Annotated in this window: 28 protein-coding genes, 4 pseudogenes and 1 CRISPR repeat array (1 of these 33 cut by a window edge); of the genes and pseudogenes, 20 read left to right on the top strand and 12 right to left on the bottom strand. The window is 37.8% G+C overall.

Features of this window, described 5'->3' with window-relative positions; genetic code table 11:
- Positions 1 to 86 precede the first annotated feature (86 nt).
- Both PALI_RS00860 and PALI_RS00855 read left to right on the top strand, forming a co-directional pair.
- Positions 87 to 761 (top strand): DUF4145 domain-containing protein, encoded by a 675-nt coding sequence (locus tag PALI_RS00860; protein WP_193154472.1) that lies wholly within the window; start codon positions 87 to 89, stop codon positions 759 to 761.
- A 101-nt stretch (positions 762 to 862) separates the two neighbouring features.
- Positions 863 to 1,234 carry a hypothetical protein gene (locus PALI_RS00855; protein ID WP_058558386.1) on the top strand — a complete coding sequence of 124 codons (372 nt, stop codon included), beginning with the start codon at positions 863 to 865 and terminating at the stop codon, positions 1,232 to 1,234.
- Positions 1,235 to 1,302: 68 nt separating this feature from the next.
- Here PALI_RS00855 and PALI_RS00850 read toward each other — a convergent pair whose 3' ends face one another.
- Both PALI_RS00850 and ltrA read right to left on the bottom strand, forming a co-directional pair.
- Positions 1,303 to 1,563, bottom strand: a complete 261-nt coding sequence (locus tag PALI_RS00850; RefSeq protein ID WP_264299757.1) for a group II intron maturase-specific domain-containing protein — start codon at positions 1,561 to 1,563, stop codon at positions 1,303 to 1,305.
- Positions 1,535 to 2,659 carry a group II intron reverse transcriptase/maturase gene (gene ltrA / locus PALI_RS00845; RefSeq protein WP_193154470.1) on the bottom strand — a complete coding sequence of 375 codons (1,125 nt, stop codon included), beginning with the start codon at positions 2,657 to 2,659 and terminating at the stop codon, positions 1,535 to 1,537. The genes PALI_RS00850 and ltrA overlap by 29 nt, the downstream gene beginning before the upstream one ends.
- A gap of 651 nt (positions 2,660 to 3,310) precedes the next feature.
- On the opposite strand from ltrA, the gene PALI_RS00840 reads away from it, so the two are divergent.
- The 3 genes and pseudogenes from PALI_RS00840 to PALI_RS00830 form a co-directional block, all read left to right on the top strand.
- A complete protein-coding gene (locus PALI_RS00840; protein ID WP_077537448.1) occupies positions 3,311 to 3,835 on the top strand; it encodes a hypothetical protein in 525 nt (174 codons plus the stop codon).
- A gap of 83 nt (positions 3,836 to 3,918) precedes the next feature.
- Complete coding sequence (locus PALI_RS00835) at positions 3,919 to 4,347, top strand: hypothetical protein (protein WP_077535792.1); 429 nt, start codon at positions 3,919 to 3,921, stop codon at positions 4,345 to 4,347.
- Positions 4,348 to 4,560: 213 nt separating this feature from the next.
- Positions 4,561 to 5,523, top strand: a pseudogene (locus PALI_RS00830) (transposase); the annotation flags it as partial.
- 36 nt (positions 5,524 to 5,559) lie between these two features.
- On the opposite strand, the gene PALI_RS00825 reads toward PALI_RS00830, so the two are convergent.
- From PALI_RS00825 to PALI_RS00815, 3 genes are all read right to left on the bottom strand, one after another.
- Positions 5,560 to 6,753: an IS4 family transposase gene (locus PALI_RS00825; RefSeq protein ID WP_193154469.1), complete on the bottom strand. Its 1,194-nt coding sequence runs from the start codon at positions 6,751 to 6,753 to the stop codon at positions 5,560 to 5,562.
- Positions 6,754 to 7,094: 341 nt separating this feature from the next.
- Positions 7,095 to 7,814, bottom strand: coding sequence for a prephenate dehydratase domain-containing protein (locus tag PALI_RS00820; protein WP_193154467.1), 720 nt, complete (start codon positions 7,812 to 7,814; stop codon positions 7,095 to 7,097).
- Between the two features lie 165 nt (positions 7,815 to 7,979).
- A complete protein-coding gene (locus tag PALI_RS00815) occupies positions 7,980 to 8,960 on the bottom strand; it encodes a transposase (RefSeq protein WP_193154466.1) in 981 nt (326 codons plus the stop codon).
- Positions 8,961 to 9,116: 156 nt separating this feature from the next.
- On the opposite strand from PALI_RS00815, the gene PALI_RS00810 reads away from it, so the two are divergent.
- From PALI_RS00810 to PALI_RS00805, 3 genes and pseudogenes are all read left to right on the top strand, one after another.
- Positions 9,117 to 9,791: a class I SAM-dependent methyltransferase gene (locus tag PALI_RS00810; protein WP_193154465.1), complete on the top strand. Its 675-nt coding sequence runs from the start codon at positions 9,117 to 9,119 to the stop codon at positions 9,789 to 9,791.
- A gap of 110 nt (positions 9,792 to 9,901) precedes the next feature.
- Positions 9,902 to 10,212 (top strand): annotated as a pseudogene (locus tag PALI_RS20385) (hypothetical protein); the annotation flags it as partial.
- 172 nt (positions 10,213 to 10,384) lie between these two features.
- Positions 10,385 to 10,645, top strand: coding sequence for a hypothetical protein (locus tag PALI_RS00805; RefSeq protein WP_182701699.1), 261 nt, complete (start codon positions 10,385 to 10,387; stop codon positions 10,643 to 10,645).
- 709 nt (positions 10,646 to 11,354) lie between these two features.
- Here PALI_RS00805 and PALI_RS00800 read toward each other — a convergent pair.
- Together PALI_RS00800 and PALI_RS00795 are read right to left on the bottom strand one after the other, a co-directional pair.
- On the bottom strand, positions 11,355 to 14,015 hold the full coding sequence (locus tag PALI_RS00800; RefSeq protein ID WP_193154464.1) for a M9 family metallopeptidase: 2,661 nt from the start codon (positions 14,013 to 14,015) through the stop codon (positions 11,355 to 11,357).
- A 121-nt stretch (positions 14,016 to 14,136) separates the two neighbouring features.
- Positions 14,137 to 18,486 carry a PKD domain-containing protein gene (locus PALI_RS00795; protein WP_193154463.1) on the bottom strand — a complete coding sequence of 1,450 codons (4,350 nt, stop codon included), beginning with the start codon at positions 18,484 to 18,486 and terminating at the stop codon, positions 14,137 to 14,139.
- A gap of 995 nt (positions 18,487 to 19,481) precedes the next feature.
- On the opposite strand from PALI_RS00795, the gene PALI_RS00790 reads away from it, so the two are divergent.
- From PALI_RS00790 to PALI_RS19980, 3 genes and pseudogenes are all read left to right on the top strand, one after another.
- Positions 19,482 to 20,030, top strand: coding sequence for a hypothetical protein (locus PALI_RS00790; RefSeq protein WP_193154462.1), 549 nt, complete (start codon positions 19,482 to 19,484; stop codon positions 20,028 to 20,030).
- Positions 20,031 to 20,957: 927 nt separating this feature from the next.
- Positions 20,958 to 23,231, top strand: coding sequence for a collagenase (locus PALI_RS00785; RefSeq protein WP_193154461.1), 2,274 nt, complete (start codon positions 20,958 to 20,960; stop codon positions 23,229 to 23,231).
- Positions 23,232 to 23,954: 723 nt separating this feature from the next.
- Positions 23,955 to 24,200, top strand: a pseudogene (locus tag PALI_RS19980) (2OG-Fe(II) oxygenase); the annotation flags it as partial.
- Here PALI_RS19980 and PALI_RS00780 read toward each other — a convergent pair.
- On the bottom strand, positions 24,190 to 25,428 hold the full coding sequence (locus PALI_RS00780) for a helix-turn-helix domain-containing protein (protein ID WP_193154460.1): 1,239 nt from the start codon (positions 25,426 to 25,428) through the stop codon (positions 24,190 to 24,192). The pseudogene PALI_RS19980 and the gene PALI_RS00780 sit on opposite strands and share 11 nt — an antisense overlap.
- Before the next feature lie 205 nt (positions 25,429 to 25,633).
- On the opposite strand from PALI_RS00780, the gene PALI_RS00775 reads away from it, so the two are divergent.
- The 7 genes from PALI_RS00775 (at position 25,634) to cas6f (ending at position 34,094) form a co-directional block, all read left to right on the top strand.
- Entirely contained in the window at positions 25,634 to 26,194 is a 561-nt protein-coding gene (locus tag PALI_RS00775) for an outer membrane beta-barrel protein (RefSeq protein WP_226894471.1), read from the top strand.
- A 288-nt stretch (positions 26,195 to 26,482) separates the two neighbouring features.
- Positions 26,483 to 27,325: a WYL domain-containing protein gene (locus PALI_RS00770; protein ID WP_193154459.1), complete on the top strand. Its 843-nt coding sequence runs from the start codon at positions 26,483 to 26,485 to the stop codon at positions 27,323 to 27,325.
- A gap of 132 nt (positions 27,326 to 27,457) precedes the next feature.
- Positions 27,458 to 28,441, top strand: a complete 984-nt coding sequence (cas1f, locus tag PALI_RS00765; RefSeq protein WP_193154458.1) for a type I-F CRISPR-associated endonuclease Cas1f — start codon at positions 27,458 to 27,460, stop codon at positions 28,439 to 28,441.
- Positions 28,442 to 28,495: 54 nt separating this feature from the next.
- Positions 28,496 to 31,444, top strand: coding sequence for a CRISPR-associated endonuclease Cas3'' (locus PALI_RS00760; RefSeq protein WP_193154457.1), 2,949 nt, complete (start codon positions 28,496 to 28,498; stop codon positions 31,442 to 31,444).
- 2 nt (positions 31,445 to 31,446) lie between these two features.
- Positions 31,447 to 32,406 carry a type I-Fv CRISPR-associated protein Cas7fv gene (cas7fv, locus tag PALI_RS00755; RefSeq protein ID WP_193154456.1) on the top strand — a complete coding sequence of 320 codons (960 nt, stop codon included), beginning with the start codon at positions 31,447 to 31,449 and terminating at the stop codon, positions 32,404 to 32,406.
- Positions 32,407 to 32,420: 14 nt separating this feature from the next.
- A complete protein-coding gene (gene cas5fv, locus PALI_RS00750) occupies positions 32,421 to 33,431 on the top strand; it encodes a type I-Fv CRISPR-associated protein Cas5fv (RefSeq protein WP_193154455.1) in 1,011 nt (336 codons plus the stop codon).
- Positions 33,432 to 33,440: 9 nt separating this feature from the next.
- Positions 33,441 to 34,094: a type I-F CRISPR-associated endoribonuclease Cas6/Csy4 gene (gene cas6f, locus PALI_RS00745; RefSeq protein WP_193154454.1), complete on the top strand. Its 654-nt coding sequence runs from the start codon at positions 33,441 to 33,443 to the stop codon at positions 34,092 to 34,094.
- Between the two features lie 128 nt (positions 34,095 to 34,222).
- Positions 34,223 to 36,950: direct repeats of the CRISPR family, unit length 28 nt; unit sequence GTTCACTGCCGCACAGGCAGCTTAGAAA.
- Positions 36,951 to 37,014: 64 nt separating this feature from the next.
- On the opposite strand, the gene PALI_RS00740 is transcribed toward cas6f, so the two are convergent.
- Both PALI_RS00740 and PALI_RS00735 read right to left on the bottom strand, forming a co-directional pair.
- Complete coding sequence (locus PALI_RS00740; protein ID WP_193154453.1) at positions 37,015 to 38,925, bottom strand: aminotransferase class V-fold PLP-dependent enzyme; 1,911 nt, start codon at positions 38,923 to 38,925, stop codon at positions 37,015 to 37,017.
- A gap of 678 nt (positions 38,926 to 39,603) precedes the next feature.
- On the bottom strand, positions 39,604 to 41,619 hold the full coding sequence (locus PALI_RS00735) for a winged helix-turn-helix domain-containing protein (RefSeq protein WP_193154452.1): 2,016 nt from the start codon (positions 41,617 to 41,619) through the stop codon (positions 39,604 to 39,606).
- A 139-nt stretch (positions 41,620 to 41,758) separates the two neighbouring features.
- Here PALI_RS00735 and PALI_RS00730 point away from each other — a divergent pair, with 139 nt between their 5' ends.
- Positions 41,759 to 43,531 carry a CocE/NonD family hydrolase gene (locus PALI_RS00730; RefSeq protein WP_193154451.1) on the top strand — a complete coding sequence of 591 codons (1,773 nt, stop codon included), beginning with the start codon at positions 41,759 to 41,761 and terminating at the stop codon, positions 43,529 to 43,531.
- Between the two features lie 140 nt (positions 43,532 to 43,671).
- Here PALI_RS00730 and PALI_RS00725 read toward each other — a convergent pair.
- Positions 43,672 to 43,907: pseudogene (locus PALI_RS00725) on the bottom strand (endonuclease III); the annotation flags it as partial.
- A 142-nt stretch (positions 43,908 to 44,049) separates the two neighbouring features.
- Here PALI_RS00725 and PALI_RS00720 point away from each other — a divergent pair.
- Entirely contained in the window at positions 44,050 to 44,679 is a 630-nt protein-coding gene (locus PALI_RS00720; protein ID WP_193154450.1) for a M23 family metallopeptidase, read from the top strand.
- Positions 44,680 to 44,800: 121 nt separating this feature from the next.
- Here the strand turns inward: PALI_RS00720 and nth are convergent, their stop codons facing one another.
- Positions 44,801 to 44,913, bottom strand: partial view of an endonuclease III gene (nth, locus tag PALI_RS00715; protein WP_193154449.1) — the 3' portion only. It continues 520 nt past the right edge of the window; only the last 113 of its 633 coding nucleotides appear in the window; its start codon lies beyond the right edge, outside the window; its stop codon occupies positions 44,801 to 44,803.

Genomic DNA, 44,913 nt, shown 5'->3' with positions numbered 1-44,913 from the left:
GTAGCGCCTCAGTCCAACAAGCGATTATGCAACACAAACTGCGTGTTGCATAAATACTAAAATGTTAGCTTTCTTAAAGGATTTCTATGAGTCATCAAGGGTACTTTCCTCCAATTTACGGACAAGGCGAATTTCATTGTCCTCATTGTAATGTGTACGCAAAACAATTTTATTCTCACTTGGCTACAAATAACCAATTTCCTTGGCAGAGTGTTGTTGATCAAAACTCAAGATTTGACGAAGCTCTATCAAGTACATGGGTTATTTCTAAATGTCAAAGGTGTGATCAACACATCATTTGGTTTGAAGAAAACATTGTTCATCCCAAAAAGGTTACAGTATCGGCTCCTAATGTGGATCTGGACGCCGACATTCAAGCTGATTATTTGGAGGCTGCGAGAATATTGTCCGACTCACCAAGATCCTCTGCTGCATTATTAAGGTTAGCTCTTCAAAAATTATGTAAACAGCTCGGAGAGAAAGGGGATAATATAAATCAGGACATTAAAAATCTAGTTTCAAAAGGTTTAAACTCTCTCGTGCAAAAGTCATTAGATGCTTTGCGTATTACAGGAAATAATGCAGTTCATCCGGGAGAAATTAATCTCCAGGAGGAGCCTGAAAGAGTTGTAAAATTATTCGAACTAATAAATTTTATTGCTAATAAAATGATTACCGAGCCAAAAGAAATTGAGAGTTTTTATTCTGATTTACCTGATAAAGCTAAAGCCGCTGTAGAAAATCGCGATAGCGAAAGCTAACAAGGGTTTTCAAGTCGGACAAATTACAGTTGGCTTTTTGTTCGTGCCTCACTTATTTTAGCCAACTGCAATTTGCCGCTTAAAACGGCGTTAGTTTTCTTATGATGATTCGTTTTATATTTTTAAGTTTGTTTATGATTGCAGGGACAACTATGGCTTCTAATGAAATAGGAGCACCTGAAGGAGTTTCGGCTGAAGATTGGGAAGCCTATCTAAAGCACAAAAAGGATTGGGAAGCCATGCTTCAGCAAAGGTTTGAAAGTGAACTCAAAGCGAATCCTCCTTTACCTCCTTGGGAAAAATTCCCTGAATATGAACCTAGCAATATATTTTGGCGAATGGGAACAGGTGAAGAGTATCTAATCGATTATTTTGGCGTTTATTTAAAGTACGCAAGTAAAGACGATATTCAAGCATATAAATTGAAATACCCCGCTCCTAAAATTTGGGAAAATTGGTATAACGAAAACTAATCGGGTAGCCGGAGGTCTCTAACCTCCAGCCCCCACACCACCCATCATGCGGGTCCGCAATGGGCGGTTCATCTCCCGTAATGAATATTGATCCAAATATCTCTCAATGACACTAACCCTTGTGACGCTAAGTAGTTAGTGCCTAGCGCAATGTTAATTCCTTTTGTTTTTGAGCTTCTACAAGGGCCTTTACTGGTGATACCACAGGCTATGGCGAGTCGCTCGCTAACACCCAATTTCATTAAACTGCGTACTTTGGTACGAGGTTTTCGCCACTGCCGCCAGTAGCACATCCTTATCCTACGGCGGATCCAATGATCTAAATCCACTGTTAGTTGATAAGCGTTGGCTATTAGGTAGTAGTGTCCCCAGCCACAGTAAATACTGTGTGAGTTTATGAATTTGTAGGGTCATTGAGATCCCCCAGTTGCGGTTAGTGAGTTCTCTTACATTTGCTTTAAATTTCTTTAGCGCCTGTTCGTGAATTTGCACTTGACCGTAACGAAAGGTAAACCCGAGAAATTTCGAGCCTGTTACTGGACCGACTCGACTTTTCGATTCGTTCACTTTGAGCTTTAATCGCTTAGTGATGAACGCAGTAATTTCCCGTTGGATTATTAGCCCTTCGCTTTTCGTTTTTACTAAAATGATTATGTCATCAGCGTAACGTGCAAACTTAAGGCGTTTGTAGGTTAGCTTCTTATCTAATTCATCGAGTAAAATATTGGAAAGTAAAGGGGATAATGGCCCACCTTGAGGGACGCCTTTGGTTGACTCAAACCACAGACCTGTTTCGCGCTCTGCTACTCCCGCTCGGAGGTATTTACCAAGTAGGCGCATGAGTGCTTTGTCTTTGATTTTACGACCAACACGATTCATCAGCATGTCGTGGTCTACTTCATCAAAGAACTTAGACAAGTCGATATCAACCGCTGTTTTATAACCTTGTTTAACACAAGATTGAACATGGTTCACTGCTTGACTGGCTCTTTTATGAGGGCGATAACCATAACTATGTGGTGAAAATTGAGGCTCAAAATAAGGGCTAATCACTTGAGCAATGGCTTGTTGGATCACTCTGTCGATAACAGCAGGGATCCCAAGCATTCGCTCACCGCCATCAGGTTTGGGTATCATCACGCGTTTGACTGGCAAGGGTTGATAAGTGCCGTTAAGTAATTGTTGTTTAATACCTAACCAATGTAACTTAGCGAAGTGATTAAACTCTTCAATACTCATATTATCAATACCCGCAGCCCCTTTATTGCGCTTAACATGTTGCCATGCTACGCCAATATTGTGGTTGCTTAGTACTCTTGCCATCAGGTCATGATCTGTTTGGTTATATTCATTCGAGGTATTATTCACAGCAGAACGCTGTTCATCACTATCACAACACGGTGATCTATGTGAATTCAAGTTCATTTGTAGTGTCTCCTCTGGTTAAGATGTTCAGGCCTTCACCGTGTCCCCTCCATTACGATGGGCGTTTGGCTACTATGCCATCTGCTGACTTCTGATAGATCACTCTAGCGATTACTCGATAAAGCGCGTCTAAACTAACGCTTGTTTACTGCTATTTCGCTCGCTGTAGGTCGCAGCAACCAAAGCGCCAAGGGTTGAACAACCAGTCCCTAACTGGTAATCTCCAAGCGTTAGCGCGGACGCGTGTTTATCAGATCTCCCCGAATAAGGTGCATTGACTTTCTCTGCACAACTGCATCATTTACGGTGGCCGTTAGATCACATGACTTCGCTATCTTGTGCTAGCTCGTCTCCAGCCTACGCCTCATATGATGTTTTTGTTCATCAGCTCGCAGATTTGCTAGCGGCTTCCTCCTGACTATCTCTCACGATTTAGCCCTTGCCATTCGCTAGTAGTTATCGTTTAATAACAGTGTGTTATTTAAACGGTGATCTTCCTACAGAGGACTTTCACCTCATAAGTCAATGCCCATGTCGGGCGTACACAAGTTGCTTAAACGGACAAAAAACAGTTGGCTTTTGCTCGTTCCTCGCTATTTTAGCCAACAATTTTATTGCCGCTTAGCAAAGCGTTAAATGCTAGGAGCATAAATGAGCATTTTCGATAAATTCAAAAAGAAGAAGGAACCGAAAAAGGTGTTCCCTCCAGTTCCTGACTGGAAGCCAGAAATAGCGCAGTCGATTGAAGATATAATAGATAGGGTGAAATATTACACGGGTAGCAAGAGAGATATAGCTGTTCTAAAAAACGGGACTTGTGTGATTCTTAGTGACGATTTGTCTGATGATGATGCTCAAAAATATACAAAAGAGGTGCTTCATCAGATTTACCATTATCATCCAGACATGAACCCAATGAATATGGATGATGGAAATATATTGGTTCAATACAATCATCCAGCCGTGAATGTGGTCTTAGAGCAGCATGTAAAAAAATATTGGGAATTAATTGATCAAAATCACCAGCGGGCACTAGCAACAGATGAGGTTCTTATAACTCCACTAGGCTCTAATGTATTTGATGAATTCGGTAAAAAGGCACTATTTGGTAGATGTTTTATGTTTATGGATGCGCAAGACCCAATGGTAATTAAAATTGTCCGTAAGAGCATTTAACAAAGCCATCAATTTGACCGCCTTACGCTGCGCTTCAGGCGGCAAATTATGGCGGCGTTAGATTTCTATTCGAGCCTTGGTGTATGGTTAACTTATTTATATTCGGTATTATCTTTTTCGTTTGCTGGAAAATAAACGTAAAAAGAAAATATTGCACGTCAGATAAAGAATGGAATGTTTATAAAGGAAACTTATTACAAGGTATCTCTGTTCGTAGTCACGACACAGGTTACTTTGAAATTGGGTTTCACCGTAAAATAACTGTCCCACCAATGGGTGTTTACAGTTATGTTTACAGTAAAGATGAATTTCATCACTTAATTCATTGCTTAAAAAACAACATTCCAAGTAAGCACAAAAGTAAAGGCTTAAGAACATTAAAAATTGTAAGCGCACCTAAAAATTTTGATGCACTTATTACAGAAACCACTTATCTCAGTTGGCAACAGAGACTTCTTCAGCGTAAACCGATAGATGAGTTGATTTCAGATTATGAAGCAAACAAAATCTAACAAGAATTTAAAGCGGGACTGCTAACAGTTTGCTCGGTTTCGCTTCGCTACACAATTTTAGCAAACTATTATCAGCCCCTTAAATGGGCGTTGAGGCTGTAGAATTACTCTTTTTAGGAACGTATTCTACTATTTCAAATTGATTACTTTTTAACCTTGAACCCATCCGTTCGCTGTGATCTAATAGATATTATTCACCCACGGTAAACTGTTATGGCTAACTACAAGCCTGACTTATCCTGTCAAAATAAATTCATTCCTATCAATTTCGCTGAGCAAATTCTGCCTGGCACTTTTGAGTATGCCCTTTGTTATATTGTCGAAAATAAACTCGATTTATCGGGATTTGACGCGTGGTACAACAATGACAAAACGGGCGCGGCGGCGTATCCACCTTCGGTAATGCTAAAGATTATTTTACTGGGCTATGCACATGGTTTGATCAGTAGCCGTCGGATTGCAAAGGCTTGCGAGCATAATATTTTATTTATGAGTGTGTCGGGTGATATCCAGCCGCATTACACATCTATAGCGGGTTTTGTGGCTAAAATGCATGAACAGATTGAGCCGCTTTTTACGCAAGTGCTGATGATATGTGATGAAGAAGGCTTGATAGGCCGTAACATGTTTGCCATTGATGGGTGTAAATTAAAGTCCAATGCGAGTAAAGAGTGGAGTGGCACATTCGATGAGTTAGGTCGCAAAAAAGCAAAACTAGAACGCGCAAGCAAACGTATTATTGAACGCCACCAATCACAAGATGGGCTGGGCGAAGAATTGATAACTCAGGATTTAAAACAAAAAGAAAAGCTAGATAAAAGTGTAGGTAAAATTACCGAGTTCTTAGCCACTCACAAAGAAAAAATAGGCAGTAAAGGCAAGCCTGTTAAAAGTAATATCACTGATCCAGATAGTGCGAAAATGACCACGTCAAAAGGGACAATTCAAGGCTACAACGGCATCGCGATTAATGACGATAAACACCAAATCATCCTGCAAGCACAAGCGTGGGGCTCAGTGGGTGAGCAACAAACTCTACAGCCAGCTGTTAAGCAATTAAAACAACAGCTCGATAAATTAAACACTGACAAACCCAAAGACGAGCACACGATTAAATTCACCGCAGACAGTGGGTTTAACAGCGAAGTAAACCTTGAATATATAGAAAAAAAAGGGGTCAGATCCTGAGGGATCCCCACAATTGCTAATGAGCTACAAGCACTCACGGCAATCCTTATTTAATTGCTTGAGTGCTTCTAAAAAAGTTTTCAGTTTTATTTTATAACCAAATTTTTCGAAGTATTGCGTCCCCAAACTAAAGCTAGACAGCACGTTTCTATCCTTTATCGTATTCGCCTGAAAGCTTCTATGCACATTCAATATTTTTGCCGTTAAACCTGCTAGCCAAAGGATAAAATTAGCAATTAATGCAATCAATAATGCGATATTCAAGCGGCCTTTTTCATAGCTACGACAATGACGTAAGTTCAAACCATTACTCGTGTTTTTTAAGTCTCGAAAGGACTCTTCTATCTGCATTCGCTGGCTGTAAATTTTAACCATATCTTGCGCTGAATAATTAATATTGCACAGTGAGGTAAATAATAACCATGGCTCCGTGGCGCCTTTAGCATGTTTCAAGCTTACGCTGCAGCGAATCGTTTTTCCTCGAAGATTTTTCTTTTTTCTTTGTTTAGGCTTTGATTTAAACAAGTAAAAGTGACCACTCAATGAATTGGCTTTAGCGAGTTGTGTTTCAAATAGATAAGCGGGTTTTGCTGTCGCTTTAGAATAAAGTGTTTTTACTGGTGACCAACACGTATCATCTTCTGGCTTTTGATATTGTGTTTGATGCCTCACTCTGCCTAAAAAATCCCAACCAAATTTAAGCACTAATTTAAACCAAGGGTTACGAAATCCTGCATCGGTAACGATGATCGGCTTGCAATCAGAAGGTAATATTGATTTAAGTGTTTTGAGGAAATCCTTATGCACGCTTTGCTTCATGTATTCACATTCACGAAAGCTTTGCTCATAGATTGTCATTGCTCGACCTTTAACTGGCACTGCTGCTCGTAATAAATGAAACTCGCCACAAGGTGTTAACCCTGACCAATCAATCGTCACGCATGGGCGTCTAATTTGACCTATAACGCGGCGAGTAATTTCTTGGTAATAATGGTAGCGAGAATGCAGGACGCGAGGGTTGCCAAATAACCTATCTATTCGTTTAATATTGTGTTTAACCTTCGCGTTGCTCTTTAATTTTCGCCCTAAAGCAGCAATGGATAAGAACTTATGTTGGCAGAGTGTTTCTACAGCTTTCATTAATGTGCAGTGGTTACGCTTATCAATAATACCCGCTGTGTTAGAAAAAGTTTTATGTAATAATTTACCCAAGTGCATAGTCGATTTACTCTGTAATTTCTTTGGTCGGAAAAAACATATAAGATCAAAATTGGCTGTGCACTTCAACTGTTTTTTAAGCTACTTTATTGATTTATAGTATCAAATTGTGGGGATTCGTCAGGGTCAGATCACTTGCTTCATAATACTTTGTCATGATTGTTCAGGTATTGGCATATGAGTAGTGTTGTGAAGCAACGAACCTGACCCCTTTATCTTGACCCCTTTATCTTTCTTTATCTTTTCTCTTTATCTTTTCTTCTTACCTAACATGGCTTAATAGGTGTATATTGGGACCATTACAATACAATGTAGCCGCCCCAAATATAATAACTAGCCTTCTATTTTGAGGTAATCGCTAGCTTAAGCTCCTCTTTAGCTTTAGCGGTACTAATTTTTGCTGTTCGCTTTTCAATTTGCATCAACAGAAACGTCGTTTTGTTATCCTTGTTATCTTGAATACCCTTTTCAACGACACTGAGATTAGTAAAAGTAGACGCTAAAGAACAAGATCCTATCGCGGCTGTGCCGGTCAACAATTGCTTTTTCGACACCATTTTTGCAGCAGCAGCTGTACCTTTAGGTACTTCTAACTCTATAATAGCCTTATTCTTTTTCCATTTATTAATTTGCTTTAGCGCTGCGGGGTGAGATGCCAACTGAGTGATTGTCTGATTACTTTCAAGCTCGTCTTTATTCATCAGAACACACATCTCAATCGGTATTGTGATAACAGCAATGACCTTGCGAATTTTATACTGCTCAAGCGCCTCAACCGTTGCTTTAACTAAGCGCCCTTCAATGGTTGAGTTTTCCACAGCGCTAAATGCCAACGCGTTTTGCTGAGCAGCCAGCTGGAATGCGTTCGTCGGAGAACCTGCAAATACCAGCTCATCCTTCAATGATGGCTCATTTAAAAACAACTGAGTAATAGCTGTATCGTTAAAGCTACCAGCAGAAGCCTGTACATACACTTTCGCCCAACTAGGTGTTGATGCCAAAGTTAAACTCGCTAATAGTAACATTCTCAATTTGTTTCTTAAATAAGTACCTTTTTTCATAAAATTACACCCGCGCCTTTTGTGTTTAGCCTATATAAGTTTGATATTTTATGCCTAACAGGCAATAAAAGCGAAAGATATTGAATGATTATCAAATGCGATGTTATTAGCTAAATTCATTCCTGTGGTAATAGAAATACAAAAAATATACAATAAAACAAAGCGTTAAATCAGCTCCTTCATGATACTGTCAAAAATAGCATCTAATTGTTTTGAAAATTGCTTATCTTCTCTGCGCTTTTTCCTTATTTGATGAGTAATAAAACTCACAGAGCCACTATGACCAAGGTTAAAATACTCTGCAATATTACTTAACTTTTCAGCCAAAACCTCTTGGCAAAAATACATGGCAACTTTACGTCCTTCAAATCCTTTGCTTGGCCCTTTAAGCACACTGGTAATTTTAGATAGCGGGCAAGCATAATAATCAGCAACCGCCATGACCACCTCATTCATTGAGATATCCGGTTTTAGTTGCTGTAAAACCTTAGGCTCGGGGCTATTCATTAACTGAGTGTTTTTCAGCCAACGTTTAAAACCATCACTACCCAAAACCGATGCAATATTACCTTTGTCGTAAAAGTCAGTGAGTCCATCACTGCTACCTCGTAATACATAAGCTTTGTACTGCTTAAACTTGTGACGATGACCCTGTATTTGATAAGTAAAGTCGCGCGTAAGCCATTCTGGTGGCTTTACTTTCCCGATATAAGCAGGGTAGCTCGACCAAGGATAGTGCGCTAAGTCATCCACCAGCGGCATAGTCATATCAATAGGATTACGATGGATATAGCGGCTTAATTGCAGCAGATACTCATTTTTTTCGACCAATATCGCTTTATACCTCCCACGAAATAATGGCCCATCGGTATGCTTCAACTTATTATATCGCTGAGTATAAACCCCATTAATATGGCGCATAACACGGCCTAAATTCGCTTTGGGTGTTTCAATCAACAAATGATAGTGGTTCGTCATAAGGCAATACGCATGAATAACGCAATCAAAGCGCGCTTGTGCTTCACCCAATGTTGTTAAAAAGGCTTGAAAGTATAATTCGTCATGAAAGGTATTTTGCCGTCCGCGCCCACGGTTCATAACATGATAAAAAGCATGTTCGTACTCAATTCGTTGTGGCCTTGGCATTGTGAACTACTTTTTTTAATAATACCCCTTTGAAGGTAGTCTACTTATGTCATGAAGCAAGTGATTTGACCCCTTTTTTCTTTCTGGTAAGATTTGCTATCTCTATTTTTTAGTATAAATTGAAGGCTGATAATTTATAACTATATGAAATTAAAAATGAATAAAGAACCCACAGTTGCTGGACAAGCTGTCTACTCGAAGAAAGTACTCTCAATATACGATTTCTGGGTTTTAGGAGTCTCAAATAACTATTTTTGGAAATGCCCAACTAGATTTATTAGCGAGCAATTTTCAATGTTAGTTTCATCTAATCATTTAGATGTTGGTGTTGGCTCAGGTTATTACCTCAAGAATTATCTACCTCAATCAACAAAACGTATCGCTTTGCTAGATTTGAATCAAAATAGTCTTGATACAACTTCAAAAGCAATAAATCATTTCCAACCAGAAGTTTACTGCGGGGATGTACTTGAGCCTCTTGAGTTAAATGTCGATAAATTTGACTCAATTAGTGTTAATTATTTGCTTCACTGTTTGCCTGGAAATTTAATTGATAAGGGTATTACGTTTCAGCATCTAAAAGAACATCTGAACGATGGTGGGGTATTGTTTGGTAGTACAATTTTTGGCAAGGGTACAAAACTAAACTTTTTCGCTAAAAAATTGATGGGTGTTTACAATAAGAAAGGAATATTTAGTAATAACAACGATGATCTAGACTCGTTGCTGTTATCGTTAAATAAACACTTTACTGACGTAAAAGTGGAAGTTATAGGATGTGTTGCGTTGTTTTCAGGTAAAAAATATAACAAATGCATCAAAAACAAATAAACATGACACCCACCCTTAAAAACAATTAGGATGACACCCATCCTAATTGTTACGAAAAAAGTCAACAAAAACAGAATGAAGAGTGCGTTGTTATAAATAATTAATTATGCAAAAAGCTGAGTAATGTAGACAAGATGAAAGTAAAAATAGACAGCCCAATAGGGCGACGACAGCTGTTTATTAAAGAATGGCAAACAACTCGGCTGTTTTGAGCTTGCTTTCCTTTAAATAAAAAGCGCAATATTACCGTCAACAAAGGCATGAGTAAATTAACCTTACGCGGACAAACGAAAGTGAATGCCTTTAGCTTACGCTGCGGCAACTGTATTGCCTTGTTCATAATATAGAAAAAGTGCAAAACACGATGCCATTAAGAGAAGAAGTCCTTTTAACCTCAAATAAGCCACTCAGACACCTGTAACCTCTTCCAAAACGTCAATTAAAACAATATCAAACACTTCTTTATATGCTGCGTAAAAGTACAGTAATAGATTGAACCAAAATAGGAACTCAGCTATGGTTTGTTTATCAATAAAAACAAATAAAAAACGAGTTAATCTACAGGCTCGTTAGGTGAAAAGGAGAGTCTCACGATGATATTTGAATACATTCCTCAGGTTTTGGGGATATTAGCTTTATCAATCTATTCAGTACGTATATTTAAAGATGAGCATCATGAAAAAAAATTCTTTAATGTCGCTACTATTTGGGCTGCAGTTGCTTTAATAACGTTTTGTTTTTCAATCATGTCTTTTGTTGTTATCAATATATATTTGGGCATTATTTATTGTGTTGTTTTTGGTGTTTCAACTGTTGTTGCTATGAAATTTCGTAACGCAGAAAAAACCACATAACAACACGCCCTGAGGTGGACAGCAAGCGCTAAAGCTTACTTTCCACCGTAAATTTTAACAGCGGTGAACCCTTACTTTTCAAAGCAGATGAGTAAACTAGACATCCATTCTAATATTTTCACTTTTTGAACTAAGTACTCGTTTTTATTTTGTGCAAAAAAAGCAGGCTGCCATATGGCTACTGCGAGAAAGCGTCAAGCAAGTTTGGTTAATACATAGTAATTACATAGCACTATCACTGAATATCACGTTGCGTACGCCGGTCATCTTCACAAGCAAATTACTGTGAAAATCTAAATTGAAAACGGCGAGCGAGTATCAGCAACTGCGAAAAGCTACTCGCATAAAACTTAAACTACTCAGTCAAAATTAAAACTGCGATTATGCCGTCATTTCATGAATGTAATTTAGGTTTAATAGTGATAATGGCTTATTTAATGAGTGCTTTGTGAATAACAATACCAGAAGAGATGAGCGCTTAGCCAAAAAAGTAAATTTAGTGTTGTAGTTTTGTTTGCTCAATTAGAGCGGCTGTCTAGTTTAATTTAATAACGTAAAACGTACGTTATTGCTTAAGTGAGTAGTTTTTTGGTCAAAATAAATTTTCTACCTAATCCAAATTAAAGTTAAACAAGTTTTAATAAAAAAGCCCTTAAATATTAAGGGCTTTTAATTGAGCATTTTCTCAAATAGTTTTATTACTTTATAGTTAAGGTGTGTAGCTTCCAATTAAGTTAACATCTGTGAAGTTGTTATGCCCTAATAGCATAATGAAGTAGGTGCCCGCTTGCGCATTGGTAATATTACACGCTTCAGTACTGCCTACTTTCCATGGTCGACAATCATAGTTCGATTTGGTCGGCTCACTGGCAAATTTAACGTGCATGTCTACGTCACCAGAACCTCCACTGGTTTTAAAGCTCAAGTTACTTGCCCCTGCAGGGACGGTCATTGTGTAAATTGTTTCACCGCGAGTAACGCCTGAAACAAGCTTCGCTACACCATTTTCAAGGACATTATCATCCACAGTCACGTCATTTTGTATATAACGGGCTAATAAAGTAGTGCCTGAAAACTCACTGTTGGCACCCACATTAATATAATTCCAACCCGGTTTTACATTTTCAACTAGTATGGTTTCGTTATTTGTAGGGCCATTTGAGACATTATCATACTCATTTGATCTAGGGCGTTTATCCCAACGGTGTACTAAATCGGCATTACCACTGCCATGGCGTAAAGTGATTTCTAGCGTCACATTGACCAGACCTTGCTTGGCATTAAATGCTAATTGCAAGTTTCTGTTGTTATTTGTATCGGCTAAACAAACTGCCTTGCCAGCTGGAATTTCATGTTCTTCTGGCGGACGTCCTAATGCACAAGCATTAATCCCTGGTTGTTCATTGCCTTGAATATCATCAATGTTAATGGGTTCAACAGGTGATGGCGGACGCGTGTTATCAACGGTGCAGCCAGTTGATTCTACAGTTGTTAACCAATTTGAAAAGTCGTTATCAAAGCTTTTATTGTTTACCCAAGAGTCAACTAATTGTGTACGATAGTCTTGAAAGTTTCCTTGTTTGAATAAGTTTAACATTGAGAAGAAGTTCGCATTTTCTCTTTCAAACATATAGCGGTTTGATAAATAGCCCCAATCATAAATACGTGTTTGACCTACCCCATACTCATTTTTAAAAATAGTGCTTAAATCATAATCGCCTTTTCTTGCCTCGGCTATTGCACCCTCATTACAATCTCGTAATGAAATATATTCAGCAATACCTTCACCAAACCATACTGTACGGCCAGCACTGTCGCTGTCTCTAAAGCTGCCTTTGGAAATAAAGCGTCCTTCTAAATAATGAATATATTCATGGCGTAAATTCCATACATCAAAAATAGGGCGTTCACTAACATGTTCATAAGCATAAAATGTGGCTTCAGGTACTCCATTACTCGGGTCGCCTTCTAGGTATGTACCACCATTGTTAGTATTGGCATTAAATAATGCTCCGCCGTAGGTAACCCACTCTTTTTTATCATTAAAAATAACCATTTGGAGTTTGTCGTTATCGTCAGGTGTGACGGGAATTTCGTTGGTTTGTAATGTGGTGTGAAAGTGGCTTTCATGTGCTTCCAAAGAATTACATGTCCATGCTAATTGTGCTTGGGTCATGTCTTGCGCCCAAATAGATAATGTTCCTGAAGGACAAACCATCCGGTCGTTTAATACGGACGTAATAAGGTCTGCTTTTTTATCACACATATTGTAGGTAGTACATACTCTGTTATAACCAATTGATTCAAATACGGCCATATACAGTGTACGTGCATTATCTGTTTTAAGCGGGCCAGAGGTATCAAGAATATTATTTATTCTTGCTTTTAATGTTGATTCCATAGCAGGAAAATGTGCATCATTTTCACCTCGGTGTAACTCAACAAGTTGGTACCCTAAATTAAATAAATGATAGTCGTTATCTGGTTTTTTTAACCAGTTAAGATTGTTATTTATAAAGCCTGTGATTAAGTTAATTAATGCGACATTATGCTCTTGAGCACGGCATGTTGCATCACTAGCACAAGCTTTCAGTGTATCCCAAAATAATGGTGATGCTGCCGCACCCCAATTACTGGTGTCTTCATAAGATTCATCGTAGCGGCTCAGTACACCTTTTAAAATATGCATAAAGCGACCCGCAATTTGGGCATTTTTGAAGATCCCCATAGCACTTCTTACCACCAATGCATGCTCTACTGTTTTATCAAAAAAATGGCTATTAATGTATAAAGCATTTACTGCTTCTTCCATTAACTGTTGGCTTGCAGGTGAAACAAAGCGGCGATTGTCATAATATGCATAGGCTCTTAGCCAATAAAACATAGCACTGAGGTAGCCATCAGGATCAGTACCATCATAAGTGCTTATTTGGAATTTAATTTCGTTGATAACTGTAGTGAGATTCGCATCTGAATATGCGCCTAATTCAAGGGTTTCAGGGCGATCATTAAATAACGTATCTATGCACTTTTTTCCGTTATCTCTCAAGGCTTGTAGAAATGCGGTACCAGTTAATGAGGTAAAGACCGAACTACTACACTCGTTGTTATCAACTGCTGCCATTAATGACTTACTGGCTGTAGTTTTTGATAATGAAGGTTGAACGAGCGACAGAGCTAACTCTCTATTATCGCTTTTTACACTTTTGGTTAATGCTTGAGGAACGTAGTTATTTGTTGTTCGAATATGTTGAACATCTTGTTGATTTAAATTCTTTGGTGAGTATGAAACATCTCGATCGGTATTTGCATATACAGAGCTAGTTGTTAACGCAAGTACAATTAAAGATACACTTTTTTTTATATTCATTGTAATTATCCTATTTACGTGAATTACTAAACTTTTTTTCATTATATAAATCTCGTATTGTGTAACTAACACTCATCCTAAAAGGCTCTATAAGTTAAATTGTTATAGAGCCACAAATGAGTTATTGAGCAAGTGGTCTACATGACGCGACATCATAATCAACAACAATGGTTGCCCCTTCTGGGTTACCTGATAATTCGATATAATCCCAGTCATTTGCATTTGTAGGGATCGTGTAGAACGCACACTGTTGTTGATCTTGTGCGCTTGAAACTACATTGTAATTACCAGTCGCGATTTTAGGCCAACCACCATCTTTAAAATAAATAGATGAATCTGTTGATGCATTAATTAACGTAATGGCGACTGTTGTGTGATTTCTTTTTAATTCACTAAAAGCGAATATTCTTTTAGTGCCTATACAGCCAGCCTTGCCAGGAGTTAATGTACGTGGAGTAGTCGTTGCGCCATCAATGGCACACGCGTCATGCAATGGATTCAAACTAGTGCCATCATCAACAATCGGACTAATAATTACGTCAGTTGCAATGCTAGATGCTAAGCCTTCATTATCAGTTACCGTTAATGTCACATTATAAGTGCCTACAGTACTGTATTGATGTACTGGGTTAGCAAGTGTGCTGTTTGTGTTATCACCAAAGTCCCATGTGTAGCTAACGATTTCTCCGTCTACGTCATTTGATCCCGCACTGCTAAATTGTATAAAGGTATTTACTTCGCCATTTTCAACATTAGCAACAGCGGTAGGTGCTTGGTTAGGCAGCTCTTGTGTAGTAGGTCGACACGAGGCAACATCATAATCAAATACAATCGTTGCGCCTGCTGGCGCGCCGGTTAGTGTGATATAACCCCAATAATTGGCATTTTCAGGAATTGTATAGAAGATACATTGTTGATCACCTTGCGCTGTTGAAACGGCAGTATATTCGCCTAAATTTATTTTTGGCCAATTACCATCGCCAAAATAAATCAACGAGTCTTCAGGGGCATTAATCATTGAAATAGCGACTGTTTTATGACCGTCTCTATTCATGTTATTAAATGTAAACCCTTTTTTAGTGCCTACACATTTAGCAACCGAAGGTGCTAAGTCACCGTTATTATTAGCAGCAGTAATACTACACTCATCAACTAACGGTTGATGATTAACGCTCATTGTCAAAGTGCTTGTTGCCGCCATATCATCATTATCAGTGACAGTTAATACAACATCATAAACACCAAGCTGTGTATATTGATGGCGAGGGTTGGCAAAATCACTGCTGTTTCCATCGCCAAAATCCCATGCATAACTTACAATTCGTCCATATTTATCTGTTGAGTTACTGCTATCGAACTGTATTTGGGTATTAACAAAAACAGTGGTTTTATTAGCTGAAGATACTGCAACAGGTGGTTGCGGCGGTGGTTTAATATTGGAACATTGCTCGTATGAACATAGCTCACGCAAAGCGACAGTGTCGTCAAAATTAATAACGCCGTCACCATTTATATCAAACGTTGAGTTTAATGGTTCATTATTATTAATTGCGGAGACTAAACTTTGAATATCGTCACTATCGACATCACCATCGCCATCAAAATCGCCGATTGGCAAAATGTTTACTTGAGTCGTACTTGAATGAGTGGCGCCTTGGTTATCTGTAACTGTTAAAATTACAGTGTAAGCCCCCGCGTGTTGATAGATATGGCTAGCAGTAACACCTGTTTTAGTTATACCGCTACCAAAATCCCAAAGGTATTGCACAATACTGCCGTCTTCATCGGTTGATTGCAGCCCATTTAGAGTAATTGCATTATTTACTCGTCCGGTGTAATTATCGCCAGGAATAGATACAGGGAGACGATTAGGTGCTGAATGGTCGGCGTCATCACGTATATCGTAATAGGCTCTAAATCTTAGTGAGTCATAATCAAGAAATGGGTCGATTATCACATTGTAAATGCCACCACTAGTAAACTGGCATAGCTCTGTTTGGTCGGGAGAAGCAAATGGACTACAGTCAGATTCCTCTAAAGAAACAGCTTTATTTTGACTGATGTATATATCAGGATCACCATTATAATGACTTACTAACTCAAAAGTGACTAATGACGCTGCATCAGGTACTTCAAATTGATATGTTTTTAGTTCATCACCTTTAATGGCTGATAAATTAATTTCATCGTTTAAGTAAAATCGTGTGCAATCGTCACATAAATCAACATCATTGGGGGAGTTAAGAGTAATAAATGCTTTGGCATTTGATGTGCCTTCAGCACCAAGGTTGTCGGTCACTGTTAAGGAAACATCATACTCGCCAACTGCATTATAAGTATAAATCGGGTTTTTACTTGTACTTGTATTACCGTCACCAAAGTTCCAAAAATAGCTAACAATGCTACCATCTGGATCATTTGAATTATTGCTACTAAACGCAATACCATGACCAACTGCTTCGTAATGCTTTACACCATTTGTATGGGCAAAAGGTAATTGATTACCTGTGTTGCTGGTTTCATAATAAACCTTAATTGTACCTTGGGTGTACGATGCAAAAGGGTTCACTAGTACATTAAAAATACCACCTTCGGAAAACTCACAATATTCTGCTATGGCTTTTGCACTAAAAGGACGACAATCATAGTCTTCCTCTTCTGCGCCTAAAGCGACGGGTTTATTTTGGTTGATATATATATCTAAATCACCACTATAAACTGGTTTGCCACTGGCTTGTTTGGGTCCTTCGTATTTTCCTGGAACAACAATGACTACTTTTTTAGCATCAGCAGGTACTTTAAATTGAAAGTCGTATACTTTTCCTGCACTAATAGCCCAAAGTGCATTTTGTTCAAAAAGTGTATACCTTTTCATTCCTTCAGATAAAAATGGATCTTCAACTTGAATCACTTTTAAGGTGGCATTGTCATAGCCAGAAAAAGCGTGCACTGAGGCAAAGTAAGGTAGGGCTGTATTCGGATTACCTATCGTTACCGATTCAGCTTCACCCCTGCCATTAAAAGAAAAATAATCTTTAACCCATGTACCATTGTTATCTACGTTACCATTTTCATCTAATGGTGCGGTAGGTGCTACACCGCTCGATACGTAAAGATCAGGGTCTTGGGTATAGCCATTTAAATAGAATAAAACGTTTGTAGCACCTTCGGGTAAATTGATTTCAAACGTGTCAACCTCGCCTTGATTCGCTGCAATATCAGTAAATGTTTCTAAAACTGTTCCTTCGGCTTCTCCATCAACACCTGTAACACCATCCCATGGGTGATCTGAATTACTGGTATATTCGCTTAACCCTGTAGCAATTAAATTATCGTTAGACCAAAGGGTTGAACGTGCGGGGTGATGCAATGCCGCAGTCATACGCTCTACCTGCTCTTGTGTGAACATGGCATAGTTATCACTGTAATGCATAAAGTTTTCAGTGTTAGTGGCTTCACCTAAACAATTTTTTGCATTGTTTTGCATTGGTTCAGGTAAAGACATTTGTGGAGTATCACAACTTCTATCACCAGTAATTTTACAGAAAGCTTGGTTAGTAACTGAACATGTTTTACCTTCAAATGTATGTATTAAATTCAACCAATGACCGAACTCATGGGTTAAAATAGAGCGTTGATTATGATTTGTATTAGCGCCTGTAAAATGCCCGTTATAGACCACTCGAGCAGTACCTGCATTTGACATTGATAGCTCAGGATACCACGCGATCCCTGAGCTATTAGTGCCACCATCTGCGTATAAATCATGCATGAGATATACGTTCATATATTTGAAATTATCCCAAGAATCGGCCGAAATCAGATCTTGGATTTCAGCGCTCTCATTGCTATTTTGACCAAAGCCAGCTTGCTCTCGTTGATGCCTAACTATGCCTGTAGATGGCGAACCATTTGGGGTTTTTTTAGCTAAGACAAATTCAACATTATGATTTTTACGTATCGCTTGGAATTGTGATGCAATAGGACCATCTTCGGTATTCAAACCTTGAAAATCTTCATTCACAAATTTTAAAGCTTGTGCAATTTTTGCATCGGTTAAACACTTAGCAGTTGCGTCACTACAGTTATATTCATCACCATATACGTGAAAGACAACGGGTATATAATAACGCCCATCTACGGCAATGCTGCCATCAGCAGCAGGGGTTAGTAACGAACTTTCATTTGCACTTAACCGAAAACCAGAGTTTTTATGTTTCTCAGCTTTTACATGCTCAGAGAACTCTCGTTGGAGTTGTTTCCAATTTTGACCATTATCATCTGTTCCACAATTATGGTCGGTATGATTAATTGCTGTATCATGCACATTATTATGAATAAGATGCTTGCTTACTTTTTTTGACGATATGCTTTTTGATGTGAAAGATTTTGACTGGTCAGCCGCCTCAGCGGATAAAACGCCTGAAAAAATGGTCAATAAACACATCGGTATAATTTTATGATTTTTCATTTTTATCCTTACCTTTTCCTTGTTATCGATTGTATTGATTGCCAGGGGCCTGTTTATCTTTCGAGGTTAAATTTACAGCAGACTGTTTGGTATTTAAGCAAGGCAGAGCCTATGGTGTGTGGTTATTCCCCATAAATAGGCGATAACCCAGCATAAATGCCAAACATGCGCTGCCCTTGGGTTCTGCCTAGGGACAATTAACTCTTCGTTGCTCGGTTTTTACTTAGCCCACTAGGTTACAAACCTCACGCCGCGATTAAATTGCCCCTAGATTGAATAAACTTTAATCCTGAAAGGTCAACAGGCCCTAGACTGTTTTAATTTTTTACATACCTCAGTACTTGTTAGATTGGGTGTTTTGTGAGTCTAGGTAACAAGCAATACAAATTCTTCCTGTTTATTGCTAAAAAGTTCTCAATTAACATCCTTTTATTACAATTAAATAACTTGCTTGTTACATCGTCGAAAATGGTTACCATTGGTTTTGTATCTTTCTGTTGTTTTTGTTAGCTTTTCCTTATAATTCCACTGATTTTTATTTTTACATTTTATTTACGTTGTGAGCTGGTGGGTGAATTGGTAAGTATCAGAAAATAGGAGTTAATCGTCTTATATTTGGTAAATACCTTATAGAGGAAGTCGTGTTTGATTTTTATTTAAAATACTTTTAGAGAATGACTTTAATGTTTGAAGAGCATTTTAATATCTGTATCAACAGATCAAATAGAGAGAAGGCTTATAGGTACGAAGAAAGAATTAGGTTAAGAGCTTAATAAGCGCTGCTATGTTGTTTAATAGGCCATTTTATTGAGTTACCTATGAGAATCACTGATTGAATAAATATATGCTATGTTTACCTATGTTAGTCTAAACTGTTTGGTTATTGAGCAAAGTGATGTGTTCTGGCTTTACTTCAAACGCAAATCCGCTACTAAAAACCGCGCGGAAACGACTATATATCGCTAATAATTTTACATTAAACATAGGTGGGTAATATGAAAAGGATTTTAATCGGTGCACTAATCGTTGCTATTCAGGGGTGTGCTAATAAGCCTGAGGTAGCAGTGCAAGTGCCGCCGCAAGCATGTTTAGGTAGTACAGAAATCACGGGTGAATTAGGTGATCAATTCGTACTAGTTCAAGATCCTGATCTTCTTTCTCAGGCAATCGGGGAGCCATTAAAGGGTCGGTTATGCCAAGGAGCAGTCTACCAAAGCACGGATGAAGTAACAGTGTATCGAGCATGGAATAGCACAAACCCTCGTAGTCAGCTTGGTCAGTGGTGGTCATTTCAGCTTCCAACAGGTAGTACGGCTAAATATAGAGAAAACTATGAAATTTGTTATCAATGGTCGCCGCTTGATAAGCTGGTGAAATGTACATTGAAACCAGGCACTAAGGTCGTAGTGGGTAATGGTCAAAGCGCCCAATGTTCTGAGTACCTTAGTTATCCAGTTTCTAAAACACAGCAAGTATTTATTTCAAACGCTTCTGATGTTGTACAAAATTGTGAGGGCTTCGAAAGTATAATAACTTGGAAGTAAGCAGGTTTGTTTCAACGCTGGTACAGCAAAGCGTTTAGAGTGGCCTAAACGCTTTTGGCTCTATATTACTTAAGAAATAATTATTTAATTTATAAGTTTTCCTACGTAAATATATTTGCTTACTTTACTGCCAACGTAAAAGAAGATTTACTTGAACAACCCCAGCCCCAACCCATTATCTTAATCAGCATAAGTCACTGAACAATATCACAAACTAAATCATCTAATATTTAAGCAGATTGATATTATTTATTTTCAAATAACACCTTAAAGTGTCAATAAAAGATAGAGCTTCAAATACTTGAGCGAGTTAGGTATTTAAAGTTCACTTTTATGAAAATAATAATATGTATAACTTCCGCCTTTTTAAATCGCAGCTATTAACTAACCTGAACTCTGGATAATAAATCTATCTCGAGCAGCTATTTTCAGCGCTAACTACATTGAATTTACTTGCAATAGGCCCGCTATTGACGCGTAAATTCGCCTTGTTTTTACTGAAAATCTCTGGCTAGAGAAAATAAATTTAAATACCACCATGATTCAATACGGTAGTAAATCTCTTAACCAGAGTTCAGGTTAACTATTTTTGTCAATACCCGCTAAATATATTGTATACAATTTACATTATACTAATATTTGTGTTACAAATATGAGCGTTGTATTCAAATCTAGTATCCATTTTGGCTAAGTATCATAAAAATGATGCATGTAATGCACGAAGTCGAACCAAATATGAATACAAAACATGCATTATTAAACGTGTTTTTATAAAGATGTTGTTCTTCGTTACTTAGCTCACTAGGTTTCAAACTCATGTTACGACAGATCTTTTCTTTATTAAAACTCAACTTTTAATATTTGCAGCTATGAGTAATCGAATAAATTTACTATCAAAATAAAATAATAATTAAGAAGGAAAACAAAATGTTTTTTAGAACATTGACCTTAACAAGCGCACTGCTGTGCGTACTTTCGGGTTGCGGCGGGAGCGATTCATCAAGCAAACTCCCAGAGCCGACTACTCCCACAGGTGTTACCCCAAGCACTCCCGAAGTTGATTTCACTAATGCTCAAGAGCCAGCACTAAAGCTCGGTGTTGTTAAAACAAACATTAGTACATCACAGGGACAGGGGCGGTCATTTTATGTTGATTTACCTGAAGATGCAGAAACTTTAGTTGTGAGCTTATTTGGTGGCATTGACAATAAAGATCTGGGCGATCCTGACCTGTATGTAAAATATAATCAAGAGGCTAGCCCAGGTGCTGATGGGGTATTTGATTGTGTTTCTTACAAAGGGAATAACAATAACGAAGCGTGTATTATCGATAAACCTAAAGCGGGTAAGTATCATATATTTATTGACGCATATGATGGTGGAGACACTGCTGATGCGTCAATGTTTGCTACCACAGAACTCTTTAGCGCTAACATAATGTGTGAAGAGCCTGTTCGGATCCGAGCACAAGCTATGTCAATGAGCGAATTAGAAAACACCTGCAATGTGATCAAACAAACAAAAAGGGTATTTGATGAAGTGTTACATTCAGGTATTACCCCTCAATTTCAGCAAGCAGTTGAAAATGATTTAAACGAAATTACTAATATTCATATTTTATCTAGTTTATCAAACCATGCCTCGTGGGCTAAACATTTAGAAAATACCAATAATACCAGTGGTATTTACTTTGAAACATCGCCAACTGACTGGTGGCATAGCTCTGATATTTGGACCTTTGATGCCATAGAATGGTCTAACGGACGATCGGTTATTCGTTCATTGGCACATGAATACGTTCATGCATTAGATGGTCGATATAATAAAGAGGGTGGGTATAACAGTAAGTTAAATTGGTGGACTGAAGGGCTAGCCGAGTATTTAAGCACTTTTTATAATCAGTATTACACACGTATTTCAACAGCAAACAGTGGCGACTCTTATACCTTAGCGGATATTTTTGCAGGTAATGCTGATGCGTATTCTTGGGGACAACTTGGTGTTGCATTTTTGATTGAAACGCACCCAGAGTTAGTTTATCAAATGCTCGTTTATATGCGTGATGGTCAGTGGGACGATTTTGAGATTTTGCTCAATAACATTGCCACAGATAATCAAATAGAATTTACAACATGGCTATCCACAACTTTGGTTGATCAATATAAAGACAGTGTAGAAGTATTAACGCTTGGCGATTACCAACACATAAATGGCCGTGGTGGATGGCTATTTTCTGTTGATGTACCTGCAAGCTTACCATCTATTACATTTGCGACTAATGGTGGCTCGGGAAATGTTGATCTTTGGGTGAAAAAAGGATCGGCGGTTCATCCTGCAATTGATACAGAGTTTACTTGCCTATCAGTGACAAAAAACACGAATGAAGAAAAATGTGTAATCACAACACCTGAATCGGGTAAATACTTCATCGCTATTTCATCAGATTTTATTGGTTCAGATATTATCGATCTTTACTTTAGTGCATGTGCGGGTGATGACTGTAACGTAACGACACCTGAACAAATGCCACTAGTAACAGCCGTTGAACCTTATTTACCGCACTGGCCTGAAAAAGGTACGATAGGAACATGTAGTTTAGCGCAGACTTATTACAACTCTCAAAAACCTGCAATTGATCTCTCTATTACTAATCCAACAGACAAACTTGTTAATATATATTGGCTAAATAGAAACACGGGCGAAAGATCCGGTGAATCATATGCAACTTTAGCTCAAGGCGAAAGTTATACAGCGGATGATTGGGATATTGGCCATCGTATTATGCTAACGGACGGTGCAGGTAGCTGCTTAGGTATTGCATTATTAAACGATGAAAACAATGCGTTTGAAGTAACCGAAAAGATGGTTGAAAATGCACAAAATGAAGCGCCACCGGTTGTGATCCCAGAAGCTACAGCAGAATTGGGGAGTTGTGATTTAGCTGTACCATATACAAGAACGTCAAACAGTGCACCTAATTTACAAGTTGCAAACACCATGACCACCTCCGTTAAGTTGTATTGGATTAATAATAATACGGGAGAGCCCGTGTTAACAAATGCTTATGCTACATTGGGCGAGGGAGAAATTTACACTGAAACATTTTGGGCTGAGGGTGATCGTATGATGGTTACTGATGAAAGCGACAGTTGTATTGGAGTGCTCGATCTTAACGGAACCAGTAATGTATTTGTTCTTTAATAATTTACTGTTAAATAGCAACTCATTGTTATGCATTAAATAAAAACTAGCGTAATGCAGCGGGCAATAAAAAAGGGCGCTAAATATATTTAGCGCCCTAACGTAGCATTTAAACGCTTAGTTTATTAAAAATATACCTAATGGGATTTGTTGAATCCAATCTGCTTAGAAGAGTTTATTTAACCTGAACTTTGGTTAAGAGATTTACCAACGTATTGAATAATGGTGATATTTAAATTTATTTTCTCTAGCCAGAGATTTTCAGTGAAAACAAGGCGAATTTACGCGTCAATAGCTGGCCTATTGCAAGTAAATTCAACGCAGTTAGCGCTGAAAATAGCTGCTCGAGATAGGTTTATTATCCAGAGTTCAGGTTATTTAACTTTAATCCTGAAAGATCAAAACACCCTAACAATCGAGCTTTTATGTTTAATAAATTATTTCGCTGGCAACGAGGCAGGCAAAAAACAGGCTACGACAAAATGCTGTTATGTGGTGCTTTGTGGCCTATAAAGTTTGATGTTTACTTAACCTGAACTTTGGTTAAGAGATTTGCTAACACATTGAATAACAATGATATTTAAAGTTATTTTCTCTAGCCAGAGATTTTCAGTGAAAACAAGGCGAATTTACGCGTCAATAGCTGGCCTATTGCAAGTAAATTCAACGCAGTTAGCGCTGAAAATAGCTGCTCGAGATAGATTTATTATCCAGAGCTCAGGTTACTTAATAAAATTCCCGCAAGGGAGTGAAATAAAGCCGCATACAGATAGAGTAAAAGCAGGTAAACACTTCAGGTTAAATATAGTGTTAAAGCCCGCAAAAAAAGGAGGTGAGTTTATATGCAAGGATTCAATAATTAACACCCGCAGAGTAAAGCTTTTTCGCCCCGACATTAATGAGCACCGCGTTATGAAAATAGAAATAGGCTGCCGCTATATTTTGAGTATTGGGTGGATTAAAGATTAGGTTTTGTTAACCATGCCAGCCACAAAGGGAGTGAAAGCTGGTTTAGCGCGCTTTCAATCTGCGTTAATTTTGAACGTGCGGCGAGTGTATTGTTTTGCTCTATATCTATAAGGTAAAGTTGGTATGTAGCAAATGTATTGACGACATTTGTTGTGTTACACATCGCATTTAGTGTGCTTAGGCAGGCTAGAAATTTTGTTGTGTTTGCCGTTTTTCGATAAATATAGAGTGCTATACATAATAAACTTGGCAGGGAAATGTCTTCATCACTTACTAAGGCTATGCTCTGCTCAATAAGTAGCTCTGCGAGTGCGGGTTTTTCATTTGTACAATGAATTGCCGCTAAGTATCCCTTAGATACCGCAACGCAGCGGTTATACCCAGAAAGGTTGGCGACATTGAGTGATTCGGCGCAAAACGTATAGGCGGCTTTAGTATCACCTTTTAATAAATAACATGCCCCAAGTAGCTGTAAAGCTGTTCCTTTAAATAGGTTTTTTTCTATTGAGTCTGTTTTTTCCCCGCATTCGATTAAACATAAATTAGCAGATTGGATCGCTGCGTTTATATCACCAGAATATAAATTAAAGAGCGAATAGGTGCTGTAGTAATGCGCTTTCTCTTGGTTAGCGTATTGTAATGAATTACTGCAAATAGCTAAGTAATATTGTGACTTTTTAAACTCACACGAAAAAAACAATGTAATTGCACAGCCTAAATTAGCAGAAAAAACGAGCGAAAGATCATCCGCTCTTGTCGCTTTATTAAAGCCTTTTTCAAAATATTGCAGTGCATTTTTATATTGACGATGAATAAGAGATGCGTAACCAAGTTTAATATAAAAATTAGCGATAATAGCGCGGGGTAACGTTGAATGAAATGTCGATTTTATTAAAGAAATGGCGAGTTTAATTTTACTGCTCATCATTAGTTCATATAAAAGCCCATCGTTATGCAACTCGTTGACTAAAATATCGCGGTTTTCTTCACTAGGATAAATATCTATTTCTGAGCGGGCAATTAAATCTTCTTTAGTGCAGCTTAAAGCATGAGCAAGTTTAGTTAAGTTACTAAGCCTAATTCTGGAAACCGATCCATTGAGCCATCGAGTTAATGTTTTTTCACTCACACCAATTTGATTGGCAAGCCATAAGTGTTTTATTGATTTTTGTAAGATTAATTGTTGTAACTGTTTTCTGTTTAGCAGGGCGGTTTTTGAGTTGTTCAATTTTTTGCTCTTATAACTCAGCGTTAAATATACGTATGATCAAAGGGATTTTAACTGCTAATTAAAGTTTCGCGCAGCATGGCACATTTAAAAATGTCCCGCTATGTCTGTAGATTAATTTAGGGTCGCTCATTATCATATATTGAACCTAGCCTAGGGGCAACACTGCATCGCTTTTAGGATTAACTTAATATTGGATAATAAAATGAAAAAAATGATCTCACTTACTGCTCTTACTTTACTCATAAGTAGTTTTTCTTCGCATGCAAATGAGGCTCAAATAAGAATGGGTGTAGAGCTAGGTACTAGTAAAATAGCTGTAGATAAAGATTTTGCTATTTTAAAAGAGGATTTTGATACAGACGGACTCTCTATAAATTACGTACTAGGTTATAAATTTGCAAACAATGTAGTAACCGAAGCTAACGTAGCCTACTCATCAAGCGATATATTATTTGGTACTTTTGATAGTTACGAAACCTATGAAATTAAGGCGATGGCAGGCTATTCTTTTGATTTGGCTACGTATTTTAAAGTTGTGCCAATGGTCGGCTTCTCTCACTGGGAACTGGAGACAAAACAAGGACTGTTTTTGAACCCCGGACCTGAGGCCGAAGAAGAGTTTTCAGGCACCGATTTTACTTATAAAGTAAGGTTTGAAGTCCCTGTAAGTGACTTGGTTTTACTTTCACTCTCGTATGCGAATACTGAAGCTGAGTTCGGCCGAAATGAAACCACTCAAATTGGTATATTATTTGAGTTTTAATACCAACTGTTAAACGGCGAGGCGGCTCGCCATTTAATAATTATAAGAATAGTAGATAAGGCGTCTAAACCGCGTAGTTAATTTACACCCCCTTATTATAAGGGCTATAAAACCATATACTTTAGAGATCAGATAAAGTGGCATAATTTATATGCGGATCGACATGATGCTTAAGTAAGCACTCAAAAACGTCTGTGTTTACAAATGTTTTATCACAAAATTTGTCATTGTTATTCTTAGCTAATTTGATACTTTGTAAAAAGGATAAAAAAATAGCTAAGGAACAGCATGACGCCACACATAAATTACGATCTAATTAAGCGCTTTCATTTTATAGAACTTATTGTATTTTGGGAAAATCGCTTAACGACTAAGCACATACAACACCATTTTAATATAAGTCGTTCAAGTGCATCTAAATATATACAAGATTATGTAAAACTGTATCCTAAATCTTTAACTTACAACAACTCAAAAAAAGGCTATCAGGCAACAAATCACTTTATGCCAAGGTATGGTGAAAAAGATCTTGGTACATATTTAAGCATTACCCAGCAAGGTATTCAAAGTGAATATTATAATCACTTTACTGCTATGCAATCCCCGCTAGTACCAGTAAATCCAAAAAGAGTGAGTGGGATATTACACGCACTAAAACATAAGCAACGAATAGACGTTGGTTATGCCTCAGTATCAAATCCTGAGTTTGAATCGCGTATTATCAGTCCGCATAATTTAGTTTTTGATGGTGCTCGCTGGCATGTACGCGCTTATTGCGAAAAAAATCGTGATTTTAGAGACTTTGTTCTTACTCGTTTTAATGGCGAATGTGAAATAGAAGGGCCAGCTGAGTATGACCAACAAAACGACACATTATGGCAAACTCAACTGGTAGTTAGTATAGAGCCAGATCCTCGGCTAACCGCCAATAAAGCAAAAATAATAGCGCTCGACCACCAAATGCACCAACAACCCAATGGTCATTACAAGCGTAACCTAAAAGTTCGCGCTGCTTTATTACTTTATCTTTTAAAACAACTACGTGTAGATAGCTATCAAGCAAACCCCGAAGCGCAACAAATTATACTCAGCCCCGATTGCTTAGCTAATTTACAACCTTACATGCCGTAATATCTAATAAATAGGCAGATAATAATAAACTAAAAACATGCTTAAAATTACGACAGGTGATAAATATACAGTGTTGCTGAAAAGGTAAACAGCCAGTAATTTAGACGCAACGATAATAAAGGATAAAAAGTAATGGATGATTTTAGCCCAAGTGACTTAAAAACAATTTTGCATTCAAAACGCGCTAATATGTACTACCTAGAATACTGCCGTGTTATGCAAAAAGATGGGCGTGTTTTGTACCTTACTGAAGCTAAAAACGAAAACCAATACTTTAACGTACCTATTGCCAATACCACTGTATTATTACTGGGAAATGGCACATCAATAACGCAAGCTGCAATGCGAATGTTGTCACAAGCGGGTGTGCTGGTTGGCTTTACCGGTGGTGGGGGCACTCCTTTATATATGGCGTGTGAGGTCGAATGGTTTACACCACAAAGTGAATACAGGCCAACAGAATATTTACATGGTTGGCTACAATTTTGGTTTGAAGACAAAAAACGCTTACTAGCTGCAAAAACAATGCAGCAAGCCCGCATTAGTTATTTACAAAAAGTATGGAATAAAGACCGCGATTTAAAAAACGAAGGGTTCGATTTTAATAGTGAACAAATACAAATAGCATTGAGCACCTTTGAAGCGCGTACCAGTGCAGCGACTAAACAGTCAGAGTTACTACTTACCGAAGCGCAATTAACCAAAGTACTTTATAAATACGCGGCTAATAATACCAGCACCGCAGCATTTAAACGCCAGCATCAAAGCACTGATAAAGCCAACGACTTCTTAAATCATGGTAACTACCTTGCCTATGGGTTAGCTGCAAGCTGTTTATGGGTGTTAGGTATTCCTCATGGTTTTGCTGTAATGCATGGAAAAACCAGACGTGGTGCATTGGTGTTTGATGTGGCCGATTTAATAAAAGATGCCATTGTACTGCCTTGGGCCTTTATATGCGCCAAAGAGAACGCGACAGAGCAAGAATTTCGCCAGCAAGTATTACAAGCTTTTACGGATCATAAATCCCTCGACTTTATGTTTGACACGGTCAAGCAAATAGCCTTAGAAAATCATAAAGAGATTAATAATGACGGGATACACAAAGATGATTAATAAGCCGGTAGGTCGTGCTTTAGCGCGTCAAATAACGAAAGAGCGATGCTCATTATGATGGTCACCTTTGTTAGCCAATGCGAAAAAAGCGCCTTAAAGAAAACACGCCGCGTACTTGACGCCTTTGCCAACCGCATCGGCGATAACACGTGGCAAACCCTCATTACTGAGGATGGCCTACTCACCGTTAAAAAAATGCTCCGTAAAACAGCAAGTAAAAGTACCGCAGTCAGTTGCCACTGGATACGTAGCCGAGCAAGAAGTCAGTTTTTGTGGGTGGTGGGTTCAAAATTAAAATTTAATCAGCAGGGCATTGTGCCTGTTAATACAACGGCAAAAGAGATCATTATGGATGTAAAGCAGTTAAAACCAATAAAAGGTGTTGTATACGCAAATACCCACTTACAAAAATTAGAATACCACTTATTTGCAGTCGGTTTTGTTGCGGAGCAATTATATTTAAATTTTTACCCTGAGAAGACAAAACTAGCGAATGCTGCATTTATTTCAGGTTGTATGCATGATATTGGAAAGCTAGATCCTTCTTTTCAAAGTTGGGTAATTAAACCCAAAAATAAAACATATCAAGCGGAAGATGGTCAACATATTGATGACACAAAATTCAGTTTTGAAAAACATCCTCGCCATAATGAGATTTCGGCACTTATTTTTCAATGTTTATCTGATAGTGCTAAAGGAATTTGCGCAATTAAACCCTCTATTAAGCATGCTATTTATTGGCATCACGCAAAGGCATTTAGAGTAAAAGAAAGAGATGGTTTTGACACTTACGGTAAAATTTTTAATAAATTAAAGAGTAACTTAGGAGAAAAGACTCAGCAGCTACTTTCTCAACATTCGATTGAGATGTTAAATACGGTTAGTGAAATTGATAAGCAGTATCGAAAAAGTGAAAATAGTCTTCTTGATAAAGCTTATAGCAAAGAGTTTGATGATGAAACCTTGGTTAATTATGAGTATACGCCGTTACCTGCTTATAAAGAATATCCGTTGTCAGAAAGCCTTAATGACTACCAAAATAAAATATTAACTAATGCACATAACAATGAAGTACGCGCTTGCTTAATTACGGCTGACAGATGGGTTTCATCTTTATCAGCTACTGACTTATCGTCATATATTAAAAATAATAAATTAAATGATTTGGTTGAAGAACAACTTGCTAATAATGTTGCAGTAGAAAGCAGCTTAACATCGCATATTCAAACCTGCTTGAATGCTTTCCCAGATAGTGAACGCAGTCAAAAACAATCAGCAGTAGCCAAGAAACTTGCAGAAGATATCGAGCATGTAAAGGTTCTTGCGGGTGCTGCAGGTTGTGGAAAAACAAAAATAGCGTTGGAATGGGCAGGGTTAAGAGGTGCACAGCAAATTATTTGGGTATGTCCACGGGTACAAATATGCCAAGGTATGTTTACCGAATTAAAAGCTTCAGATGAGCCATATCTGCAAGATGCAACAGTAGAAATTTTTACGGGTGAATTTAAATACACCAATAACTTTGAAACGCCGACACCTGAAAGTGAACAATTAATCGCTGATATTGTTATTACCACAATTGATCAACTGCTTAGTGGTGTTATTAGCCATACCAAGGCAGATAGGCTACTTAACTACCTTAGTGCACATATTGTATTTGATGAATTTCATGAGTACATCAATATGCCTGCATTCAACTTGTTGTTTGCAGAACTAGTTATCTCAAGAAATCAGTTAAATAATGGGAGTAATATTCTTCTGGTATCAGCAACACCCAATTATTTTTATTTAGAAAACCTACTTAATCTTGATGTTGATTACGATGTGGTAGAAATGCCATCTTTCAATTGTAAAAAGTATCAATTTGATTTTGTGAGATATGACGAGACGAAAGAAGATGAGGCTAATCCACTTTATCAAAACCAGAAATTAACTACTTTTACTATCAGTAATACAGCAACTACCGCGCAAAAAAGTTTCATTCATAATTTAGCTAAAGAAAATGCCGTTCTCTTGCACTCTAAATATAAGAAGAGTGATAAACAGCAGCTATTTAATAGTGTATTTGAATCGTTTAAAAAAAGTGGAACAGGCGTATTCGACCAACTTCGCAGTGGTCCTATTGTTCAAGCGTCTCTGAATATTAGTTGTGATTATATGATCTCTGAAATGACCACTGCGGAGAATTGCTTACAAAGAATGGGGCGTTTGGACAGATTTGGTCAAAATGATAATGTTAACCGTTATACCATCGTTATTCCTGAAAATGTCTATATAAATAAAGGTGTTGGAGCTGTTTCAAGATTTTTAGCAACTTCGAACTCTCTACTGTCATCTAAGGCATGGTATCAATTTTTAGTAGATAACACAGACAATGGTAATAAGGTATTCACCATTGTTGATATATATCAGCTTTATAAAGACTTTTATCAATTACCATCAGCAGTAGACTTAATAGAGCAAGACTCAATTAGTGCGATGAAAAAAAGTGCGATGCTTATTACCGCTAAAGTAAGCGAACCTCAAACTATGATTGCACGGAAAAAACAACAAACTCAACGAGCTAAAATCAGCAATAACTCACTGCGTGGTGATAGCCGATTTGTGCAAATGGCAGTTTGTAATGTAGATAACCAAAACACACCTGCTTTTATTGAAGAGTATGCGTATACCATTCCCGTTGATGAAATGGAAAAAGTCGATAATTTAACTGCTTCAACTGAGCTTATTCAAGGCTATGGCGATAGCACAAATAATTTACTGACTTATATGGTAAAGAAACATCACAGAATCAAGGGAGGGACTAAACCGTATAAGGATTTTATCCTGCTTAATGATGCCAAAGATCCTGAGTACCCCGTTCACCTTAGTTATACCCCAAATGATTTACTCGCTGTTGGCGGTGAATCGGCAAGACATAGCGCGGCAATATATTATGCCGTGTGTGAAAAACAAGCCATAGGCGCAATATCAAATAAAAATTTAACTTATAAAAAGGATTAATAATGAAAAAAGTAACAGGTATTAAAAGCGTAGATTTTAAAATTACAGCAGTAGGGCATGGTGTTGTGAATTGGAATGGCCCAACTTCATTAAAGGTTCAAGATGATAGTAAACTCGGAAAGAATAACCATACAATGCCAAAGTTAAGAGGGTATACAAATCTTACAGGTGAGGTAAGTGAAAAAGGCTATAAACATGTAAAAGAGCCAACCGATATTGATTTCAAAAAAACGCCTCTATACATCAGTCAAAACTGTATTCGCCATCATTTATTTAGAGATCAAGCCTTTGATGTTCATTACGCAAATAAAAGCAACGGTGAAAATTTAACTAAAATGTTAGCTTCTATCACAGGCCTTGTGCGTGGTTATGTTGTGCCTTCAAGTCAAAATAAACGTACAAGCCCATTGTTATTAGAAGATTTTGTTGATCAATTAGGTAATGGTAATTTTGAACAATTTGGTCAAGCTGGCGAAAGAGATAGTTCGTCATTCTTCTCAAAAACCACATTTGGTGACACTGAATATATTGCTTATGGCTCGATCAGTATTGAACAACTGCAATTCATTTCATTAGACAAAAAATTCGACCGTGAATCAATGGGCATTAAAGTTGGTCAAGGGGAAGAAGTTGCTCAAGCAATACAAGAGTTTATTCAAACCCTTAATCCTGATTTAAAGCCTAAAGCGACTTTCCATGAAAACTATGTGCGCAGCGGTACAATTTTTGAGGAAGGGGAAGTGGGGATTTTATTAGATCAAGACGCAATTAAAGCGCTAATTGACTACACAGTAGACCTTATTAGTGAGTTATCTATTCGCCAAGCAAAATCTTACATGTATGTAGATGAAGTGGTTGTTGATTATAACGACAGTAATAAAATGATGCGTATAAAACGTGACGTGAACAGCACATCACCAGAGCCAGAAGAAGAGTTTGCAACCTACTTTTACCAAAAATAAAGGCGGCTCAATTAATGAAAATTGAAATTAAATACGAATCGAGTTGGCGTAACTCGTTTCTTGATGGTTCAAACGATGAACCGTTACCTAAAACTGGACGAAAGTTCATTGGTTCCATGAAGAGTCTCAATGATAAAAAAAATACAAATTATATTTCTAGAAATGTTAGTCATAATACCGTGATGGGGTTACTGAACCGTTTGATTGGCGATCAACGAAAGTTATACCAATCAAGGCAGAGTGATGAGTATTACTTTAAAGGGGTGGAATCATTAGTTACGTTTGAAGATAAGCCAAGCTATATAAATCAAGAAATGACTTATATTCGGAATATATCAGGTAGTGAAGACCAAAATTCTTATACTGGCATGATTCAAGTAGATGCGCCTATTTTTACATCTGATTATTCAGAGCAGTTATGGGGCGTTTTACAGCTAGATTTAAACGAGTTATATGAGTTTATCTTACATGATAAAAAAGTGACTAAAACTATTTTACATAATCCGCTGATTATTATTGCCAAACTTGAGGAGTTATTTGGACTAAAACCTATACCTAATGCAGCAAAAGCTAGTGATACTTTTAATTTTTTACAGAGTAAGTTTGAAAAATTCAATGGCTTAAACCCTAAAGGGGAAATAGTGCCAATTCGTTTATATTGTTCCGCATTATATTTACAGCTTGAACGGTTGGCTAATGACTTTGATGTTTCAACAGCAAAAACGAAAGCAGGCGGGTTGAGTGGTATTTCCAATAATGGGTTTACCAAAAAAGACTTTATGAGCCGTTATACATCAGGAGAAAAAAAGAAAATATGGGGTAACCCTTATATTCGTAAGGAAAAAATTAAGGGTGTAGGTGAGGTTACTTCTCTGATGTCAAAAGCAGGTGGTACGTTAAACATAAATATTGATATTGATCGCTCTACAGCAAAAAATCTCTTAGAAATTATCGAAAATGCAGGTGTTTCTAGTTTTTATCTAGGAAAAAAAGGTTTGGCTTACGTTTCTAACATTAGAATTTAAGGAGGATAAATGAAATATTATCTCGATATAACATTACTGCCTGAAGCCGAGATTACCCTTGGTTTTATCTGGCAAAAAGTTTATCAACAAGTCCATATTGCCTTGGTTGATAGCAAAGTAGGTAAGAATGAATCGTCTATTGCAGTGAGTTTTCCTCGTTATAGTACTGAAAAAAGTGATGAACATACTTTTCCGTTAGGAAACCAATTAAGGTTATTAGCCAATGATCAATCTCAGCTAACAGACTTAAATATTGCCAAGTGGTTAAATCGCTTTGAAGACTATGTACATATAAAGTCCATTAAAGCAGTTCCTGCTAATGTGACCCATGCGGCTTTTATTAGGCAACATGTTAAAGGTGAAGCGCGTATAGAAAAAGACATGCTAAGCAAGGCAAAACGTTGGGCTGAAAAATCAGGACAACCGTTTGATGAATGTTTGAAGTCGCTTGAAAAAAGTAAACCCAAAGCGAATAACAATCTGCCTTTTATTTGGCTAGAAAGCCAAGAAACGAGACAGCGAGACTTGAATGCAAGTAGGAAATTCCCATTGTTCATTAAAAAAGTAGAAGTTACGGAACAACAAGTTGGTACATTTAATTGTTATGGTTTAAGCACAAATCATAACGATAAAGAAAAGCTAGTTAGTATTCCCCAGTTTTAACCTTTATTTTTGCTCTTTAAAAATTAGAAACTAAAACAATAAGTTACAGCAGCGCTAAAAAATTAGGTAAAAATAGATAATTTTACCTAATTGCCTGTTGTAACTTATTTTTTGCCTGATATTCTATTGTTCACTGCCGCACAGGCAGCTTAGAAAGAATACACTGAGTTTCTAACCCTTACGTCAGAGTTCACTGCCGCACAGGCAGCTTAGAAAGTGAAAGCAATGCTGGGATAAGTTAAGGGTTGGTTCACTGCCGCACAGGCAGCTTAGAAAAACAGCCAACCCCGCCATAATGTCGTATCTCTGTTCACTGCCGCACAGGCAGCTTAGAAATTCTACGTTAAAAACAATTATCCTTCAGGAAGGTTCACTGCCGCACAGGCAGCTTAGAAATAAAAGAAAAAACCGCTCATAAGAGCGGTCATGTTCACTGCCGCACAGGCAGCTTAGAAAACTGGTGGTATGCCTGCAACTCTTTCTGGTTTGTTCACTGCCGCACAGGCAGCTTAGAAATTGTTCTCGACAAGCTTTTGATAATGCCATTCGTTCACTGCCGCACAGGCAGCTTAGAAATGCAAACGTCCACTTTTCAGCCGCTTTTAAATGTTCACTGCCGCACAGGCAGCTTAGAAAAAACCTTACTTTTGATTGCCCAACAATGGATCGTTCACTGCCGCACAGGCAGCTTAGAAATAATGGATGCATCTATCTATGTTAGACCCGATGTTCACTGCCGCACAGGCAGCTTAGAAACATAGACAACAACGCCTTCTCAGCCATGACAAGTTCACTGCCGCACAGGCAGCTTAGAAATTTATTAAGTGAAGGTGACGCTATAGATTCTAGTTCACTGCCGCACAGGCAGCTTAGAAATTTCATTGTTCTAGATGTTGGTAGATGTGAATGTTCACTGCCGCACAGGCAGCTTAGAAAACTTGTTAATTCAATTGCTTTTGTGAATTTAAGTTCACTGCCGCACAGGCAGCTTAGAAATTTATCATTTGCAAGCACATTAACCGTCTCACGTTCACTGCCGCACAGGCAGCTTAGAAAAATTGGCTAACGTTTAAAACCGACATGTTATTGTTCACTGCCGCACAGGCAGCTTAGAAATTCTATAATTTCGTATATGTTGTCCATTTCCAGTTCACTGCCGCACAGGCAGCTTAGAAATATTCTCGTTACAATTTCATCACACTGAGAATGTTCACTGCCGCACAGGCAGCTTAGAAATGTGGAAGATGGTTTTGGAAACATAACTTACTGTTCACTGCCGCACAGGCAGCTTAGAAATTTACACTCTGAGCTGTTTGCAGTGCTTTGTAGTTCACTGCCGCACAGGCAGCTTAGAAAACGGGGAGATAAACGCAACACTAGAATCACTTGTTCACTGCCGCACAGGCAGCTTAGAAATGTCCACAAGTGATTTTAACTCAGCCCCATCAGTTCACTGCCGCACAGGCAGCTTAGAAATTGAATATGCGTTTTGATTGCACCTTTGCCGCGTTCACTGCCGCACAGGCAGCTTAGAAATTTTAATGCAGTGTCAAAACCAAAGATTGTGTGTTCACTGCCGCACAGGCAGCTTAGAAATTGATGCGAGCATGTTTCAAGTTATAGAAACAGTTCACTGCCGCACAGGCAGCTTAGAAATAACAATTTAGTGATGCAAAATGCCGATCAAGGTTCACTGCCGCACAGGCAGCTTAGAAATCTGTTGTAGTGCTTCCTAGATCAGGGCCAACGTTCACTGCCGCACAGGCAGCTTAGAAATTTAAAACAATCATTGTGGTTATGTTTACCTAGTTCACTGCCGCACAGGCAGCTTAGAAAGAAAGTAGCTAGTTGAGCGGTTGTAAGTGGTGGTTCACTGCCGCACAGGCAGCTTAGAAAACTTGATAATGTTAATTCACCAAAATATAAGCGTTCACTGCCGCACAGGCAGCTTAGAAAAGTTGACCATGAAGTTAAGAAGCATTTTAAAGGTTCACTGCCGCACAGGCAGCTTAGAAATTTAATTAGTTTCGTTCGACACTGACCACAGAGTTCACTGCCGCACAGGCAGCTTAGAAATTTTTTAGCTCTTGCTACTCCAGTTCCTGAGGATTCACTGCCGCACAGGCAGCTTAGAAAATTAGCGTCAGACTGACCGATCAAAGATACTTGTTCACTGCCGCACAGGCAGCTTAGAAATTTTTCGTACATACGCGCCATTTTTCCATTTTGTTCACTGCCGCACAGGCAGCTTAGAAATTTATCAACCGCTGTTTGGCCAATGAGGATTCGTTCACTGCCGCACAGGCAGCTTAGAAATAATGATTTCTCTACCGGTGCTGACGTTGAAGGTTCACTGCCGCACAGGCAGCTTAGAAATGATAGTTGCAACAAATTACCGTTATATTTGTGTTCACTGCCGCACAGGCAGCTTAGAAAAGTTGAACATTTTACTTTTGTGAGTAGCGCTTGTTCACTGCCGCACAGGCAGCTTAGAAATTTATCCCTCAGGAAGTTCGAAACAGTGTTTTGTTCACTGCCGCACAGGCAGCTTAGAAATGAAGCATATAAAGACTCTACAGAATCAACGGGTTCACTGCCGCACAGGCAGCTTAGAAATTACTCGCTTGTTTTTAAAGATTGGAAGACAAGTTCACTGCCGCACAGGCAGCTTAGAAATGACCTGCCTATCAGATATGCCTAATAGGTCAGTTCACTGCCGTACAGGCAGCTTAGAAACGCAATAACGAGCGAGACGGGCTTTCCTGAATGTTCACTGCCGCACAGGCAGCTTAGAAAAACTACGGTTACTTTTAGTTTGCTGACACCAAGTTCACTGCCACACAGGCAGCTTAGAAAAATACTGAGCAGTGTCTTACGACACAGCTCAGTAAGAAAACCGTGACTGTATTACAGGATACCTTTACTTCTTAACCTTGTCTTTAAGAACGTAAATTTCGCCATCGAAACTGCCTTGGATAGTCAGGCCTTGTCCCGCTAACTCTTTGAGGTATTCAATATGATCCTCAGTGATATGCTGGCCTGGTACCAAAAGAGGAATGCCTGGCGGGTAAGGGGTAACTAAACCGGCGCAAATACGGTTGTTACTTTTAGCGATGGGCACAGATTCGCGCTCACCATAAAAAGCATCGCTTGGAATACACGCCAAGTCTATCGCTGGTAAGTTTTCTGGTAAGCGGGCTCTGCGCGTTGATGTTGATAACTTTACCTTACCGCTGTCGAGTTTTTTCAGCGCATTGTACAAACGAATTATTTTTGAACGCGTGCCGCCAAGGGTCAGCAAAACTAAAATAGTGCTGTGAGTGTATTTTTCTATTTCTAGACCAATTTCGTCCAGTAAATATTTATGAATATCCTTTAATGAATAAGGCAATTCGCTAATGTCGATAAGAATTTTTAGCGGATCGTGGCCCATGTTATCACCGCTAAAGTGTGGAAATATTTCCATAAAATCTTGCTTACCTAGCACTTTAATTTGCTTGAGCGAGGCCATTTGTTGTTTAAATTCTTCCACATGATTCAACAAGGCATTAAGCAACTTGTAGCCTTCCATTTCCAATTGCTTTTGGCATACGTCAAGGGACGCAATAAGCTGATATTTTGGCGATGTGCTGGCATAGATACTGTAAATCTCTCGAAAGAAATCGGCATCAAAGTCAGGATCGTTAACATGAATATAAGACGCTTGAGAAAACGCCGATACCACTTTATGCGCTGAGTGGGTGATATAGTCTGCCCCTGCATGAATAGCAGAGTAATAGCGTAAGCTCGGGTGAAACAAAGAGTAAGCAAACCACGCTTCGTCAATAAACACTTTAATACCATGTTGATGGGCAAAGTCGACCACTTGTTTCAGATCGCTCAGTAGGCCATCGTAGGTACAACCGGTAAGAACCAGTAATTTTGCATCGGTATTCTTCTCAATCGTCTGTTTTATGTCGGCCAACGACGGTGGCGCGAAGATCCCATATTTAGGATTTAAAATACTCGACAAATAAATAGGTAAACTCGCTGATTGCAAGATGCCATAGTGCACCGATTTATGACAATTGCGGTCGATGATCACTTTATCGCCTTTGCGAAGCAGTGTCTGCAAGATGATTTTATTTGAGGTCGACGACCCATTTGTAACGAAATAGGTATGTTTAACCTCAAATGTTGCCGCTGCTGATTCTTGAGCCCGACCAATAGTATTGGTGCTGTCTGACAATGAACCTAACGAATCAACCGACACCGACAGGTCGCCAACAAATACATTGCGGCCATAAAACTGATAAAAATCTTTAATGTAAGGAGAGTTTCTAAAGCTAGAGCCACCGCTGTGACCTGGTGTGTGCCATGAATCGTTCGACTCGCCAACATAACGGCGATACGCTGTCCAAAATGGCGTTTCTGAACGGTCGTCAAAGTCGTTGATCATATAACCTAAAATTGCTTCTGGATCAGAAATTACTTCGTCTTTAAAGAAGAACGACTCAATTTCTTCTGACTCGTTAACAATTTCCAGCCCTTTAGTGTCGTCGCCAATAACATAAACCGGCAACTCAAGACGAATTGCCTTTAATTGCTCGATAAAGCGACTGTAAGTTCGTTCGCCAACCTTATTTTGCAAATCCCAGCTGAGTACAACCGCTTGAATATCACCATCTTCTACTACACTTTCCAACGCGTGTTTTAGCTCAAGACGCTCAACAATATCAATATGAATATCGTCTCGCTCAAAATTAGGAATTGTTTTTGACAGATTCGTTGAAAGCTCTTTTAGGGTGATTGGATCTTGCTCAATTAACAAGATACGAAGTATCGGTAGCATAGGGGGTTTCGCAATATAATTTATAATACTCAGTAGCATAACCAAAGGAGTGAGCGTTGTGAAATTAATACTTTGATAATGTTCTATTGGAAGTCTTATGAGCACTGCAAAGAGAGGGATAAATATAAGTTACTTATGCTTGTAAAGATACTTTGTATTGTCGACTGCGCTTGCGCAGTTATAATCAGCCATATGGTGTATATGGATTTAAACTTCATTAAAGTTTAAACGGCAAAAACATCAAAATAATCAGACCATAACAGTATCAAACAGCGTTTAACCTGTGCAAAAAAGGGTATATTGAAAGTACACATTTATCCTTATTAGAAAGAGTCAATGTTTCCCCGCAAACAGGTTAACACTCACCACGCAATTTACGCGCGTATTTCATGGCGTAGTTGGCAGACCGTCATCTCAAGCAAGTTACGGTGAAAAATTAAGCTAAAAAAACAGAGTGAATAGCAGTAACTGCGAAAGCTGCTTGCATAAAGTTTAAACTACGTAGTAAAAACTGCAGCATGCAGCCATTTTCATGCCCATAGCTCAGGTTTAAGGGTTAATGATTTCATTAATGGATGAAATAAAAGTAGCCCAGTAGTAAAAGATCAGTTCTTAACCTAAAAAGTGAAATAGCTTTGTTTGTTCAATTAGAGTGACTGTCTTGTTTAGTTTGTTGTTTTAGTCTTGATTTAGTGTTCTAAATATATCGCTGCTATGGCTTTTCATATGAGTATAATAAACCCCGTTTTCTACAATAGTTAATTTAGTAGGGTATACATTTTCTAACAATGATTCTTGTTGTTGGTTTGTTAAATTCATTTTAATAACATTCAATGAGTTGGATAAATTATCGAGGTAGTACAGGTGATCGTCTTTCACTTGGAAATTAAAGATACGGGTGTAATCAATCATATTAAACTTTGCCAAATTAATACGATTCTCGTTAATATAAAGCTCGTTATTTTGAGATATAAACGCTGTTTCTTTTGGATTTTTACTGTATTTAATATATGCCCAATCTTCATCAATTAAAGTGATTTCTTCAGTAATAATAGAGTAATGGTGAACTCGCCATTTGTCTTCAACTTTTAGGCTAAAAGCCAAAGTAGTTTCATCAAACCATGACATTCCCCGAGCCACTTGTTGTGGAATTTTTACGAGTTGAGCTTCTCTAGTACTTATATTTAACAGCTTTATGCCATAAGGCATTAACAAACTTAACTTTATATTATCAGGGGAAAATAGTAGATCTTGATAATGCTGGTGATCAGTAAACTGAGATATTTGGCTTCTAGAGTGATTATTAACGTTGTAAAGCCAAACTTGCGCTGTATTCGCCTCTCTCGATATATAGGCTAGCTGTTGATTATCATTTGAAATATTGGGTAATCGGTCAACAACAGAAGAATCAATAACAGCCACACTGGTTTTTAACTTTTCATCATAAAAGCTTATATCAAAGTTAAGCAGGCTACCGCTGTAGATATAGTCCGTACTGTTATTTATACGGCTGACTGGACTTATAAGATGAGTACTATTTATAATTTTTGTAGTGTTATTACCTGTAAAGTCCGTTTCAACCAAACTCTGATTAGGGTAAGGGCCCATCACCACAATTTTATTGCCTGTATGATTGAAAATCGCACAGCAAATATATTCGTCTTTTTTAAATAAATAAGTAGAAGTATTTTCTTTTAAGTCCAGCAGGTAAAAAGCGTGCCATTGCTGCTCGTCAGGAGTCGAAAGTAGTAATTTGTCTTCATTTGGATGTAAATCAAAAAAAATGTGCCCTGCATTGAAAGGAGGAGGTTGATTTAACTTTTGTTTATAACCGCTCTGAATATCCAATGTGTATAATAAATAAGGCTGCTCAGGCGTTCTTCTTTCACTGTAGACAATTTTCGAATTGTTATGATTATATGACACTCGACCATAGCTGCCAATTGGACAATTATGTATAACCTCTTCCCTGCTTATTGCGTTGTCCAATAGAAATACTCGTTTAATTTGGCAAACAGCACGATTGTTATACATATAAATAATATTAGTGCTATCTGCTGACCAAGTTGCAGAACTCGCATCGCCTGCATTATTATTTAGCTGAGAAATAGCGCCTGTGGCTGTATTCTTAATAACAAGTTTTTTCCATCCCTTATTTCGGCTGCTGTAACTTAAAAATTTACCGTTAGGAGATATAACAGCATCACTTTCTAACCCTGCATCTCGTGTTAATGCCGTAACAGTTTTTAGTGGTTTAATCTCTGGTGTGTTAAATACTAATACTAAATAAGTCGCGGCTATTAGCAGAAAAAAAGTGGCTACTTTCCATTTGTATGACGGTTGACTTAAGTCTGTGCTTTCAAGTTTACTTGGCTCGATCAAATTTGTAGTAGCAATTAATTTATAACCTATACGCGGCAAAGTTTGAATGAATTTTGAATTTTTTGCGTCATCACCGAGTGCTTTTCTTAGCTTAGTAATAACCCGATTTACTGCATTATCGGTAACAATTTGTCCATGCCATACGTTATCAATTAATTCATTTCGGGTGATCTGTTGATTAGCATGCTTGCAAAAATAGGCTAAAACTCCTGACTCTCTAACTTCAAGCTCAATGGTGTGTTTTTCGAAAGAAAGTGTCTGTTCTACCTCTGAAAATATTATGTCATTGATTTTGTATGTTATATCAGCCATTCAAAAATATCTTAGTTTAATTGTTAAATAGAATTATACCTTAAATCACAACTAATCATCATTAATCATCGACAAATCACGACTCTATTTTATTTTTTAGATATTGTTCAATTCTCTTTAATAACACATTGACTACATAATGATATTAAAAAATATAATCTATTTGAGTCTTTACTGCTTTATAACTATTTTCACGCAAACAGCGTACGGAACAGAGTCTTCTCAAGATAAAAAAGTAACTCATAGTGAAGATTTCATCATCAAAACTGATGTATTGATAAAAACGACTAGTGGAGCAACACTTTCTGCCGTTATTGTTCGTTCCAATAGTATGGAAAAGCCTCAACCAACAGCTTTACAGCTTCATATTTATGCTGATGTAAAGGAACATATTAAAACAGCAATAAATGCCGCCAAACACGGTTATATTGGCATTGTTGTTGACACCAGAGGTAAGCGGTTAAGCCCAGACCAAATTATTCCGTATGAACATGATGCAAAAGATATTAATGACGTAATTGACTGGATAAGTAAACAAGACTTTAGTGACGGACGTGTTGCTATGTATGGCGGTAGTTATTTGGGGTTTACTCAATGGGCCGCAGCTAAACATATGCATCCAGCTTTAAAAACAATTGTACCTTCTGTTGCCAACAACCCGATGCAAGGTTTGCCGATGGAAAATAATATTTTTATTACGCCTAATTATCAGTGGCCGTTTTATGTAATGAATAACAAGACATTAGATAATAAGATAAACAATGATAGGGGCTATTGGAATAAAGCGATAAATGACTGGTATTTGAGTGGTCGTTCATATCGTGATATCGATAAAATAGAAGGTACACCAAACCCTTTATTACAAAAGTTTTTAAATCATCCCTCTCACGATGATTATTGGCTAGACATGGGGCCAAGGAAAAATGAATACAGTGAAATCAATATCCCTATCTTATCTATAAATGGTTATTATGACGATGGTCATATATCCGCATTATATTATTTAAATCAACATTTAAAATATAATAAAAACGCTGTACATTACTGGGTTATTGGCCCCTATAACCACTTTTTTAGTAAATCAAAAACAATTAATGGTTATCAGAAAGATCCCAGAGCAGTATTAGATCGAACAGAACTTGCATTTCAATGGTTTGACTATGTTTTAAAAGGTAAAAAAAAGCCTGATTTAGTTAAAAGTAAAGTTAACTATCAACTGATGGGGGACAATTCTTGGCAGCATGCGAATTCATTGGCAGAGCTAAATAATGACTATCAACGCTTTTACTTAAGTACTAAGAAATATAAAAGTACTTACCTATTAACTAAAAAAATTAGCAGCAAAGTAGACTCATTGAAGCAAGTTGTTGATTTAGCCGATCGAACAACAAGTACTAATACCGAATCCTATTATTGGCCAATTATCAAAGAACAACTAACTGACCCAACAGGTTTTACTTTTGTGAGTTCTCCATTTGAACAAGATACTTCAGTACACGGTAGCTTTTCTGGTGAAATAAAAGTAAAAATTAATAAAAAAGATTTTGATTTGGGTATGACGTTTTATGAGTTAACACCTAACGGAAAGTACTTTGAGCTTTTGTATTATATTGGTCGAGCTAGTTATGCAAAAGATCCTAGCACTCGACAATTACTTACCGCTGGTAAAGTAGAAACAATTCCTTTTAAAGATACTCGTATGACAGGTAAGTTATTTAAAAAAGGAAGCCGATTAGTCGTCGTTTTGAATGTCAATAAAAATGAAATGGCTCAAATCAATTTTGGTACAGGAAAAGATGTTAGCGATGAAACCAATGCAGATGGTGCTATACCGCTTGAAATAGAGTGGTTAAATAGCAGTTTCATTAATATACCTATGAAGGTTATGAATCGAAAAGTACATAAAGAATAATTATTAAAGGGAGTTTCCTTGTGCCTTCTCTAGGCTCTTAGTTAACCTTAAAATCGAATGTGAACGGTAGCTATGAGCTGGGAGCAGACCATCAGGTTATCACCTTCAAAGTCTGTTTATCGCTCTAAACGAAATTAAGGTTATTCAGTCTTATCTTTAAATTCACACAAGTCTTCATAATACAGCTGCCGCATTTTGGTTTGCGGGCTGTACAAGTATAACGCCCGTGTAGAATCAGCCAGTGATGTACATCGACTTTAGATTCAGCTGGTACAACCTTTAAAAGTTTTTTCTCAACCTCGACTACGTTTTTGCCCATCGCAAATTTGGTACGGTTAGATACGCGGTCAATATGCGTATCTACCGCGATGGTAGGCTAGCCAAAATATAATTAAAGTAGATTGAAAGCTTATTTTATTTGGTATCTGCTTTTTCTCAGATTGGTAGTTTAATTTTCAACACCTTTAAACCTTTGTGGTACTTTAAGCGACTAATACAGTTTATAGAGGAAAGTATTGATGAAAAAATTTGTTGTAAGCTCGTTATTAATCCCTATTTCTTTAGCTGCTTGCTCAAAGCCGGTGGTCGATTGCACTGTATTTCCAGATCTAGAAAATTCAGTCTATTTGTTACCTTACGAAGTGGGCACCACAAGAAGTGTTTATGCTGCTACAGAGCATTATCGCGCCTCGAATAATGGGGTAGGTACTTTTGCAATAGATTTTGTAATGCCTATTGGTACTAAAATAGTTGCATCTAGAGAGGGTGAAGTCGTAAGTGTTCGAGAGGTTTTTGAAGATGGAAATAATAAAGATTTGGAAGAAAATTATATCTTTATTCAACATGATGATGGCTCAGTAGCAAGATATTTCCACCTTACAGAAAATGGCTCCTTTGTATCAAAAGGAGATAAAGTAAAAGCGGGAGATATTATAGGGTTAAGTGGTAATACCGGACAAAGTGGGGGCCCTCACTTGCACTTTGATGTTCAAAAGTGTGGACCAAATTTACCACCCAATTATAATGTCCTTCCTTGTGGTCAAACTATTCCAATTACTTTTAAGAATACACATACTCATTCTTGTGGATTAAAGAGCGGATCGGAATACAAAGCGTTTAAATATGATGATAAAAGGGGAAAACTCTAACTAACCTTAGTTTTATAGTTAACAATATTGCGCTTAAAAGATTTATTTGCTCAATGGACCGATATTTCAATGCTAAAACAGATCAGAGTATAACATGTATAACTTTGATCTTGACTCAAACCTACTCAGTCTTATCTTTGAACTCACATAAGTCTTCAATAATACAGCTGCCGCATTTTGGTTTACGTGCTACGCAGGTATAACGCCCATGTAATATTAGCCAATGATGCACGT

Source organism: Pseudoalteromonas aliena SW19, from assembly GCF_014905615.1.
GTDB lineage: Bacteria > Pseudomonadota > Gammaproteobacteria > Enterobacterales > Alteromonadaceae > Pseudoalteromonas > Pseudoalteromonas aliena.
Note: the sequence above shows the minus strand (reverse complement) of the source record. Positions and strands in the feature narration are given on the sequence as shown.

Coding starts and splice junctions, on each gene's coding strand:
- PALI_RS00740 (WP_193154453.1), bottom strand. CDS start 38,925: ATGCTACCGATACTTCGTATCTTGTTAATTGAGCAAGATCCAATCACC.
- PALI_RS00775 (WP_226894471.1), top strand. CDS start 25,634: ATGAAAAAAATGATCTCACTTACTGCTCTTACTTTACTCATAAGTAGT.
- cas6f (WP_193154454.1), top strand. CDS start 33,441: ATGAAATATTATCTCGATATAACATTACTGCCTGAAGCCGAGATTACC.
- PALI_RS00790 (WP_193154462.1), top strand. CDS start 19,482: ATGAAAAGGATTTTAATCGGTGCACTAATCGTTGCTATTCAGGGGTGT.
- PALI_RS00835 (WP_077535792.1), top strand. CDS start 3,919: ATGGTTAACTTATTTATATTCGGTATTATCTTTTTCGTTTGCTGGAAA.
- PALI_RS00820 (WP_193154467.1), bottom strand. CDS start 7,814: ATGAAAAAAGGTACTTATTTAAGAAACAAATTGAGAATGTTACTATTA.
- PALI_RS00855 (WP_058558386.1), top strand. CDS start 863: ATGATGATTCGTTTTATATTTTTAAGTTTGTTTATGATTGCAGGGACA.
- cas7fv (WP_193154456.1), top strand. CDS start 31,447: ATGAAAAAAGTAACAGGTATTAAAAGCGTAGATTTTAAAATTACAGCA.
- PALI_RS00860 (WP_193154472.1), top strand. CDS start 87: ATGAGTCATCAAGGGTACTTTCCTCCAATTTACGGACAAGGCGAATTT.
- PALI_RS00730 (WP_193154451.1), top strand. CDS start 41,759: ATGATATTAAAAAATATAATCTATTTGAGTCTTTACTGCTTTATAACT.
- PALI_RS00810 (WP_193154465.1), top strand. CDS start 9,117: ATGAATAAAGAACCCACAGTTGCTGGACAAGCTGTCTACTCGAAGAAA.
- PALI_RS00720 (WP_193154450.1), top strand. CDS start 44,050: ATGAAAAAATTTGTTGTAAGCTCGTTATTAATCCCTATTTCTTTAGCT.
- cas1f (WP_193154458.1), top strand. CDS start 27,458: ATGGATGATTTTAGCCCAAGTGACTTAAAAACAATTTTGCATTCAAAA.
- cas5fv (WP_193154455.1), top strand. CDS start 32,421: ATGAAAATTGAAATTAAATACGAATCGAGTTGGCGTAACTCGTTTCTT.
- PALI_RS00760 (WP_193154457.1), top strand. CDS start 28,496: ATGATGGTCACCTTTGTTAGCCAATGCGAAAAAAGCGCCTTAAAGAAA.
- PALI_RS00805 (WP_182701699.1), top strand. CDS start 10,385: ATGATATTTGAATACATTCCTCAGGTTTTGGGGATATTAGCTTTATCA.
- PALI_RS00735 (WP_193154452.1), bottom strand. CDS start 41,619: ATGGCTGATATAACATACAAAATCAATGACATAATATTTTCAGAGGTA.
- PALI_RS00825 (WP_193154469.1), bottom strand. CDS start 6,753: ATGCACTTGGGTAAATTATTACATAAAACTTTTTCTAACACAGCGGGT.
- PALI_RS00795 (WP_193154463.1), bottom strand. CDS start 18,486: ATGAAAAATCATAAAATTATACCGATGTGTTTATTGACCATTTTTTCA.
- PALI_RS00785 (WP_193154461.1), top strand. CDS start 20,958: ATGTTTTTTAGAACATTGACCTTAACAAGCGCACTGCTGTGCGTACTT.
- ltrA (WP_193154470.1), bottom strand. CDS start 2,659: ATGAACTTGAATTCACATAGATCACCGTGTTGTGATAGTGATGAACAG.
- PALI_RS00800 (WP_193154464.1), bottom strand. CDS start 14,015: ATGAATATAAAAAAAAGTGTATCTTTAATTGTACTTGCGTTAACAACT.
- PALI_RS00815 (WP_193154466.1), bottom strand. CDS start 8,960: ATGCCAAGGCCACAACGAATTGAGTACGAACATGCTTTTTATCATGTT.
- PALI_RS00770 (WP_193154459.1), top strand. CDS start 26,483: ATGACGCCACACATAAATTACGATCTAATTAAGCGCTTTCATTTTATA.
- PALI_RS00840 (WP_077537448.1), top strand. CDS start 3,311: ATGAGCATTTTCGATAAATTCAAAAAGAAGAAGGAACCGAAAAAGGTG.